Source organism: Larkinella punicea (genome assembly GCF_003334855.1).
Classification (GTDB): domain Bacteria; phylum Bacteroidota; class Bacteroidia; order Cytophagales; family Spirosomataceae; genus Larkinella; species Larkinella punicea.
Genome location: NZ_QOWE01000012.1, coordinates 57,672 through 115,342, shown reverse-complemented (window position 1 = coordinate 115,342; position 57,671 = coordinate 57,672). Strand labels below are relative to the sequence as shown.

The 57,671-nt window shown below is 52.7% G+C and carries 48 protein-coding genes (1 of these 48 only partly in view); 28 read left to right on the top strand and 20 right to left on the bottom strand.

Annotation, left to right across the window (positions count from 1 at the left end):
* Positions 1–32: 32 nt before the first annotated feature.
* The 6 genes from DUE52_RS15875 to DUE52_RS15850 all read right to left on the bottom strand — a co-directional run bounded on the left by DUE52_RS15875 (position 33) and on the right by DUE52_RS15850 (position 6,322).
* Positions 33–1,451 carry a hypothetical protein gene (locus DUE52_RS15875; RefSeq protein WP_229312184.1) on the bottom strand — a complete coding sequence of 473 codons (1,419 nt, stop codon included), beginning with the start codon at positions 1,449–1,451 and terminating at the stop codon, positions 33–35.
* Positions 1,452–1,498: 47 nt separating this feature from the next.
* The gene (locus tag DUE52_RS15870) at positions 1,499–2,320 is read right to left on the bottom strand and encodes a GNAT family N-acetyltransferase (protein WP_133299853.1); all 822 of its coding nucleotides are present in this window, start codon (positions 2,318–2,320) and stop codon (positions 1,499–1,501) included.
* 194 nt (positions 2,321–2,514) lie between these two features.
* On the bottom strand, positions 2,515–3,477 hold the full coding sequence (locus DUE52_RS15865) for a threonine ammonia-lyase (RefSeq protein ID WP_114407009.1): 963 nt from the start codon (positions 3,475–3,477) through the stop codon (positions 2,515–2,517).
* Positions 3,478–3,633: 156 nt separating this feature from the next.
* On the bottom strand, positions 3,634–4,512 hold the full coding sequence (locus tag DUE52_RS15860; protein WP_229312183.1) for an alpha/beta fold hydrolase: 879 nt from the start codon (positions 4,510–4,512) through the stop codon (positions 3,634–3,636).
* Positions 4,513–4,518: 6 nt separating this feature from the next.
* The gene (locus DUE52_RS15855) at positions 4,519–4,995 is read right to left on the bottom strand and encodes a methylated-DNA--[protein]-cysteine S-methyltransferase (RefSeq protein ID WP_114407096.1); all 477 of its coding nucleotides are present in this window, start codon (positions 4,993–4,995) and stop codon (positions 4,519–4,521) included.
* Positions 4,996–5,107: 112 nt separating this feature from the next.
* The gene (locus tag DUE52_RS15850) at positions 5,108–6,322 is read right to left on the bottom strand and encodes a PQQ-dependent sugar dehydrogenase (RefSeq protein ID WP_114407008.1); all 1,215 of its coding nucleotides are present in this window, start codon (positions 6,320–6,322) and stop codon (positions 5,108–5,110) included.
* A 294-nt stretch (positions 6,323–6,616) separates the two neighbouring features.
* Here DUE52_RS15850 and DUE52_RS15845 point away from each other — a divergent pair, with 294 nt between their 5' ends.
* The 3 genes from DUE52_RS15845 to DUE52_RS15835 all read left to right on the top strand — a co-directional run bounded on the left by DUE52_RS15845 (position 6,617) and on the right by DUE52_RS15835 (position 8,686).
* Positions 6,617–7,441: a serine O-acetyltransferase gene (locus DUE52_RS15845; protein ID WP_114407007.1), complete on the top strand. Its 825-nt coding sequence runs from the start codon at positions 6,617–6,619 to the stop codon at positions 7,439–7,441.
* A 278-nt stretch (positions 7,442–7,719) separates the two neighbouring features.
* On the top strand, positions 7,720–8,271 hold the full coding sequence (locus DUE52_RS15840) for an RNA polymerase sigma factor (protein WP_114407006.1): 552 nt from the start codon (positions 7,720–7,722) through the stop codon (positions 8,269–8,271).
* Between the two features lie 67 nt (positions 8,272–8,338).
* Positions 8,339–8,686, top strand: a complete 348-nt coding sequence (locus tag DUE52_RS15835) for a thioredoxin family protein (protein WP_114407005.1) — start codon at positions 8,339–8,341, stop codon at positions 8,684–8,686.
* A gap of 153 nt (positions 8,687–8,839) precedes the next feature.
* Here DUE52_RS15835 and DUE52_RS15830 read toward each other — a convergent pair whose 3' ends face one another.
* Together DUE52_RS15830 and DUE52_RS15825 are read right to left on the bottom strand one after the other, a co-directional pair.
* On the bottom strand, positions 8,840–9,535 hold the full coding sequence (locus tag DUE52_RS15830) for a pirin family protein (protein ID WP_229312182.1): 696 nt from the start codon (positions 9,533–9,535) through the stop codon (positions 8,840–8,842).
* A 28-nt stretch (positions 9,536–9,563) separates the two neighbouring features.
* The gene (locus DUE52_RS15825) at positions 9,564–10,292 is read right to left on the bottom strand and encodes a dioxygenase family protein (protein ID WP_114407003.1); all 729 of its coding nucleotides are present in this window, start codon (positions 10,290–10,292) and stop codon (positions 9,564–9,566) included.
* 239 nt (positions 10,293–10,531) lie between these two features.
* Here DUE52_RS15825 and DUE52_RS15820 point away from each other — a divergent pair, with 239 nt between their 5' ends.
* From DUE52_RS15820 to DUE52_RS15790, 7 genes are all read left to right on the top strand, one after another.
* Positions 10,532–11,140, top strand: coding sequence for an RNA polymerase sigma factor (locus tag DUE52_RS15820; RefSeq protein ID WP_114407002.1), 609 nt, complete (start codon positions 10,532–10,534; stop codon positions 11,138–11,140).
* A 91-nt stretch (positions 11,141–11,231) separates the two neighbouring features.
* The gene (locus DUE52_RS15815) at positions 11,232–12,314 is read left to right on the top strand and encodes a FecR family protein (protein WP_114407001.1); all 1,083 of its coding nucleotides are present in this window, start codon (positions 11,232–11,234) and stop codon (positions 12,312–12,314) included.
* Positions 12,315–12,487: 173 nt separating this feature from the next.
* Positions 12,488–15,826, top strand: a complete 3,339-nt coding sequence (locus DUE52_RS15810; protein WP_165840952.1) for a TonB-dependent receptor — start codon at positions 12,488–12,490, stop codon at positions 15,824–15,826.
* A 26-nt stretch (positions 15,827–15,852) separates the two neighbouring features.
* Positions 15,853–17,505 (top strand): RagB/SusD family nutrient uptake outer membrane protein, encoded by a 1,653-nt coding sequence (locus tag DUE52_RS15805; protein WP_114406999.1) that lies wholly within the window; start codon positions 15,853–15,855, stop codon positions 17,503–17,505.
* 208 nt (positions 17,506–17,713) lie between these two features.
* The gene (locus DUE52_RS15800; protein WP_114406998.1) at positions 17,714–18,661 is read left to right on the top strand and encodes a glycerophosphodiester phosphodiesterase family protein; all 948 of its coding nucleotides are present in this window, start codon (positions 17,714–17,716) and stop codon (positions 18,659–18,661) included.
* A gap of 106 nt (positions 18,662–18,767) precedes the next feature.
* Complete coding sequence (locus DUE52_RS15795; RefSeq protein ID WP_229312181.1) at positions 18,768–20,183, top strand: arylsulfatase; 1,416 nt, start codon at positions 18,768–18,770, stop codon at positions 20,181–20,183.
* Between the two features lie 68 nt (positions 20,184–20,251).
* A complete protein-coding gene (locus DUE52_RS15790) occupies positions 20,252–21,763 on the top strand; it encodes a sulfatase family protein (RefSeq protein ID WP_114406997.1) in 1,512 nt (503 codons plus the stop codon).
* A gap of 2 nt (positions 21,764–21,765) precedes the next feature.
* Here the strand turns inward: DUE52_RS15790 and DUE52_RS15785 are convergent, their stop codons facing one another.
* The 3 genes from DUE52_RS15785 to DUE52_RS15775 all read right to left on the bottom strand — a co-directional run bounded on the left by DUE52_RS15785 (position 21,766) and on the right by DUE52_RS15775 (position 24,649).
* Positions 21,766–23,037 carry an amidohydrolase family protein gene (locus tag DUE52_RS15785; RefSeq protein WP_165840951.1) on the bottom strand — a complete coding sequence of 424 codons (1,272 nt, stop codon included), beginning with the start codon at positions 23,035–23,037 and terminating at the stop codon, positions 21,766–21,768.
* Positions 23,038–23,145: 108 nt separating this feature from the next.
* Positions 23,146–23,739 (bottom strand): TetR/AcrR family transcriptional regulator, encoded by a 594-nt coding sequence (locus DUE52_RS15780; RefSeq protein WP_114406995.1) that lies wholly within the window; start codon positions 23,737–23,739, stop codon positions 23,146–23,148.
* A 172-nt stretch (positions 23,740–23,911) separates the two neighbouring features.
* Positions 23,912–24,649 (bottom strand): class I SAM-dependent methyltransferase, encoded by a 738-nt coding sequence (locus DUE52_RS15775; protein WP_114406994.1) that lies wholly within the window; start codon positions 24,647–24,649, stop codon positions 23,912–23,914.
* A gap of 194 nt (positions 24,650–24,843) precedes the next feature.
* On the opposite strand from DUE52_RS15775, the gene DUE52_RS15770 reads away from it, so the two are divergent.
* On the top strand, positions 24,844–25,764 hold the full coding sequence (locus DUE52_RS15770; protein ID WP_114406993.1) for an ROK family protein: 921 nt from the start codon (positions 24,844–24,846) through the stop codon (positions 25,762–25,764).
* Positions 25,765–25,815: 51 nt separating this feature from the next.
* Here DUE52_RS15770 and DUE52_RS15765 read toward each other — a convergent pair whose 3' ends face one another.
* From DUE52_RS15765 to DUE52_RS15755, 3 genes are all read right to left on the bottom strand, one after another.
* A complete protein-coding gene (locus DUE52_RS15765) occupies positions 25,816–28,386 on the bottom strand; it encodes a TonB-dependent receptor (protein ID WP_114406992.1) in 2,571 nt (856 codons plus the stop codon).
* Between the two features lie 350 nt (positions 28,387–28,736).
* Positions 28,737–29,363 (bottom strand): hypothetical protein, encoded by a 627-nt coding sequence (locus tag DUE52_RS15760; protein ID WP_114406991.1) that lies wholly within the window; start codon positions 29,361–29,363, stop codon positions 28,737–28,739.
* An 11-nt stretch (positions 29,364–29,374) separates the two neighbouring features.
* Positions 29,375–29,863: an RNA polymerase sigma factor gene (locus DUE52_RS15755; RefSeq protein ID WP_114406990.1), complete on the bottom strand. Its 489-nt coding sequence runs from the start codon at positions 29,861–29,863 to the stop codon at positions 29,375–29,377.
* A gap of 203 nt (positions 29,864–30,066) precedes the next feature.
* On the opposite strand from DUE52_RS15755, the gene DUE52_RS15750 reads away from it, so the two are divergent.
* Positions 30,067–30,567: a DUF4385 domain-containing protein gene (locus DUE52_RS15750; protein ID WP_114406989.1), complete on the top strand. Its 501-nt coding sequence runs from the start codon at positions 30,067–30,069 to the stop codon at positions 30,565–30,567.
* A gap of 97 nt (positions 30,568–30,664) precedes the next feature.
* Here DUE52_RS15750 and DUE52_RS15745 read toward each other — a convergent pair whose 3' ends face one another.
* From DUE52_RS15745 to DUE52_RS15735, 3 genes are all read right to left on the bottom strand, one after another.
* Positions 30,665–32,932 carry an NADP-dependent malic enzyme gene (locus DUE52_RS15745; RefSeq protein ID WP_114406988.1) on the bottom strand — a complete coding sequence of 756 codons (2,268 nt, stop codon included), beginning with the start codon at positions 32,930–32,932 and terminating at the stop codon, positions 30,665–30,667.
* A 150-nt stretch (positions 32,933–33,082) separates the two neighbouring features.
* On the bottom strand, positions 33,083–33,328 hold the full coding sequence (locus tag DUE52_RS15740; protein WP_114406987.1) for a hypothetical protein: 246 nt from the start codon (positions 33,326–33,328) through the stop codon (positions 33,083–33,085).
* A gap of 210 nt (positions 33,329–33,538) precedes the next feature.
* Entirely contained in the window at positions 33,539–34,771 is a 1,233-nt protein-coding gene (locus tag DUE52_RS15735) for an MFS transporter (protein ID WP_229312180.1), read from the bottom strand.
* Positions 34,772–35,039: 268 nt separating this feature from the next.
* Between DUE52_RS15735 and DUE52_RS15730 the strand changes: the two genes are divergently transcribed.
* The 5 genes from DUE52_RS15730 to DUE52_RS15710 all read left to right on the top strand — a co-directional run bounded on the left by DUE52_RS15730 (position 35,040) and on the right by DUE52_RS15710 (position 39,439).
* Positions 35,040–36,176 (top strand): Gfo/Idh/MocA family protein, encoded by a 1,137-nt coding sequence (locus DUE52_RS15730; protein WP_114407094.1) that lies wholly within the window; start codon positions 35,040–35,042, stop codon positions 36,174–36,176.
* A 154-nt stretch (positions 36,177–36,330) separates the two neighbouring features.
* Positions 36,331–37,476, top strand: a complete 1,146-nt coding sequence (locus DUE52_RS15725) for a Gfo/Idh/MocA family protein (protein ID WP_114406985.1) — start codon at positions 36,331–36,333, stop codon at positions 37,474–37,476.
* Between the two features lie 34 nt (positions 37,477–37,510).
* Complete coding sequence (locus tag DUE52_RS15720; protein ID WP_114406984.1) at positions 37,511–37,885, top strand: four helix bundle protein; 375 nt, start codon at positions 37,511–37,513, stop codon at positions 37,883–37,885.
* 56 nt (positions 37,886–37,941) lie between these two features.
* Complete coding sequence (locus DUE52_RS15715; protein WP_114406983.1) at positions 37,942–38,994, top strand: sugar phosphate isomerase/epimerase family protein; 1,053 nt, start codon at positions 37,942–37,944, stop codon at positions 38,992–38,994.
* Between the two features lie 244 nt (positions 38,995–39,238).
* Positions 39,239–39,439 (top strand): hypothetical protein, encoded by a 201-nt coding sequence (locus tag DUE52_RS15710; protein WP_114406982.1) that lies wholly within the window; start codon positions 39,239–39,241, stop codon positions 39,437–39,439.
* 12 nt (positions 39,440–39,451) lie between these two features.
* On the opposite strand, the gene DUE52_RS32790 is transcribed toward DUE52_RS15710, so the two are convergent.
* The 3 genes from DUE52_RS32790 to DUE52_RS15700 all read right to left on the bottom strand — a co-directional run bounded on the left by DUE52_RS32790 (position 39,452) and on the right by DUE52_RS15700 (position 40,676).
* A complete protein-coding gene (locus DUE52_RS32790; protein ID WP_229312179.1) occupies positions 39,452–39,604 on the bottom strand; it encodes a hypothetical protein in 153 nt (50 codons plus the stop codon).
* A 167-nt stretch (positions 39,605–39,771) separates the two neighbouring features.
* A complete protein-coding gene (locus DUE52_RS32785) occupies positions 39,772–40,059 on the bottom strand; it encodes a hypothetical protein (protein ID WP_229312178.1) in 288 nt (95 codons plus the stop codon).
* A gap of 65 nt (positions 40,060–40,124) precedes the next feature.
* Complete coding sequence (locus DUE52_RS15700; RefSeq protein WP_114406981.1) at positions 40,125–40,676, bottom strand: hypothetical protein; 552 nt, start codon at positions 40,674–40,676, stop codon at positions 40,125–40,127.
* Positions 40,677–40,762: 86 nt separating this feature from the next.
* Here DUE52_RS15700 and modA point away from each other — a divergent pair, with 86 nt between their 5' ends.
* The 11 genes from modA to DUE52_RS15645 form a co-directional block, all read left to right on the top strand.
* Positions 40,763–41,500, top strand: coding sequence for a molybdate ABC transporter substrate-binding protein (gene modA, locus DUE52_RS15695; protein ID WP_114406980.1), 738 nt, complete (start codon positions 40,763–40,765; stop codon positions 41,498–41,500).
* A complete protein-coding gene (gene modB / locus DUE52_RS15690; RefSeq protein WP_114406979.1) occupies positions 41,497–42,168 on the top strand; it encodes a molybdate ABC transporter permease subunit in 672 nt (223 codons plus the stop codon). The genes modA and modB overlap by 4 nt, the downstream gene beginning before the upstream one ends.
* 5 nt (positions 42,169–42,173) lie before the next feature.
* Positions 42,174–43,028, top strand: a complete 855-nt coding sequence (locus DUE52_RS15685; protein ID WP_165840950.1) for a sulfate/molybdate ABC transporter ATP-binding protein — start codon at positions 42,174–42,176, stop codon at positions 43,026–43,028.
* A 592-nt stretch (positions 43,029–43,620) separates the two neighbouring features.
* Entirely contained in the window at positions 43,621–44,460 is an 840-nt protein-coding gene (locus DUE52_RS15680) for an MBL fold metallo-hydrolase (RefSeq protein WP_114406977.1), read from the top strand.
* A gap of 263 nt (positions 44,461–44,723) precedes the next feature.
* Positions 44,724–45,536 (top strand): patatin-like phospholipase family protein, encoded by an 813-nt coding sequence (locus DUE52_RS15675; protein ID WP_114406976.1) that lies wholly within the window; start codon positions 44,724–44,726, stop codon positions 45,534–45,536.
* 72 nt (positions 45,537–45,608) lie between these two features.
* Complete coding sequence (locus DUE52_RS15670) at positions 45,609–48,071, top strand: TonB-dependent receptor (RefSeq protein ID WP_114406975.1); 2,463 nt, start codon at positions 45,609–45,611, stop codon at positions 48,069–48,071.
* A 21-nt stretch (positions 48,072–48,092) separates the two neighbouring features.
* Positions 48,093–49,289: a sensor histidine kinase gene (locus DUE52_RS15665; RefSeq protein ID WP_114406974.1), complete on the top strand. Its 1,197-nt coding sequence runs from the start codon at positions 48,093–48,095 to the stop codon at positions 49,287–49,289.
* The gene (locus DUE52_RS15660) at positions 49,261–50,037 is read left to right on the top strand and encodes a LytR/AlgR family response regulator transcription factor (protein WP_114406973.1); all 777 of its coding nucleotides are present in this window, start codon (positions 49,261–49,263) and stop codon (positions 50,035–50,037) included. The genes DUE52_RS15665 and DUE52_RS15660 overlap by 29 nt, the downstream gene beginning before the upstream one ends.
* A 510-nt stretch (positions 50,038–50,547) precedes the next feature.
* Positions 50,548–53,553: a SusC/RagA family TonB-linked outer membrane protein gene (locus tag DUE52_RS15655; protein WP_114406972.1), complete on the top strand. Its 3,006-nt coding sequence runs from the start codon at positions 50,548–50,550 to the stop codon at positions 53,551–53,553.
* A gap of 12 nt (positions 53,554–53,565) precedes the next feature.
* Entirely contained in the window at positions 53,566–54,963 is a 1,398-nt protein-coding gene (locus DUE52_RS15650; RefSeq protein WP_114406971.1) for a RagB/SusD family nutrient uptake outer membrane protein, read from the top strand.
* A 349-nt stretch (positions 54,964–55,312) separates the two neighbouring features.
* Positions 55,313–57,671 carry the 5' portion of a SusC/RagA family TonB-linked outer membrane protein gene (locus DUE52_RS15645; protein WP_114406970.1) on the top strand. 686 nt of this gene lie beyond the right edge of the window, so the window shows 2,359 of its 3,045 coding nt (coding positions 1–2,359); its start codon is at positions 55,313–55,315; the stop codon falls past the right edge of the window.

Here is a 57,671-nt window from a genome sequence, read left to right as displayed (position 1 = left end):
CTAATCTTTCTTTTAGCCGATAACTAAAAGGCTCAGGCTTTCCACCACTTTTTGTGGTTGGCGTGGGTATACAAATAGCTGCCGTCTTTGAAATAGTGATCGTAAAAGTCGAGATCGAGGTGGTGCGCCTGTAAGTACGTCAGGCAGTGAATGGCGGGAACCGTGCCGGGAAATTTTCCGAAGGTATCGAAAATATACTGCGCCATCGTGGCGACACATTCCTGAAACTCCGGGCTGTGAAACTGGGCGCTGGACCGGATGCGGGGGCTTTCTTTCCACGGCCCCGGCGTATTTTGGTTGAACGGCCCGCCATCGCCGAATTTCCGTTTCACCAACGCCTTTGTGGCCTCGAGCATATCCTTGTAATGGGGGGGACAAAACGCTTCGAAAACGCCCGGCAAACCGGTGATGTTGGGGAGGGGAGATTTGTCGACCGCGTGGTGTTTAAAACCCAGACCCGGCACCGCCGGATCGCCACTGGCACCCAGCAAACTGAACTTATCGATGCCATCGAACATCCAGCCGCCCAGGCCCATCGCCTGCAACATCAGCATCCCGGCATAGCAGGACGTGGTGAGTTCGGCGGTGGCTTCCGTCAGGCAAAGCTGCTCCATGAAGGTCAGCGGATAGGGATTTTCAATGTCGATCAGATGCTTGAATTTTTCCAGCCCCGGTATTTTCCGGTTGTTCACATCGTCGTAAATACCGTAGCCGTTTTGCACCAGAAAGCAAAGCGCTCCGAGCATGTGTTGCGCCACGTCGGCCACCGGAATGAGCAGTGTACTACCCGGAACATTCACACACCAGGTGTTGTGTCCGTCCATAAACGGCTCTTTCGCGGGAATGTTGAGCCGACCGCTTTGCAGTTTCACAATCCGTTTTCGGTGCTCGCCCAGCCAGTGCGTTAGGTCAAAGTCGCCCTTGTCTTTGCTGACGAGCGATGGGGCGTCGCGGGTGAGCAAAAAGTAAACACCCGTGTCGTCGGTAAAAAAGAACTCGGTTGTATGGAAACCCGCCGACGAGGGGAACGTCCGGCCACCGGCCGCCATCGCATAATTGGCCAGATGGGGGGCATATTTGGCATTCCGGTAGATCATGTGGTGCCAGCCGGTATTGCCGGTTGCTGCGGTCAAGACCATCATTTGCTGCAGATCCGTGAGGGGTTCGGGCTGGTGCTTCGATTTGAACGTCAGCGGGCCATCGGGAATTTCGGCACCTTTCGAAAACCGCCGGGCGCGTCGGCCATACAAGGCTTCGATCAGCGGAAATTTAACCGCTTCGGCCAGCCCTTTCGGCACATTCAACATCCCGTCGATGCGGGTACGACCGCGTTCTTTCAGGTCATTTCCTTTTTTGGTGAATCCCAGTTCCGTGAGGGCTGCGCCCGAAGCGAGCAGCAGTGAACCGATCATTTCGCGACGGTTCACGTTCGATTGGTTGTTCATAGACATGCGTAGAGAGTGAAAGAGTGAGTGATGCGGGTCTGGATGGGCAACGGTTATTTTTTGATGATTTTCAGGTAGTTCGGTCGCAGGTAAGCGAGCTCGAAGCCCTGTTTCAGCATGTTTTGGCAGGATATGGACGGCGTATCCGGTTTGTTTTCGGCGGTTTCGACCGACATGTAGCGGCAACCGAGTTCCCGCGCCTGGCGGATGCGGTGTTGAATCAGGGCGTTTTGCGCGCCCCGGTTGCGGTATTCGGGCAGGGTCGCAGCCACGGCCATGACCCCAATGTTCCCATGAATAAACAACGCGCCGACTGCCACGGCTTTGGCGCCCGACATCACGATGGAATGGTGCCAGTTGGGGCGTTCCAGCGTTGAAGCGAAGAAATACCCCAGCAAGTCGGGCCAGTTGAAAGCCGTCGTAACGATCCGGGCGAACGTGTCCCGGTCCGCCGTCGTGGCCGGGCGGAGCTGGAACGGGCAGGGCGTCTCTCTAAGCGGCAGGTGAATCCGGCGAATCAGTTTCGCCCAGTTGTTGTACGGCTTGAAACCGTGTTTTTCAAGCAGGCAGGGGTCGGTGCCGGGGAACACCGGGACGAAAAAGCGGGGAACACCGGCCTGGGCGTAATAAGCCGTAATCTGTTTCAACTGTGCCGGATTCAGGTCTGTGGTCAGACCCAAACCCAGGCAGCGGTTGAAAGCCAGAATATCGTGCTCCCGGCATAAACCGGCGACGACCTCCTTTCCGAAGGGTTGAAGATCGAAGTAGGGAGCGGTCTCCGGAAAAGTGCTGGCCGCAATGAGATACTCCTGCCAGTAAGTCAGTTCCGCTTGTTCCAGGGAATGGCTCAAGCTGGTATTGGTCAATACGTTCACGTTCTTTGTTGTTTCAGGTAGTAGTTGCAAAACTACCGGATCGGCAAAGTGGTAACAACGCGTAAATTACCGTATTGAGAACGAAAGTTGCCGTATGATCCGCCACTGCTGACAGGGTTTCGGCACCCTGACAGCGGTCAAAGACCCTGTCAGGGTGCCGAAACCCTGTCAGCAGTGGAGCCGTGAGAATCGTTTTAAAACGGTAATTTGCCCAGATCGACGTTTCCACCGGTCAGAATAATGCCTACTTTTTGCCCGGCAAACTGGTCTTTGTGTTTCAGCAAAGCCGCCAGCGGAACGGCGCAGGAGGGTTCGATGATGATCTTCATCCGTTCCCAAACCAGCCGCATGGCCGCAATGATTTCCGCATCCGAAACCGTCAGAATATCCGAAACGTGTTGCCGAATATACCCCAGCGTGCGTTCGCTGAGGCTGGTCATCAGGCCGTCGGCGATGGTTTTGATGTAAGGCGCTTTTTCAACCCGACCACTTTGGAAGGACAACACGGCATCGGCGGCTCCTTCCGGCTCTCCGGCAATCACCTTCGTTTGCGGACTGAGGTAGTGCGTAGCCAAAGCCGTTCCACTCAATAGCCCACCGCCCCCGACCGGTGCCATGATGACATCGAAAAACGATTCGTAATCGGCGTCTTCAATCAGTTCCTTCGTCGCGGTGGCCTGTCCGGCAATCACCCGGTCGTCATCGAAGGGATGGATCAAAACCGCCCCGGTGCGTTCCATGACTTCCAGAACACCTGCTTCGCGTGCTTCGAGGGTCGGCTCGCATTCGATGATTTCTGCACCGTAGTCCCGCACGGCCTCTTTCTTGACCTGCGGAGCCGTCCGGGGCATCACGATATAAGCCTTTGTGCCAACCTGCCGCGCGGCAAAGGCTACGGCTTGCGCGTGATTGCCCGACGAATGTGTGGTGACGGGGCCGAGCGTGCGACCGTAATACCGTTCCTGTTCCGACAGTTGCAGAATGGCGTTCAAACCGCCCCGCGCCTTGAACGCGCCGATTTTTTGAAAGTTTTCCGGTTTGAAGTAAATAGAAGCACCACTGATGGCATTGATGGTCCGGTTGGTGAGAATGGGCGTACGGTGGATGTGTGACCGGATGCGGTCGTGAGCCGCCTGGATGGTTTCGAGGGTAATCATGGGGTTAAAAGAGAGAAAAGAGGATAGAATAAAGACAAGAGAGAAAAGAGGATAGAATAAAGACCAGTGGGTAAAGATATTGTGATTTCGTTGCCCAATCGCGTTTTCTTTCCTCCCTTGTCTTTATTCTCTTGTCTTTTCTCTCTTATCTAGAACTCAATTGACCGATTCATCGGCGGGTGGAGTGGAATACCCGGCACTGCGGAGAATCAAACTTTTCACCATTTCGGAATGGGAATTGGTGATCAAATGACCGGATTCAGGCAGGAAAATGTATTCCGCCGGTTTGCCGATCAGCATTTTTTTGGCATAATCCAGATTCGACGGATCGACCAGCCAGTCTTTTCCACCCTGCATCAACGTTACCGGTATATTCAGTTTGGACCACAGGGGTTCAAGCTGGCGTAATTCGGCTACGTGCGTGTATTTTTCAGCAGTAGCCAAATTGATATGCCGGTCCATAAACAACTTGACGGGAGCCATTTTTCCCCATTTTGAAAACCAGAAAAACTTTTCTTTTTCGGGGTCGAGGGGCGAAGAAATCAGGAAGAGATGTTTTACCCGGCTCGGATACATAATGGCCAGACGGGCAGCCACCGGCGCACCGTAAGAACGACCCAGTACAACCGCCGGTTTTCCGGAATGATTCAGATTAAGGGCGTGGGCGATCCACTGCGCCTGTTTGGCAATGGACGTAACGGCTTTTCGCCCTTTCCGTGACTTTCCGTAACCGGGCCGGTCGACGGAGAGAATGTGAAACCGCTTGTACAAGGCACTATCATCGATCATCCGCAAATAACCATACCACGACCCCGGCGCCCCGTGAATCAGCAGGAGAGGGGGCAGGGTGTCTGAACCAACGCTGGCAACAAACAGTTTCAGGCTGTCGTTTTCGATCGTCACAAAAGTCGGTTTGACGGGCCGGTTAGCAAAATGTTTCTGAATTTCGCGGTCGCTCATCCGCCACTTCCGGAAAAAACAACCGGAAAGGCTGGTGATCAGCAAAAGAAGAAGAAGGCTGTTGAGTACTTTCATCAATCTCTAAAACAAACTTAGTTGTCCATTGGCAACCTGCTCGTGTTCCAGCAACCATTTTTTTCGCCCCAGACCGCCCGCGTACCCCGTCAGGTCGCCATTGGAGCCGATGATGCGGTGGCAGGGAATGATGATCCAGATCGGGTTTTTCCCGTTGGCTGCGGCCACGGCCCGAATGGCTTTTTCGTCGCCCAGACGCCGGGTCAATTCCATATACGACATGGTTTTTCCATACGGCACCTCCGCCAGCATTTGCCAGACCGACCGCTGAAAAGGGGTACCCTGTGGGCGCAGCGGGAGATCGAACGATCGACGGCGGTTCAGAAAATATTCCTCCAGTTGACGCGCACACTTGTAGAGGACAGCCGGCACAAAGGCCGAATCGGCAACGGGATCATTGCTGCACCGAACACTGGCAATACCGTCTTCGTTGCCGCTGATGACAGCCAGTCCAACCGGCGTGTGGATCGTTGTCGTATACATGGTGCTCATTGGGTGTTCCTGGTACCAATCTACAGAAAATACGACAAAAAAAGACAGACTCCGGGTGGAATCTGTCCATCATTTATCGAAAATCGGTTGAAAAAGCAATTGCCTATTTGGTAACAAACCGCTTAATCGTTCCGCTGCTGTGGTCGAGAATGTACAATTCCTGTTTGGCGTCTTCGCCAAAAGCCGAAACCGGGCCGCCCTCGCTGGTGAGCAGTTGATTGCCGGTTTTTTGGTCGCCCTGAAAACTCAACGCCCACACCTTGCCGGTGGCAAAATCCGCGTAAATGTATTTTCCTTTCAGGTCAGGAAGGCTGGTGCCCCGGTAAACGGCTCCCCCCGTCACCGAAACGCCTTCGCTGCGGACGTACTGGTGAATGGGTTCGATCAATTGCCCCTGGTTGCAGTCGTTGGCGGGATTGTAACAATCCTGACCCTCTTTCAAACGCCAGCCGTAATTACCACCTTTTTTGATAATATCGATTTCTTCCAGTTTGTTTTGTCCGACGTCGCCCGCCCAGAGCTGGCCGGTTTCGGCATCAAAACTGAAGCGCCAGGGGTTGCGCAGTCCATAGGCATAGATTTCGGGAAGCGCGTTGGCATTGCCGACAAACGGGTTGTCGGCCGGGATCCCGTAATTGCCTTTGTCGGTTTTGTTGACGTCGATCCGCAGGATTTTACCCAGCATCGTTTTCAGGTTTTGCCCGTTGTTTTGCGGGTCGCCACCGCTGCCGCCATCGCCCGCGGCAATGTACAGAAAACCGTCTGGCCCGAAAGCCACTTTGCCGCCGTTGTGGTTGGCGTAGGGTTGTTCATATTTCAGCAGGATGGTTTCGGTAGCCGGATCGACCCGGTTTGAACCCGCCGTGGCTTTAAATCGGGAAATGACGGTCTCGCGCGGGCTATTTTTGGTGTAATTGACGAAAAAGTAACCGTTTTGCTCAAAATCAGGGTGGAAAGCCAGCCCCAATAGTCCCATTTCACCGCCCGACGCTACTTTGCCAACAATGTCTAAATACGTATCGGCGGTTTTTGTGGCCGCATTGTTTTCAAAAACGCGAATCCGGCCCTCCTGCTCAAGCACAAAAACGCGGTTCGTTCCGTCGCCCGCGTGCGTAAACTCCACAGGTTGTTTGAACGTCAGGCCGGGAAAGGCGTTTTCCAGTTGCAGGGCTGCGGGAGCGATTGTCCCCGGGGTATCGGTGGACTCCTCCGCATCGGCCTCGCGTGGCTGACAGGCCAGCGACACCAGGAAGGCGAAAACCACCGTAACCGTGAGTGAGCTGAGCAGCGTGACCGCCGTTTTTTTGAGGTATGACATGGAAGTATCGATGAAGTTCTTTAGTTTAGTCATAGCAAGATTGTATCCAAAGCGGTGAGACGAACTTTTTGGCAGTGTTTTTGTTTCTTTTTCAACGTATTAGCTGACTATTTGTTGCCGATGTTCGTTTTACTCTCAATTGACGCGTGTTGTTGTCTTTCCTCAAAATGGGGCAGGTGATACACAGTTAGTTACAACACTGATCACCCTTCGGAAGAAGGATTTTTTTTGCTCAGAAGGTATAGTACTCTATCGAATTGATTCTATCCGTAGACTTTATTGAACGACCACTCCATGACTCCTGCCGAACAGCAACATTTCTTTGAACGGATGGCGACCCAAAACGCCAGTTTTCGATACCGCCTGCCTTCCAAACCCGACGTGGGCCGGTTTATCGACAATCTGATTCGTTTCCTTTTTCCCATTACCCAGGATTGTCGGCCTTTTGTGGTCAGCACCGCCGACACCTACCGGGAGTTAAACCGCCAGCTTACCTGTCTGTTAAAACCGCTGGATGAGCATTTGTCGGCTGACAAAGACCGGACTTGTGAACAATTTTTTGACCGGTTACCAAGTACCTATGATGAGTTGTTGCTCGATGCGCAGGCCATCTCGGCGTTCGATCCGGCGGCTGCGGGGGTAGAAGAAGTGATTGCGATTTATCCCGGTTTTTACGCCATTGCGGTATACCGCATCGCCCACGTTTTGACGGAACTGCAAGTGCCGCTCCTGCCCCGGATGATGACCGAATACGCCCACGGCCATACCGGCATCGACATTCACCCGAATGCGGTAATCGGCTCTTCCTTTTTTGTCGACCACGGCACCGGCGTCGTCATTGGTGAAACGGCCGTTATCGGCAGCAATGTGAAAATTTACCAGGGCGTTACGCTGGGAGCCACCAACGTGGCCAAGTCGATGGCGTCGCGGAAACGGCATCCGACCATTGAAGACAATGTGATCATTTATGCCAACGCGACGATCCTCGGCGGTCGGACGGTAGTGGGCCATGATTCAACCATTGGCGGCAACGTCTGGCTGACCCAGAGCGTCGAACCGTATTCGCTGGTGTATCACACCAGCCAGATCGAAGTCCGGTCGCTGGCTTCGGAGTCGTAACCAGGGGCAGTGGGAGATTATATGAAAATAACATACGTTTAGCCCCCAACCCCCTAAAGGGGGCTTTTCAATCCTGATGCATATAGCCCCTTTAGGGGGTTGGGGGCTAAACAGAACAGGACTATTTATAATTTTTGAACTGTCTTTTCGGGTTCATATTAAATAAGGCATTGATATCCAGAGGATTGAAATAGAGGACAGCAAGCTTTAAATAATAAACGAAAACCGCGGGTGATTTTTGGGGCCGCCGTGGTATAAATGGCTATAGGAAATTTGCCATGAACTGCATTTGTGATGACAGCCTGATTGAATCGCTTCGTGCCGGAGAAACGTCGGCGTACGAATGGATTTATAAAAAACAGTATCCAGCCATTGCCCGGTTCGTTCAGCGCAACCACGGGAATGAAGGGGATGCCGAAGATCTTTTCCAGGAATCCGTTCTGGTGCTCTACCAAAAAATAAACGCCCCCGATTTTCGGCTTACGTCCACGCTGAAAACGTTTTTGTTTGCCATTGCGAAGAACATTTGGTTGAAAAAATTGCGGGATGAAAAGCTGGTCACCATCAGCGACGATCAGTTGCTGTCTCTTCAGGACTCCTACGATTTTACCTCGCCCGAGCCTTCGCCAGAAGAGGTTCAGCACGAACGACTCAATGCCTGGATGGCGCGCATCACCGGTCATTGTCAGCGGGTTATCCAGTCGATTTACTTCTCCCATGAACCGATGGACCACCTTATGGTGACGATGGGCTGGAAAAACCGCCATACCGCCGTCAATCAGAAATACAAATGCATTCAGCAGTTGAGACGGGCGTCAGAAAACGGATAAATTTTTCAGCGCGCGGGTGATTTTGGGGGATTTGCCGGAATCAATAAGTAAATCAATCATCAAAATCATGACTACTGAACACACCAAGGCGGTTTATGCAACCGATCAGAACTGGAACGAACTACTGGCTAAACCGGGGGTGCTGCTAGTGGATTTTAGCGCCGAATGGTGCCCGCCGTGCCGAAGACTGGAACCGATCATTCATGAATTAGCCGCCGATTTTGCCGGTTCGGCCACGGTGGCAACGGTGGATGTTGAAATGCACCCCGTCGTAACCGCCCGCTATAAAGTCCGAAACATGCCGACCATCCTGGTTTTTAAAGATGGCGAGCTGGTGAACCGCCAGATCGGTTTTGCACCGAAGCCGGTGCTGACCACAATACTTTTGGAGCAAATGCAGGAAACGGTTTTGTGAAGTAACTTTAATGTGGAATAACTGGAATGTAAAATTTCAAATGATGAATGTTAAATGTAAAAGGACCTGCCAATTCGACACTTTTACATTTAACATTCATCATTTGAAATTTTACATTAAAAAAGCATTGATAATCAAGTTATTACTTGCCTATTACACTTCCAGTACCAGAATAATAGCGTCATTGGACAGCGCTTCAAACTCCACGGCATCCAGATTCCACAACGCCAGCCCATCGCGGGGATGGAGCAGCCGGTCCTGAACTTCAAAAGCGCCTTCGATGGCGAAAACAAACGCCCGTTTTTGGGCATTGCGCAGGGTATAACCGCCTTCCTGCCGACCCCCGAATTTCCCGATAAAACCCAGATTGTTGCGGTTCAGCGAGTAAAACAAGGGCACAAGCTGGTTGCGGTACTGGAGGTCAAAAGTCGTCAGCGGAAAACGTTCGGAGCTTTCGAAACCCGTTGGGCTGGCCTTCAGACCAAGCAGCAGATAGTTAACGGCTTCAGTTTCAAACGGATTACTAATCCGGTATTCCTGCCCCGGTAATACCGTGAAATGAAAGACTTCACCCGCTCCCAGAAAAACGCTTTCTCCGAGACCATCCACCAACTCGATTCCGCCAACCACCGGAATGAGCAACACTTCAGTTGGTTTATCGACCGTCAGAATTTGGCTTTTACCGGCCCGTAACGTATCGTCGTTAAAAACCGTCAGGGCGCCAAAAGGCCGTCGGCTTTCGTGCTGATACAGCCCGAAATTGAAGGTATGAAAACTCCGGTGATCAGCGGACTGCGTGCAGCCGCGCTGATCGGAGAGGTAAATTTGGGCTTCCGTTTCGGTAAGCATAACGGTTGAGTATCCGGTTGATGAGAAACTACGCCAGTACGACAATCGCCCAGGTGAGTTCATAACCCGCTGATGGGCTTCCGGTTACGACTGACATGTTCGTGGAAGTACCATCGCTGAAAACGTTGTCGCGGGCATTGGTGGTGTCGGCCTGGCCGTGGCTGGCGTATACGCCCTGTGCATACACCACCTTGCTGATGTCTTCCGGAAAAGCAATTTGGGATATTTTCAACGATTTGCCAGTGGAATCATAGACGTGGACGTGAATGTGGGGAGCGCGACCGCTGTACCAGCCGGGATAAATGCTGGTAAAGGTCACCAGCCCATTGGCGTCGGATGTCTGGCGTCCCCGCAGAAAATGGACGCTCTGGTAGTTGGTCGACTGCATCTGCGTACCGCCGTATTCGGAATAGTTTCCGGCTGCGTCGCAGTGCCAGATGTCCACCAAAGCCCCCGTCAACCCGGCGCAACTGTTGTTTTTGTTTTGAACGGTAATCTTGATGGTCAGCTTGGTTCCCTGCCGGTCGGAGGTGATGTTGTTGGTAACCAGGCTGGTGGGCGTCTTGGTGGGGAAAGGACCTTCGGTTTCGTTGGAGGTTTCGGTGCAGGTTCCGGTGGTAGTGCCGGTCGTGGTGCCTGTTCCGGTGGTTGTCGTCGGTTCCACGGCGTCGTCGGTTGAGCAGGCGCCAACCATGGGCATGATCGCAGCCATACCCAATGCGGAAAAAGTCCTTTTCAAAAATTCTTTGCGTTCCATGCTGCAGTTGCTATAGATGGTAAAGTTGTGCTTGGTTTCTATCTATATCGCTGAAAGGCCCCGTTTCGTTGCGTTGGATCGGCAATTATAGGTAAACCGGGCGAATTTGTCGGTGAATGGGTCTGACGATCGGTCTGTTGGGATGAGTAGAAGACCGTTGTTAAGTTTGTTTTACCATTCCGCCGATCCCTGTTTTTTGCAGACCAAATTGCCTAACTATGCATCCTTAACCAGCCGCTATGAATGTGAAACCGGTTTACCTGCCAGCCCTGGCCGCCGACCGGCGGGAGTGGGATGCTTTTGTGACCGACGACGAAACCGCCTTCCAGAAGCTGATGGAGCGGTTTTATGGCGCATTGGTCAATTACGGCAGCAAATACAGCAAGGACAAGGAACTGGTAAAAGACAACATTCAGGAGTTGTTTATCGACCTCTGGACCCACCGGCACCGGTTGTCGCAACCCACGTCGGTCAAGGCGTATCTGCTCACGTCTCTGCGTCGGCGGTTGGTGCGGAGTTTGTCCAAACCGTATTTCCTATCCCTTACGGATCAGCTAAACGATGGTGATTTTTATTTCGAACCTTCGCCGGAATTGATCCTGATTGAGCGCGAAAGCATCGTCCGGAAGTCGCAGCAGGTGGCCCGGTATCTGAATGAACTACCCCGCCGTCAGCGCGAAATCATTTATCTGAAATATTACCAGAATCTGGATCGGGAGGAGATTGCCGAGGTGATGGGCATCTCACACCAGTCCGTTTCCAACCTGTTGCAGAAGGCTTTGCTCGCCCTTCGCCGGGTAATTCCCGTCGATCTGACCCTCGTTCTGGTCGGTTTTCTGGTCGCTTAAAACCGCTTTCCAATTATTTTCTTCAATTGCCAAAAAAATGGGGTATGTCCTTTCGCGCGGCTGCATCTCTGAGTAAAAGCCCCACGCGCCGATGTTCAACTACGCTTACTTTACGGTTGAGGAATTCCTGAAAGACGACTGGTTTCGCGAATGGGTTCTGGCCCCGACGCACCAAACCGACGCTTTCTGGAACGAATGGGTACGTCTTCATCCGGAACAGCAAGCAACCATCGACCAGGCCAGGGCGTTGCTGCGGACGTTGGAAATGCCGCATCAACCAGTTTCCAACGCCGAACGGGATGAGGTCATTCGGGAGACCTGGGCCAAAATCCGGCAAAAGCAGGAACCGTCGGTTCGGACCATTCCGCTTTGGAACTGGAGCCGGATGGCCGCTGCCGTTTTTGTGCTGGCGGGATTGGGTTGGGCCGCAATTCTTTATCAAAACCGCACGCAATTCAGCGTGTTACCGGGCCTGGTGTCAACGCAAGCCCATGACCAGATCACCGTAACGAACCCGACTTTGCAGCCGTTGGTGGTACCCTTGCCCGATGGAAGCCGCGTGACGCTTTCGCCCGCTGCCAGCCTGCACTATGACAAACGGTTTACAGAAACGGAACGCCGGACTTTTTTAAAAGGGGAGGCTTTTTTTGAAGTCGCGCGCAATCCGGCCCGGCCTTTTCTGGTCATCACGGAAAAATTGGTGACGCGGGTTTTGGGAACCAGTTTCTGGGTGAAAGCGGAGGCCGGGATGCCGGAGAGTCGGGTGATTGTCAAAACCGGTAAAGTGTCGGTGTTTCGGACGCGTGATCTGGAACAAAAGCAGGCCAAACCGGAAGGCGTGGTGTTGACGCCGAATCAGCAGGTGGCCCTGACAGAAGCCGATAACCGGTTCGCAAAGTCGCTCATTGCCCAGCCGGTGCCGATTAAAACCGCCGGTCAGCCATCGGAAATCAGCTATGCAGAAACCCCGGCACCGCAGATTTTTCAGGCACTGAGTCAGACCTACGGGATCGACATTCTGTATGACGACGAATTGCTGAAACACTGCCAGATTACGGCAACGCTGGCCGACGAATCCTTATTCGAGAAGCTCGATTTGCTTTGTCGCAGTATCCATGCCACTTACGAAGTGATTGATACACAAATCGTTATTTATAGTAAAGGATGTAAGTAGTACGCGTAGAAAAGGTCGGTAATGGTACCAGCATTACCGACCCGAAAAGTACCCGCCTGCCTGTGAAGACCTCTTCGGAAGAGAGGGCGGGATTGTTTTGCCAGTTGAAAACTAACCAAACAGTCAAAAGTATGAAAAAAAGAATACGCAGGCACCCTTTGACCTACCAAATCATGCGTGTCAGTTTCATTCAACTTGTCCTGATAACAGCCTTGGCCGGTATGGCCTACGCCGGGGACGTGGTTGCCCAGAATTTGCTCAACCGAAAAATCTCGCTGCAGGTCGATGAGCAGGAAGTAAAGACGGTTTTGCGGCAGCTTGAAAAACAGGCCGATGTGCGGTTTATGTACAGCCCGCAGGTGGTTCCGGCCAACCGGAAAGTGTCGCTGAACGTGACGAATCAGTCGCTGGCCGACGTGCTCAGCAGCCTGCTGAAACCGCTGAATGTCAGTTATGAAGTAAAAGGGAAGCAGATTCTGCTGGACAAAGCTCCGGAAACCGGGCAGGTGGAACTTCGAACTAAACCTATTGCCCTGGAAGCTCTGGCGCGTACGATCACCGGTACGGTCACGGATTTTGAAAACAAGCAGCCCATTCCGGGCGTGACGGTTGTGGTCAAAGGCACCACCAAAGGCACGGCCACGGACGGGAATGGCCTCTATTCGTTGCGCGTCGACGACGCCGATCAGGCCCTGGTGTTCAGTTTTGTCGGGTATGAACCACAGGAAGTGACCATTGCCAACCGCACGACCATCGCGGTTTCGCTCAAACCCGACATCAAAGCCCTGAGCGAAGTGGTGGTGGTGGGCTACGGCACGCAACGCAAAACCTCGACCACGGCTGCGGTTTCGACCGTCAAAGGGGATGAGTTGAAAGCCGCGCCGGTCGCCAACATCAACAACAGCATCAGCGGGCGTGTATCCGGGGTGTTGTCGTTTCAGGGCAGCGGGGAGCCGGGGAAAGATGCGTCGACCTTGCGGGTTCGGGGCCTCGGAACCACCGGATCGCAAAACGGGGCGCTGACGATTGTCGACGGGATTCCGCGTCCGTTTGCGCAATTGAACCCGAATGAAATTGAGAGCATTACGGTTTTGAAAGATGCCGCAGCGGTGGCTCCCTACGGATTGGCGGGTGCCAACGGCGTTATTCTGGTGACGACCAAACGCGGTAAATCCGGGCGGATTTCGTTGAGCTACAACGGCTGGGTGGGTATGCAGCGACCAACGCGCTATCCCGATTATTTGAACTCGTATGAGTTTGCCTCGTTGTTGAATACTGCCAACAAAAACGCGGGTTTGCCGGCCACCTACACCGACGAGCAATTGCAGAAATACCGGGATGGCTCCGACCCCGACCATTACCCCAATCACGACTGGGTTCGGGAAGTGATCAATTTTCAGGCACCGATGACCAACCATGATTTGACGCTGGCGGGCGGTTCCGACAAGGTGCGGTTTTTTACATCACTGCGCTACATGTATCAGGAGGGGGCGGTGAAAACCATCAATTTCTCGCGGGTCAACCTGGCTTCCAACATTGATGTGAATGCGACGCCGACCACCACGATTTCGCTGGATGTGAAGGGCACGCTGGAGAATACCAACAACCCCGGGTCATCGAGCGGCACCGGTATTTTTACGTCGGTTACCAAAAATCCACCCCTGCTGGTCAATCAGTTGTCGTTCAGCAATGGCCTGCCGGGGAACGAGTTGCTGCCGTCGATCTACGAAAGCGGCTACAACAAGATGACCAACAACATCCTGTTTACGCAGTTGACCATCGAGCAGAAACTGCCGTTCATTCCCGGTTTGGCGATCAAGGGCGTGGCTGCTTACGATAAAAGCTACTCGTTCTCCAAGATCTGGCAAACGCCTTTTACGTATTATACGCTGAATGCCCAGGATCAGTTTGTGACCACCAAAGGGGGCGTGGGCGCTCCGCAGTTGTCACAGGCCTTCAGCCAAAGTCCGAAAACGACTTTGCAAGGGTACATAACCTACCTAAATACATTCGGCAAACATGCGGTCAACGTGCTGGGTGTCGTTGAGCAGCGCAACGGCCAGAATGATGACTTTGCGGCTTCCCGGCTGAACTATGCGGTGTATCTGGATCAGCTCTCGACGGGTAGTACCAACAAAACCAATTACGACAATTCAGGATCGGCCAGTTCGAGTAAGCAGGTCGGTTTTGTGGGTCGTGCCAGTTACAATTATGCCGAAAAGTACCTGGTCGAACTGGCCGGGCGGTACGATGGACACTATTATTTTGCGCCCGGCCAGCGGTTTGCCTTCTTTCCGGCGGCTTCCTTAGGCTGGCGGATCTCGGAAGAGAAGTTCTTCAAAGACCGGATTTTGTGGGTGAATAACCTGAAAATCAGAGCGTCGTACGGCAAATCAGGCAATCTGGCGGGGAGTCCGTTTCAGTACCTGAGTACCTACGGACTGGCGAACAGCTACGTGTTTGGCGGAACCCAGTTTTACCAGACGCAGGGTGTTTTTGAACGCAACGAAGCCAACCCGAACATTACCTGGGAAACCGCCAAAAAGTTTGACATCGGCCTCGAAGCGTCACTCTGGAACGGTCGGCTGAACCTGGAAGCGGATTATTTCCACGAACGCCGGTCGAACATGCTGGTGTCGCCCGCCCAAACGGTTCCGGTGGAATACGGCATCGGGATTTCGCAGGTCAACGCGGGTGAAATGAGCAACCGGGGTGTCGATCTGTCGATCAATACCCGGCAGTCGTTCCGGGGCGGACTGAAGCTGGACGCGACCTTCAATTTCACGTATGCCGCCAACAAACTCGTCCAGACGTTCGAGAATGCCTCGACCTTCAATAACCCCAACCGGCGACGGACGGGGCGGCCCTACAACGCAAGGTTTGGCTACCGGGCCATCGGTTTTTTCCAGTCGGAAGAAGAAATCAAGGCATCGGCCACGCAGTTTGGCGCGCTGAAACCGGGTGATATCAAATACGAAGACATCAACAGCGACGGCAAAATTGACGGCAACGACGAGGTATTTATCGGAAAACCGCTGGAGCCGCAGATGATTCTGGGCTTAACGACCAACCTGACCTGGAAGGGCTTCAACCTGAATCTGTTGTGGCAGGGGGCTGCATCGAGCACGTTATTGCTGGAAAACGAAGCGCAACTGCCGTTTTTCAACGGGGCCAAAGTGTTTCGGGAGCAACTGGATTACTGGACACCCGAGAACCCGAATGCGGCTTACCCGCGCGTGACGCCTTCACCGACGACCAACAACAGCCAGGTATCGTCCTTCTGGATTCGGGATGGCAGTTATCTACGATTGAAAACGCTGGATTTCGGCTACAGTTTTTCGCCGGCGGTTCTGAGCAAGCTGAACGCCCAGACGCTGCGGGTGTATGTTTCCGGTCAGAATTTGCTCTCGTTTTCGAAAGTGCCCTTCCTTGATCCCGAACTGGCCAGCAACCGGGCGCGGTATTATTTCCAGCAAAAGGTGTATACGGTCGGCTTGACGATCGGTTTTTAACGCATGCTCAACTTGCCTAATCAACCATGAAAAAAATACTGATTTCCTGCTTTGTCCTCCTCAGTTGCCTGTCGTGCAGCGACCAGACGGTGGAGGTGATGCCGACCGACCAGCTAACGAACGAAACGGTTTGGAGCACGCCCCAAAATGCCAGTCTGTTTTTAAATGACGTCTATAATTCGCTGAACGCCGGGCCCTGGTCGTCGGTCTTTACCAACGTGCCCACCGAAGTCAGCAACGACCCGCTGGACAATTATTCCGATAATTCGGTGAATGGAAACCTGGCCGGGATTCCGTCGTACACGCTGTTTGCCAACAACACCTACGGTCCGAACGCGCAGATTTTTGGCCCGCAATGGAGCCGGATGTACGCCAACATCCGCAAGTGCAACCTGTTTCTCGAAAAAGTAGCGGTTTCGTCGTTCGATGAGGCTACCAAAAAATCGATGCTGGCACAGGCCCGGTTTCTTCGGGCGTATTTTTACACGTCATTGATCAATCTCTACGGCGGGGTTCCGCTGATTACCAAAGTCCTGAACCGGAATGCGGAAGAGGAGATCAATTATCCGCGAAATACCTACGCCGAATGCGTCACGTTTGTTCAGGAAGAATGCACGAAAGCGGCCGCTGATTTGCCCGCAACCATTGCCGGTGTGGATTTGGGAAGGGTTACGAAAGGGGCAGCCCTCGCCTTGAAAGGTGAGCTGGAACTTTACGCCGGCAAATGGGCGGATGCCGCAGCAACCAACCAGCAGATCATGCAACTGAATGTCTATGAGTTGTTTGCGGATTACGGCGGTTTGTTTTATTCGGCCAATGAGAACAACAAAGAGGTGATTTTCGATGTGCAGTATGCGCCGAACATCAAAGGCCACGCGCGGGATACGTACTGGGGCGTAACGATGCTGACGAATGGCTTGGGCTGGGGCAGTGTCAACCCAACGCAGAATCTGGTGGATGATTACGAGTTTCTGGATGGCAAAACGGCCGCCGAGGGTTCGGCTCAGTACGATCCGAAAAATCCGTATGTCAACCGGGACAAGCGGTTTGCAGCTTCCATTTTGTACGACGGAACGCCCTGGATTGGCGGGCAGGTGATTTACACCCGGCTGGGGATCGCGAATAACAACAATGCCTTCGATGCGTCGGGTTCGGGCGGTAAAAACCGGACGGGTTATTTCCTGAAAAAGCTCCTCGATCCGGCCGTCATGCCCAGCCGGGATAACCTTAATAATGCTACGGGCGGTTCCAATTCCATCGTTTTCCGCTACGCCGAGGTGTTGTTGAATTATGCCGAAGCGAAAAATGAACTGTCGGGGCCGGACCAGACGGTGTATGACGCGATGAATAAAATCCGAACCCGCGCTGGCTTGCCCAACCTACCCACGGGCCTGAGTCAGGAGCAGATGCGCCAGCGAATCCGCCGGGAACGCCGGGTGGAACTGGCGTTCGAAGGCAAGCGGCTGTTTGATCTCTGGCGGTGGCGGATTGCACCCGACGTGTTCAGCAAACCGCTGAAAGCCATGAAGATTGCGACGGTCAATGGGACACTGACGTATGAAGTCGTGAATGTGGGTGGTGGCACGATCAGGTTTGATCCGGCCAAAAACTACCTGATGCCGATTCCACAGGCGGTGATCGACCAGAACCCGAAAATCGTTCAAAATCCGGGTTATTGAGGTTTTTGTAGAGTAAAGACCAGAGAAGTGAGACGCTAGACGAATGGTATTCTATTGTCTGGCTTCTCTGGTCTATTTATGACTTTCGCTTTTTGCCCCGTTCCCCTAAAGGGGACTTGGACGCGGGTAATCCGGATTTGAAAGTCCCCTTTAGGGGATTTAGGGGCAAAAGCCTAGTCTATCGCCTTTCACTTTAAAAAAACATTCCATGAAATATTCCTTTTTCGTCGTATTACTGATTCTGACCGCCGGGTTATGCGGTTTTTCACTGATTGATCCGGCACCCGGTTTTCATACGATTCGGGCTAAAAATAGTGCGGATTTAAAGACCTTCTTTGCCTATTCGCCCGACCGGCTTCCGTTTGTCAGCGCCCACCGGGGCGGGGCGCGAAAAGGCTTTCCGGAAAACTGCCTGCCCACGTTTGAAAATACGCTCAAGCAGGTGCACGCCATCCTGGAAATCGATCCGCATTACACCAAAGACAGCGCTATTGTGCTCATGCACGATGCTACCCTCGACCGCACCAGCACCGGTCACGGCAAGGTTTCGGACTTCACCCTGAGCGAACTGAGAAGTCTGAAACTGAAAGACACCGAAGGCCATGTGACACCCTACGCGATGCCGACGCTCGACGAAGCGCTGGAATGGGCGAAAGGCAAAACCGTGCTGGTGCTGGACATGAAAGATGTTCCTATTGAAGCCCGGGTTCGAAAAATTGTTGAACACCGGGCCGAAGCCAACGCGATTGTGATGGCGTACAGCAACGAAGACGCGGTGAAATGTTACCAACTGAATCAATCGATTCTGATGGAAGTGATGCTGGGGACGATGGAGAAAGTCCGGGAGTTCGACAAAACGGGGGTGCCCTGGCAGAACGTCGTCGTTTTTGTGAGCCACACGCTGGGGAAAGATCCGGAACTGTTCCGGGAAATTCACAAACGAGGGGCGATGTGTATGGTGGGAAGTTCACGCAATTACGACATTCAGTATACCAAAGGCACCATTAAAACCGCCGACGAACTGACGAAAGGCTACCTTGGCATCATCGACAGCGGAGCGGATATTATCGAAGCTGACCTCGCCATCGAAGCCGGCATGGCGCTGAAACCGCTGCAAACCGCTCGTTCTTCTTCCAAAGCGTCTTATTTCAGGTAATCAGTACGTTTGCTTTTTGCCCTCAACCCCCTAAAGGGGGCTTTCAAATCCGGATGTTTGAGCCCCCTTTAGGGGGTTGGGGGCAACAAACGAAAGCCTTACTAACATGAAAAATATGAAACTCTTTTCACTGGTGGCTTTGGGGGCGGTTTTGCCGTTGCTGGTTTTTCTTTCCTTTACACCCACCGAAAAAAACGCCCCGAAGAAACCGAACATCATTCTGATCGTGGCCGATGATTTGGGCTACGGCGATGTGGGATTCAATGGGCAAACCAAAATCAAAACGCCGAACCTCGACCGGCTGGCTACGGAGGGCATGAACTTTCGGCAGCAGTATTGCGGCACCTCCGTTTGCGGACCGTCGCGGGCGGCTTTGATGACCGGCATTCACACCGCCCACGCCACCGTGCGCGAACTCTCGGAATGGAGCCTGACCGGAAAACCGGCTAATTTAATTCCGACGGATGTGACGGTGGCCGAAGAGTTGAAGCGGGCGGGCTACCAAACCGGCATCATCGGCAAATGGGGGCTGGACGAAGGCGGCACGACGGGCCATGCGCTGGATCAGGGGTTCGATGTTTTTTACGGTTTCAAAACCCACCGAGAAGCGCACCATTACTACCCCGAATACATCTGGCAGAATCGGGAAAAGGTGCTGTTGCCGGACAACGACTGTGCGAATAAAGTTGGGACGTATTCGAACGACTCGTTTGCGAGTCAGGCGCTGAGTTTCATTCAGGATCACAAAAACGGGCCGTTTTTTCTGTATCTGCCGTTCACGCTGCCACACAATGAGCTAACCGTGCCCGACGATTCCAAACAGCCCTACCAGAATCAGGGTTGGCCCGAGCGACCAATGAAAGTGGCTCACTATCACCACGATCCCGACGGCAATCTCGCGTATGCGGGCATGGTTTCGCGGTTGGATCGTTACGTGGGACAGATCATGGCCGAACTGAAAAAGCAAAAGCTGGATGAAAACACGCTGGTCGTTTTTACGAGTGACAACGGCCCCGGTTTCGACAACGGTTTTTTCGACAGCAATGGCCCGTTTCGGGGTGGGAAACTGCAATTGTACGAAGGCGGTATTCGGGTGCCGTTTGTGGCCCGCTGGCCGGGGAAAATCAAAGCCGGGTCGGTGTCGGGTCATGCGTGTGCGTTCTGGGATTTTCTGCCAACGGCCTGCGAAGTAGCCGGGATTAAACCGACCGCCAACATCGACGGAATTTCTTATCTGCCGACGCTGTTGGGAAAACCGAAAAACCAGCAGGTTCATGATGCTTTGTATTGGGAAATCAACGAACGGGAGGGGCCGATTCAGGCGGTTGTGATGGGGCCGTGGAAGGGAATCAAGTTCTACGAAAAATCTTTTGAACTCTATAATCTGGCCGATGACATTGGCGAGAAGACGAACCTGGCCGACCAACATCCGGAAATCGTGGCTAAAATAAAAGCGTTCATGGCCGAAACCCGGACTGAGCACCCGGAATTTCCGCTGACGAAGCGGAAAGCGTTGTATTAAAACCGGGAATTCCCTACTTTGAGCGCGGCCGATGGTGCAATGCCTGACGCAATCAGCTTCCTAAACCGATGAAAAATAGATTTCTTTTCCTGTTTTGCAGTGTTCTTGTTTTTTCCGGACTGGCCGTTCAGGCCCAGCAGAAACCCAACATCGTGTTGATTTATGCGGATGATTTGGGCTATGGCGATCTGAGTTGCTACGGCGCAACGAAAGTCAAAACGCCGAACATCGACCGGGTTGCCGCCGAAGGCTTGCGGTTTACGAACGCCCACGCCACATCGGCCACCTGCACCCCTTCGCGGTATTCGCTCCTGACCGGCCAATACGCCTGGCGAAAAACCGGGACCGGAATTGCCCCCGGTGATGCGGCCCTGCTGATTCCGACCAACCGCGTGACCTTGCCCGGGATGTTGCAGCGGGCAGGTTACCAAACCGGCGTAGTTGGCAAGTGGCACCTGGGCCTGGGACCCAAAGGCGGGCCGGACTGGAACGGCGACATCAAACCGGGGCCGCTGGAAATCGGGTTCAACTACTCTTTTTTGCTGCCCGCAACGGGCGACCGCGTTCCCTGCGTGTACGTGGAAAACCACCGCATTGTCGGATTGAACCCCAGCGATCCGGTTCAGGTGAGTTACAAAGATCCGATTGGAACCGAACCTACCGGCAAAGCAAATCCGGAACTGCTCAAGATGATGTTTTCACACGGCCACGACCAGACAATCATCAACGGCGTCAGCCGGATTGGATACATGAGCGGAGGCAAATCGGCGCGGTGGGTCGATGAAGAAATGGCCGATGTGTTGACCGGTAAAGTCAATCAGTTTATCGAAACGAATCAGAAAAGCCCGTTTTTTGTCTATTTTTCGACGCACGACATTCATGTCCCCCGGATGCCGCACTCCCGGTTTGTGGGCAAAAGCGGTATGGGGCCACGGGGCGACGCCATTCTGCAACTGGATTATTGCGTGGGAGAAGTCATGAAAACCCTGGAGCGACTGGGCCTGAAAGACCAGACGATGGTGATCATCAGCAGCGATAATGGCCCGGTGGTGGACGATGGCTACCAGGATGAGGCCGTGGCGAAATTGGGCGGACACACCCCGGCGGGGCCGTTGCGCGGGGGGAAATACAGCGCGTTCGATGCCGGAACGCGGGTGCCGTTCATCGTCCGCTGGCCGGGAAATGTGAAGACAGGAACCTCCGATGCGCTGCTGAGTCAGGTCGATTTGCTGGCTTCGCTGGCGGTTTTGACGGGCCAGAAAGTGGGCGAGGGAGAGGCCACCGACAGTTTCAATACCCTCAATGCCTTGCTTGGGAAAGACCCGAAAGGTCGCGATTACGTCATCGAACACGCGTTGAACAACACCCTTTCGATCCGGAAAGGAAACTGGAAATACATCGAACCGAGCCAGGGACCGGTGGTGCAGAAAAACACCAACACCGAATTGGGGAACAATCCTCAGCCCCAACTGTATAATTTGAAGACGGACCTGGGCGAGACGAAAAACGTTGCCGGACAGAACCCGCAGGTCGTCGCCGAAATGGTGGCTTTGCTCAAATCGGTGAAGGAAGGGAAATGAAACTAGGGGTAGACTTTACCGTCTTTGATCACCATTTCGATGGCGAATAGGGCGGTTGGGAAATCCTTTTCCAGATCGCCTTTAAAAACCGTCAGGTCGGCTTTCATCCCTTTTTTTAACGTGCCGGTTTGATTTGAAATGCCCAACGCTTTGGCGGCATTCAGGGTGGCAAACTGAAGTACTGTCGGAATGGGAATTCCGGCTTCGGCGTACGAAAGCAGCACATCGACCGAGCCTTTTCCGCGATCAATACCGGGGATGTCGTTGTAATAATCAGAACCGGAGACGATGGGAACGCCCTTTTTAACGGCCCGGTTGAGCCGGTCATGAAACCCTTTCAACGCACCGTTCAGATAATCTTCGCCTTCTTTGCCTTTCATACCGATGGCCGCTACGCGCAGTTTGCCCTGCTCGCGGGAGACGTCGGTGGGCACCAGGTACGTTCCGCGTTTTGCCATCAGCGACAAGGTGCTGTCCGACAGGGAATAGCCGTGTTCGATGCCATCCACCCCCGCCAAAACCGCATCCCGCGCTGATTCGTCGTAGGTGGCGTGGGCGGTGACAGGAATTTTCTGTTGGTGGGCGGTTTCCACAATGGCCTTTATCTCGTCGGGAGCCAGCACCCGGTTGTCGGTGTTCATGCACACCTTGATCACGTCCACTCCGCGTCGGATGTGCTCCAGAACGGCGGCCCGGGCATCTTCGGCCCCTTTGACCACCCGGTATTCCTGGTTGATCAGGAAGCTGTCGGCGGGAAACAACCGGCCAAACTGGCCACCCGGCGGACTCAGAATTGGCCCGGAAACTACCAGGCGTGGACCGGGCGTTTCGTCACGCTTGAGTTGTTCTTTCAGACTGACATCCAGGAATTGTCCGGAATTGCCGACATCCCGAACGGTGGTCAACCCGGCCATCAAACTCGATTTGGCAAAGCCCAGTGCCTGTTTCATTCGCTCGTCGGCCGGAACTTTCGATGCAACTTCCAGGCCATCTTTCGTGATTTTCTGGTTGATCAAAAGATGCGTATGCGCATCGATCAAACCGGGGGTGACGGTGCTGTTCCCGAGGTCAATCAACCGGGCGTTTTTTGGTTTTTTCAAGCCACTGCCCACCGCGACAATCCGATCACCTTCAATGAGTAGATCCTGATTGACCAGAAAAACGTTTTTTTCGGAATCGTAGAATTTAGCGGCTTTTATGAAGAGTTGCTTTGGTTTTTGAGCCTGCGAAGTGGTAAAAATGACAAGGAATAAAACCGAAAATAGGTAGCGCATGAAGATTTCAGGAGGTCGGTTAGGGAAAAATAAAAAATGAACGATGATTATCGACCCGGCCGAAGCGGTGGGATAGTCATCGTTCATTGTCAGGCTTTGATGATTAATTTATCGCAGTCCGCGGACAAACCGGCGAATTGAGTCGCGGTACACCTGCTCCGACTGTTCCAGCGGCTGGTGATCCCGGAGCATCATGGCCAGGGTGATCATGCCGTGCGACAACGACCACCACTCGAAATACAATTTCTGAATGCTCTCCTTCGATTTGGGAATGAAAGAGAAGATAATTTCCCGAATGCTGCTGCTAATGGCTTCCAATTCGATGGAATCGCAGACGGGAATGGTGCAAAAAGCCCCGTTCAAATTGTACATGACCTGGTAAATCTCGGGTTGATCCACGGCAAATTGCCACTGGGCCACCGACATTTCGAACAGGCGTTTTTCCGGGTCACGGTATACTTTTTTTATGCGGTCGTATTCCAGTCGTAAATGACGAAACCCTTCGTTCCGGATTTCATCGAGCAGAATATCCTTGCTATCGAAATATTCATAGACAATCGGGGCACTGTAGTCAATGGCATCGGCAATCTTACGGATCGACACGGCTTGCCAACCTTCCCGGCGAGCGATGTCCTTAGCGGTCAAAACAATTCCGGCGCGGGTTTGCTCCCGGCTGCGTTGCTTGCGCTCAAGTGTCTCCATACGGTTTACATCAAGTTAACAGTGTTAAATCGGCGTTAAACTACACATTACTCCGCAAACGATCTAATGCTGGCTTAATTATTCTTCCAAATATTCAATTTTTGCAATAAATTGTCTAGTTAATCGTTCCGCCGTCAGGAATTTGGGGCTGAAAACCGCTTTGTTCATCAATTCATATCTTTTTCCGGGCAACCAGCAGCAGCCGTTCGTCACCCAGCAGAAAATCGGAACCATCCAGATTACCAAGTAGTTCGGTGATGGTTAGCCCGGCTTTCTGAAAAAGACGATGCAATTCGGCCACGGTATAGATGTAATGCCGGGACTTTCGCCGTTGGGTCTGGTCGCTCCGCAGATACGTCAGATGGGCCGTAATGCAACTCTCGCGGGCGTCGTATTCGTTTTCCATCAAAAATGTAATATCGCCGATCTGCATCCAGCTTCGTTCCTCAAAATCGGGCAAGACCGATTCGGCAATCATGGCCGTGTCGGCCACAAACCGCCCGCCCACCGGTAATAATCCGGCTATTTTTTGCAAAAAAAACAGCATTTGGTCGTGCGGAAAAAAGCTAAAACTATTGCCCAGGCAGTAAGCGGCTTTAAATCCGCCCTCGATTGGAAGCGTCATGAAATCCCCGGAGATGGCTTCTACGGCCAGTTTTTCCCGTTTGGCTTCCGTCCGGAGTTCGCCGATGGATTCAGTTGAAATGTCGACACCTGTGACGGAATAGCCCATTCGGGCGAGTTCGAGCGCATGACGGCCGTGACCGCAAAAAATGTCAAGCACGCGCCCACCGGGTTGCACGTCCAGCGTGTCGTGTAGAAAATCGCATTCCAGTTCCGTTTGCTCGTCGGTTTGACCGGCTTTCCAGGCTTCCTGAACCAATCCGTTGAAAAAATTCTCGTACCACATAAGGGAGTTAAAAGTTATGAGTTAAAAATTAAAAGTTAAGGGTTAAGATAGACGGGATTGGCTAAGGCCTATGATGCATACGGGTTGTAACGATTTTCTAATCAATCTTCACTCATCACTTCTAATTCTTAACTCATAACTCCTACTTTTTAATTCTTTTATCGTAATTCGCGAAGAATAATTCTTAAATCTCCATGCAAACCTATTGGGGTATCGACCTGGGCGGTACCAAAATTGAAGGAGTTGTGCTGTCGGCACCCTCCCCCGACGCCGTTGTGATTCGGAAACGCATCGATACCGAAGCGGATAAAGGCTATCAACACATTGTCAATCAGATCGCCAGCCTTGTAAATCTACTCAAAGCCGAAACCGGTTACCAACCCGACCACATCGGCATCGGAACGCCCGGCACCTTCGACCCGGCCCGGCACGTCATGAAAGGCTGCAACACCACCTGCCTGAACGGTATGCCACTGCCCCAGGAACTGGAGAAAGTGCTGGGCATTCCGGTGAGCATTGCCAACGACGCCAACTGTTTTGCCCTCGCGGAAGCCACGCTGGGGGCGGTGCCGGAAGTTGTGCCGGACTACCGGGCGGTTTTTGGCGTCATCATGGGAACGGGCGTTGGTGGCGGAGTCGTTTTTCGCGGAAAAGACGGCCAGCCTTTTGTTCAGAACGGTTTGCAGGGCATTGGGGGCGAATGGGGCCACATTACGCTGGAAGAAAATGGCTACCCGTGTTACTGCGGTAAACGCGGCTGTAATGAACAGGTTTTTTCCGGCCCGGCACTGCAACGGTATTACAGCGACATCAGTGGTGAAAAGCGGAACATGAAAGAGATCGTTGGCCGTCACCTGGCCGGTACCGATCCGTATGCTTCGCAAACCATCGACCGGCTTCTGGAAAACTTCGGGAAAGCGATTTCGGTCATTATCAACGTGCTGGATCCCGATGCGATTGTGTTGGGCGGGGGCGTTGGCAACATCGACCTGCTGTATACCGAGGGTGTCGAACGGGCTAAAAAATACGTCTTCAACGAAGGCCGTCTCAGCACCCATTTCCTGAAACCCAAACTGGGCGACAGCGCGGGCGTTTTCGGCGCAGCGATGTTGTAGTGAATAGTGAAGAGTGAATGCGTCAGCTCACTCTTCACTATTCACTCATAACTATTTCTGTTTGGCTGCTCCGCCGGCGGGTTGTCCACCACCATCACCGCCGTCTTTCACGTCGTCGTTGTTGACGGATTTTTTCCGGCGCTGGGGCTGGTCGAAGCTCATTTTTCCGATCCGGTAGCTGAACGTCAACCGAATACCCCGGTTGTAGAAGTAGTTGATGTTGCTCTGCTGGAAAGTTGGTGAACTAAGTTCCGTCCGCATGTTAAACGGATTGGTCAGGAAGTTTTCACCTGCCAGGCCCAAACTGCCCTTCGTCTGCCCTTTATCGTCTTTGATATCCTTCTTGATGCCCAGGCTATAGAAAGCAAAACCGGTCTGGTAGCCCTGCAACTGCACGCTCCGGCCCTGAACGAAGCCAAAACCCTGCACGCCCCAGCCTTTTTTCAGGCTCAAACTCGTAAACATCCGGCCCGTTACCACGACCCCGGAATTGCTCGCGTTGAGCGATGGCGTGGGACTGTTGTTGGTGATGTATGAATAATAGGCGTCGGCACCACCGCCGATCTGCCATTTCGAAAACAGGCTGATGTTCCCGAACACGTTGGCACCATAGTTCTCTTTGTGGCCGATATTCTGGTAGGTCGTCGTGATCACGCCGTCCTGGCTCGTGGTCCGAACGTTCTCGATGGAATTGTCGGTCCGGCGGGCAAAAAACGAGAAGTTTAGGTAGGTTTTCTTGATATACGCACTGGTGCTTAGTTCAATGTTGTCGGTCAGTTCCGGTTCCAGATACGGGTTCCCAAAGGTGATATTCTGCGGATTGGCTGCGTTGATGTTCGGGTTCAGAAACTGAATGCCGGGCCGTTGCAACCGCCGGTTGTACGCAATTTTAACGGTTTTTCCGCCTTTGAGTGATTTTGAGATGTTGATACTCGGCACCAGGTTGCCGTAACTCGGAATGTCGATGGATTGCCCCGGTATTTCCGAGCGGAAATTTGCATCGATCATCGTGTATTCATACCGGGCACCAGCCTTGATCGTATACTTCGTTTTTGAGGTGTAGGTGTACGAAAAATACGTGGCGGCTACATTCTGGTCATAATCCAGACCGTTGTTGGGGCGGGTCGGATTCTGGGTGTATTCACCGGTCGGGCCGGTCGAAATGAAATATTTATAGTCGCTGTCCACTTGCCGGAAGATGCCTTTTCCCCCAAATTCTACCAACTGATTGGCTTTGACGGGGGTTTGGTAGTCGATCTGAATCGTGGATTCCTGGTTGTAGCTCAGGTTGTCGTTCCGGTCGCGACCCGTGATGTCCGACGAACTGCCGAAGAGATCGGCTTCGTAATCGTTTGTGCGGTTATTGCGGCTGAACTGGGTCAGAATGCTGAACTCCTGTTGCGGTTTTTTGAAAGTCTTTGTATAATCGACGTTCAGATCGACGGTTCCCGACAGGTTTTTGATGTCGACATCACGCCGGGTGGTTTGTCCGGGAATGATGCCGCCCGGAAAGAAAACCGTAGCCAGATTCTGCGACGTTTTGCCATTCTGGGCTCCATAACGCAACGATGCCGTAATGCTCTGGTTCTTCGCAATGTCATAGTCGAAACCGAGCTGGTAATTGCCAAAAATGAACTGGTTTTTCGTATCGGCGATCTGACGGGTTTCGGTCGTGACGCCATCGAAAAAGCTGCGTTGGGTGTTCTCAAAACCGCCTTTGATGTTGTAGTTGGCGCGGCCAAAACCGCCCAGCGAAAAGCCCATTTTTCCGGCCCGGTAATTCCCGTTCAGACCCAGGTTGGAGCCCCGGTTTCCGACGCCCGCGTCCATGTTCAGGGTCAGTCCCTGCAAGGTGTTTTTCTTCGTAATGATGTTGATAATACCGGCCGAACCTTCCGCGTCGTACTTGGCCGATGGCGACGTAATGACTTCCACCGACTTGATCATATCCGCCGGAATCTGCTTGAGGGCGTCGGCCACGCTGGCGGCCACAATCGTCGACGGTTTGTTGTTGATCAAAACCCGGACGTTGCTGCTCCCGCGCAGGGTCACATTGCCATCGAGATCGACCGACAACATCGGCACTTTCCGCATCACTTCCGACGCGTCACCGCCCTTGTTGGTGATGTCTTTTTCGGCGTTATACACCAGCCGGTCTACTTTTTCCTCCACAATCTGCGTTTGGCCGACTACGTTCACTTCCTGCAAAGTCTTTACGTCCGGTGCCAGGGTGACATTGCCGACGTTGATGTCTGACCCGCGTTCAATTTTCAGCTTACCGGTTTCCTTGTTTTTATAGCCCAGAAACGACACCTGCAGCCGGTATTCGCCCGGCACGAGTTTTGTAAGCGCAAATTTACCTTTCTCATCGCTGGTAGTACCGTCGATGGGCTTTCCGGTTTGCACGCTTAACAGGGCAATGGTAGCAAATTCGACCGGTTTGTTCGTCGTAGAGTCGATCAAAACACCGGAAATTCTACCGTTTCCGCGCGGGGCGTCGGGATTGACCGTTCCGGGAATCACCGGAGCCGGACGAGCGCCCCCCTGCGGATTGCCAGCGGGAGGCTGGGCAAAGGATAGGGTAGAGCATAAAATAATACCAAAAAGTATAAACTTTTTCATAATTCTGGGAATATAGTCTGTTGGAAGCGGAAATAGCGGGATCAAATAGAATTATACAAAGATATTGCTAACTTCAATCCATAAGACAACCGGGTTGACCGTTGTTCGACTGAAAGTGTGGAACGGTAAAATCAAGCCCGCGGATGGTACGGAAAATGGATGAATGGACCGAGTGTGATTTCTCTAAAATCACACTCAAAAGTAGGGCAAAGCGGAGGGTTTCGGGCCTGATATTCGATGAATGGCCGTTTTTTGGGGATAAACACCGCGTATTTGGGTGTAGGGTAAATGCGCGAATCGGGCGCCTGGGTTGGACGGATTCTTAGCCGGACGAGTGGGAGAGGAGTCCGTTAAGAAATGGCTTTCAATTGAGCCAGTTCCTGAATATTTTCTTTCAATTCCTTCCCGAGTCGGTCTTCAAAAACAGCAAATACCCAGCGGGCCAGCGCGTAAACCATTAGGATCATCAGCGCCTGTCCGCTCAACAGCAGGGCAACTTTTGTCGTTCCGTAGGTTTCAAATTTCCGGGCCACCATCGATACGCCAAACAGAAAGCCAGACATCATGCACAGAAGCCAGACTCGGGCTAAAGCTGTCCGGGTTTTTTCGTGCCATCTCAAAACCGTCGTCAGGCTGTCATACAGATTCTGCTGGCTGAGCGACACCCGGCTGAGGTTGCGGTAATTTTTTACAACGACGCTGATGGCAAAGAGCGCTAATCCAATGTACAACACGGAAGGAATGTAGAAATACCAGCTTGTGTAGTCGAAGGCATTACCGGCAATAGCGGCTGCGAAGAAGAGGACGACGGCGGTCATAATGAGACCGGCACCTGTCAGGTTTCGCTCCATTTTTGCCAGGGTACTTTTCGAGCGGTCTTTGATCATCATAAACACCACGCGTTCGCTTAATTTCTGGCTGGCCAGCATTTTTTCGTCGTAGGCTTTCCAGGTTGATTTGAGTTCATCTAAGTTCATGGTCTTGGTAATTAACGGGTTGTCGATTTGATAAGTTTTTCGAGTTTGGTTTTGATGCGGTTCAGCTTAACGCCCACATTGGATTTGGAAATGCCAAGAATCGTGGCCATTTCATCGTAACTTCTGTCATCCAGGTAGAGCGAAATGACGGCTTTTTCGACGGGTGAAAGCTGTTCGATGGATGCATAAAGCAGGCTGATTTCTTCGTCGGAGGTGTCTTCTTTCAGGTCCGGAATCTGGAAATCCAGATCAGAGAACGAAACGGGTTGCGGTTTTCCAGACTTCTTTCGGAAATTTGAAATGGCGGTATTCAGCGCAATCCGGTACATCCAGGTTGTCACCGCCGATTCGTTTTTGAAAGTTGGATAGGCTTTCCAGAGCTGGAGGACGATCTCCTGAAAAAGGTCATTCCGGTCGTCCCGCGCTTTGCAGTACAGCGAACAGACTTTGTAGAGAATACCGGGGTGCCGGTTCAACAGGCTGACAAATTCCTTTTCCATCGGGATTGCATCGTTAGGCTTTCACGGTGTTAGTCGCGGGCGGATGAGGTTTATTACAGTAGTGGCGAAAAAGAAGAAAATAAACTAAAAATAGCGGTTGCCGTTAACACAATACGTACTGGATTCTGTGTAGCCTGAAGGGCTTGACGCTGGATAACCCCGGATGTAATCCGGGGTAGACCGTATACCATGCCATTCACCCCATGAAAAGCAGCCGCAAGAAATTTGATTACGATTTGAACTACAAGGAATTGAACCTGCGCGAGCGTCCGGAATTATACCGCGTCGGAATTGGCGAACAGGGCGTTTTGCTGGTAGAACCGTATAAGTCGGAAATTCTGCCGCATTGGCGGTTTAAAACCCCGGAAATTGCCCGGGCGTCGTCGGACAAGATTTATGAACTGTTTCTCGATTATAAGAAGAACGGCGATTTTGTCGGGATGGACATGGCGCGGAAGTTCCTGCAAATGGGCGTAACGCGCTCCCGGCGCTACGCCAACCACCGAACCGGCCAGAAATACGACGGCCCGGTTCCTGACGATAAAAAAGGCCGCAGCGGAAGCCACGGCCGTGATCAGTTACCACTCGATGTCGATCCGGTGAAAGCCGAAAGTGCCGCCATCTTCCGCGAAAAATACCTCCTCGCCCGCGAAGATCCGGAGTACCAGCGAATGCGGAAGGAGTGGCAAAAGAAATATGGGTAATCAAAAATTAAAAGTTAAAAATTAAAAGTAGCTGGACGATGCATAAACGGAACGGGTTGCCCTATTTTTAACTCTTAATTTTTAACTTTTAATTCATTCATTTCCCTTGCGCTTCCACCACCGCGATGGCGACCATGTTGACGATTTCGCGCTCGGAACTGCCGAGTTGCAAAACGTGAACCGGTTTGCGAAGACCGAGGAGAATGGGGCCGATGGCGTCGAAACCGGCGGACTCCGTCATGAGGTTGTAGGCGATGTTCGATGCCGACAGGTTCGGGAAAATCAGCGTGTTGGCGCCTTCTTCCACCAGTTTGCTGAACGGATGATTGAGTTTCAGCAGATCGGTATTGAACGCTAAGTGGGCCTGAATCTCCCCATCGACAATCATATCGGGGTGTTTGCGTTGCAGAATCTCAACGGCCAGGTTCATTTTCTGGGCATCGTCGCCTTTCGCGCTGCCGAAGTTGGAATACGAAACCAGGGCAATCCGGGGTTTGATGTTAAACCGTTCGACGGCTTTGGCCGTCAGTTCCGTGATTTCAACCACCTCTTCGACCGTCGGATTAAAATTAACCGTTGTGTCGGAGAAAAACAGTGGACCGCGTTTGGTGAGCAGAATGTACATTCCGGCCACTTTTTTCACGCCGACTTCTTTTCCAATCACCTGCAAAGCCGGGCGGATCGTGTCGGGGTAGTTGCGCGTCAGACCGGAAATCACAGCATCGGCTTCACCTGCTTCCACCATCATCACCCCGAAATAATTCCGGTAATACATCTGCTTCTTGGCTTCCGTCGCGTTGCTGCCCTTGCGTTTTCGTTTCTCGTAGTAGAGTTCGCTGAACTTTTGAATCAGCTCGTCCTGCTCCGGAGCGCGGGGGTCCAGAATCGGGACATTGGCTAAATCGAGGTTGTTTTCGGTAATCAAGGCCCGAATCCGATCGACTTCACCCAGCAGGATGGGGAAGGCAATGCCTTCATCACGAACCTGTTGGGCCGCTTTCAGTACTTTCAGGTTCTCGGCATCGGCAAAAACCACCCGCTTGGGGTCCGACTTCGCCTTGTTGAGAATTACCCGCGAAATCTGATTGTCCTGACCCAAACGACGCGCCAGTTGCTGTTCGTAGGCATCCCAGTCGGTAATCGGGTGTTTGGCAACGCCCGAATCCATCGCGGCCTGGGCCACGGCGGGGGCCACGGTGGTTAGCAGACGCGGATCGACCGGTTTCGGAATGATGTATTTCCGGCCAAACATCAGGTTGGATTCACCGTAGGCCAGGTTGACCAGATCGGGAACGGATTTTTTCGCCAGATCGGCCAGCGCGCGAACGGCGGCCAGTTTCATCGCTTCGTTGATTTCCGTGGCCCGAACGTCGAGCGCCCCGCGGAAAATGAACGGAAAGCCCAGCACATTGTTGACCTGGTTGGGATAATCGGAACGACCGGTCGCCATGATGATATCCGGACGGGCTTCCACGGCTTCGGGATACGAAATTTCGGGCGTCGGGTTGGCCATCGCGAACACAATCGCGTCTTTGGCCATCGACCGCACCATGTCCTGGGTGACAACGTTGCCTTTCGACAATCCGATGAACACGTCAGCACCCGTCATGGCTTCCTGAAGTGTGTACAGATCGCGGGTGGTTACAAACAGACTTTTGCGTTCGTCAAGGTCGGGTCGGTCGGAACGAATGACGCCCTTGCTGTCGCACATGACGAAATTCTCGATTTTCGCCCCCAGCGCGATGTACAGCTTCGAGCAGGAAATGGCCGAGGCTCCGGCCCCGTTCACCACAATTTTCACCTCCTCAATCTTTTTGCCGATGATTTCCAGTGCGTTCAGCAAGGCGGCCGCCGAGATGATGGCCGTGCCGTGCTGGTCGTCGTGCATCACCGGAATGTTCAGCTCTTTTTTGAGCCGTTCCTCAATTGCGAAGCATTCCGGGGCTTTGATATCTTCCAGGTTGACTCCACCGAACGTGGGTTCCAGGATTTTAACGGTGCGGACAAACTCGTCCACATTTTTGGTATTCAGCTCAATGTCAAAGACATCGATGTCGGCGTAAATCTTGAACAGCAGCCCTTTGCCTTCCATGACGGGTTTGCCGGCTTCCGGGCCAATGTCGCCCAGACCCAAAACCGCACTTCCGTTGCTGATTACGGCCACCAGATTGCCTTTGGCGGTGTATTTATAGACGTCTTCGACGTTTTCGGCGATGGCCAGACAGGGTTCGGCTACGCCCGGGGAATAGGCCAGGGAAAGGTCACGTTGTGTACTGTACTCTTTGGTAGGAATGACTTCAATTTTGCCCGGACGGCCCTTGGCGTGGTATTCGAGGGCGTCTTCCCGGCGGATTTTCTTCTCCATAAACAATAAGGTCAAGTGTGATAGATGGTAGTCGGATTCGTTGTTGGGGCGCTAAGGTAAGAAGAAAACTAAAAAAATGACCCGCTGTATTGGCGGGTCATCGGATATACAGAGAAGGTAGTAAAGTTACGTCAAATCGGATCGGAGAATTTAGAGTTGGACTTTAGAAACCGGGGTCTGGGGCAGCGTGTTCTTGACAAACGTCTGACCATTCAAGTCTCCGTGTTCCTGCATCATCATCATTTGGACTGGGTTTATTCTCGGCAGCACCTGTTCATATTGAAACCTCCAGAAAGACATTGCGGTAATCAGGAGTGAAAGTACCGATAGCTGAATAATCTGCCAGCGTGATAATTTCAAAGTAGGCCATTTACGGGTTTGGGTTAATTGACTCATTGGCGATAGGGTAAGGTTTAGGGAAATACGTGGTGTTACGGTCAATACCTTATTTATCGGTGCTTTCTATAGTTGATTCAAAAATAAAAACAATTAATAAATAATGCCAATTTTTCTCTAAAAATTACTAAAAAAAACTTCCAGCCCGTCGGCGAATCAAGGCTGGAAGTTTCTTACTATCAATGTAGGCTTTTTTTGCCGTATTGCAAATTAAGCGTGGCTCTTTTTGCGGCTGCGCATCCAGAACCAAAGCAAGGTAAACGCAACGATCAAAATGATTGGGAAAGTGGTCATTTTGACCAGCGTGGCTTGCCCGGCGGCCAGTTCCAGGGCATCGCCCGACAGACCGGCTGCGGATTTTTCAGCGCGTTCGGTATCGATCCAGCCACCGATGATGGTTTGGAAAATGGAAGTCGACAACATCCCGACACCACCAACGATGGACATACCGAGCGCTCCGCTCAACGGAATGTTTTCGGCGACAAAGCCGATCATGGTTGGCCAGAAATAACAGACGCCAATGGCGAAGAAGACAGCCGCAATGTAGGCCGACGTTCCGGTTTGGGTGCTGAACAGGTAAATACCGATTGTGGCAAAAACCGCTGACCCCAGTAACACCCCGGTCTGGTCGAATTTATGAACGATGGGACCTGCAAAGAACCGCCCGATCGCCATCAGTCCCGTCACCAGGGCCAGAATCAACATCGGGCTGGCACCACTTTTCGCCATGATCAAGCCGACCCATTGCTGCGGACCAAATTCGGTGATGGCCGTAAAGGCCATGCAGCAGAAGATGAAAATGTACAGGGGCGTCAACATGGCCGCGAAATTCTTACCGATTGACGTAACGCCTTCGACGCGGGGTTGCGGGAATGCCTGTCCGAAATACAGGAATGCGTAAATAACCGTCGGGATCATGATGACCCAGATTTGCGCCTGCCAGGGTTGGCCGGCATCCGTCATGAATTTGGAGATCAAGCTGCCCAACACGATTCCGCCCGGAAACCACATATGGAACCGACTCAGCATTTTGTTCATTTTTGATCCGGTATACATGTCCGCGATCATGGGGTTACAGGCGGCTTCCGTACAACCGTTCCCGAATCCAATGAAGAAGGTGGAGACGAGCAAACCGATGTAGCCGCCGGAATAAATGGTGAGCAGAATACCCAGGGTGTGGGCGATCACGGCCACCATCATAATAATTTTGGGACCAACGGAGTGGTAAACCAGACCCCCAATGATCATGGAAATGGGGAAGCCAAAAAAGAACATGGAATTGATCACACCGAGTTGGGTGGCTGTCAACCCGAACTCCGTTCCTAACTGGGGCAGAATCCCGGCCCGGATGCTGAAGGAAAAGGCCGTGGTGATAAGCGCAAAGCAACTGGCATTGAAAAGTCGGCTCTGGTTGACAGGCATTGTCGCCGTGAGTGTCGCCATAAGTGTATTGTAGGGGTTTAGTTGAAAAATTTGTGGTTAAAGCTAAGTTTTATTGAATGGAAATATACAAAATTTCCGAAAAATAAGTAAACCTGCTAATTTCCCGGCCAAATTCTTCTGATTTTATATTTTTAGATTTTTAACGGGGGAGTAGTAGGAACTGATTTTCTGAATCTTCCCCGTTTAGAGACCCAAAATATCCGGTCAGAATCAACCAAACTAACCAAACCTTCAGTTCAACAATAGTATGGCGCACAGAAAAATTCGGATGGGCATGATTGGCGGAAGCCTGGAAGCTTTCATTGGGGCCGTCCACCGCCGGGCCGCTGTTTTCGACGGCGAAATCGAACTGGTCTGCGGGGCTTTTAGCTCCAATCCGGAAAAATCAAAAGCCACTGGCTACGCTCTTTATCTGCCCGACGAACGTGTATACGGCAGTTTTGAGGAAATGATTTTGAAAGAAAAGGAATTGCCGGAAGGGGAACGGATGGACTTTGTGTCGATCGTAACCCCAAACCACATGCACTTTCCGCCCGCAAAACTGGCTCTTGAAAACGGTTTTCATGTGGTTTGCGACAAACCCATGACGCTGAATCTGGCGGAAGCCCGGGAACTGGCTCAGATTGTGAAAGAAACCGGCAAACTGTTCTGCCTGACTCACAATTACACGGGGTATCCGATGGTGAAAGAAGCCCGCGAGATGGTGCGGAGCGGCAAACTGGGCAAACTCCGCAAAGTCGTGGTGGAATACCCGCAGGGCTGGCTTTCGAAGCTGGAAGAAGCGACGTCCTACAAACAGGCCATCTGGCGGACCGACCCGGCCCAGTCGGGCGCGGCTGGTTGCATGGGCGATATCGGTACGCACGCGGAGAACCTGGCGGAATACATTACCGGTTTGAAAATCACTGAATTGTGTGCCGACCTGACGATCTTCGTCGAGGGGCGGAAGCTGGACGACGACGGCAACGTACTGCTGCGGTTTGAAGACGGTGTGAAGGGCGTTCTGCACGCCAGCCAGATTGCCAACGGCGAGGAAAATGCGCTGAGTATCCGGATTTATGGCGAACTCGGTGGCCTGGAATGGCGGCAGATGGAGCCGAACACACTGATTTACAAAACGCAGGAAGGGCAGCGGGTTTTCCGCCCGGCGGTTGGCGAATTATCCGCAGCCGCGAAGGCGCACATCCGGGTTCCGTCTGGTCACCCCGAGGGCTTTTTCGAAGCGTTCGCCAATCTGTACCGCAATTTCGCCGTCACGCTCCGAAGTGTCATGGAAGGCAAGGAACCCGACCCGATCTACGCCGATTTCCCCTCCGCAGAAGACGGCATCCGCGGCTTAGCCTTCATCGAAACCGTGCTCCAGTCGAACCAGTCCAATGAAAAGTGGACGAAATTCGTGGAGTAAAATGGGTTGTTTCGCGGAGTTGAACGGAGTAAAAGGAGTTTAGCGGAGATTTATTTTTTAAACTTTTATTTCTCCGCTAAACTCCTTTTACTCCGTTCAACTCCGCGAAACAATCCTCCTTTTTAAACCAAAAAACGTACTTTATATCTCAAAAATGGAAAAAATCAAAGTTGGTGTAGTTGGTACGGGCTTTATTGGTCCGGCTCATATTGAAGCCCTGCGTCGGCTTCCGAACGTCGAAGTAGCTGCTCTTTGCGAAGTCACGGCCGAACTGGCCAAACAGAAAGCCGACGCACTGGGGATTGCCCGTTCCTACACCTTTGACGAATTGCTGAAACAGGACGACATCCAGTGTATTCACATCTGTACGCCTAATTTTCTGCACTATTCGCAATCGAAAGCGGTCCTCGAAGCGGGGAAGCATGTGGTTTGCGAAAAACCGCTGGCCAAAGATCTGAAAGAAGCGGAAGAACTGGTGGAACTGGCGGCCAAAACCGGTCTGGTGAATGCCGTTCACTTCAATTTGCGGTATTACCCCCTGGCTCGTCAGATGCGGGTGATGCGGGAGAAAGGCGATCTGGGCGAAGTGTATTCGGTAATTGGGTCGTATTTGCAGGACTGGTTGTTTTACGAAACGGATTACAACTGGCGGCTCGAACCCGATAAGTCGGGCGACTCGCGGGCCATTGCCGACATCGGCTCCCACCTGATGGACATTCTGGAATACATTACCGGACTAAAAACCGTGGCCGTGCTGGCCGATTTCAACACCATTCACAAAACCCGGAAAAAACCGCTCAAAGCGGTGGAAACGTATTCGGGCAAGATGCTGCAACCGGAAGATTACGCCGATGTGCCCATCAACACCGAAGACCACGCCAACGTGTTGCTGCGGTTCGACAACGGTAACAAGGGCGTCATTACGGTTTCGCAGGTCTCGGCGGGTCGCAAAAACCAGATGAAACTGGAGATTGCCGGTTCGAAAAAAACCTTTGCCTGGAACTCCGAAGCCCCGAACGAAATGTGGATCGGTAACCGTGACGGCTACAACGAAAGCCTGATGCGCGATCCGTCGCTGATGTATTCTGAAGCGCGGTCGGTCATTTCGTTCCCCGGTGGTCACAACGAAGGCTTCCCCGACACCTCGAAGCAGATGTTCAAGGAAGTCTACGAAGCCGTTGCCGCTGGCAAACAGCCCGAAAACCCAACTTACCCCACCTTCGCCGACGGCTACCGCGAACTCCTGATCTGCGAGAAGATACTGGAATCGAACAAGAAGCAGGGGTGGGTTGAAATTTAATTTTGAATGAGTGAATGATAGAATGAGTGAATAAATGGAAGAGTTTTCACCGGTTTCTGATAAAGCAGCATTTATTGAAGAATTTAAGCGGAGAACCAAGCACTATGTTCTGAGAAGCGTTCGCGTTTTTCAAGCTTTACCTAAAACGAATGAGGCTCAGATAATTGGCAAACAATTTTTACGTTCAGCCTCCTCAACAGGAGCCAATTACCGGGCAGCGTGCCGAGCGAGGAGCAAAGCGGAATTCTATGCTAAATTAAGTATTACAATTGAAGAGGCTGATGAATCATTATTCTGGATGGAGATTTTAGCCGAAACTGAAATTATTCCGTTTGCAAAACTTGAGAGCTTAATGTTAGAAGCTACAGAGATTGTGAAAATATTATCTAAAGCCCGAAAAAACACCTGACGTTTGTTCATCCATTCTATCATTCACTCATTCACTCATTCAAAATTGAAAAGAACATGAAAACCATCAAAGGCCCGGCCGTCTTTCTGGCGCAGTTTCTGGGTGATGCCGCCCCGTTTAATTCACTGGATTCCATTGCCCAATACATGGCCGACCTCGGTTACAAAGGCATCCAGCTTCCGACCTGGGACCCCCGGGTGATTGACTTGAAAAAAGCCGCCGAAAGCACCACCTATTGCGACGAGCTGAAGGGCAAACTGAACGAGATCGGCGTGGAAATCACCGAACTTTCCACCCACTTGCAGGGGCAACTGGTAGCGGTTCATCCGGCCTATGCGTCGATGTTCGACGGGTTTGGTCCGGCCGAACTGGCGGGCAAGCCGAAAGAACAGCAGGCGTGGGCGGTGCAGCAACTGAAGTGGGCGGCCAAAGCCAGCCAGAACCTCGGCCTGACGTCGCACGTGACCTTTTCGGGCGCGCTGCTGTGGCCATACATGTATCCGTGGCCACAACGTCCGCAGGGCCTGGTCACCACGGCTTTTCAGGAACTCGGAAACCGGTGGAAGCCCATTCTGGATGCGTTCGACGAGTCGGGCGTGAACGTTGGCTACGAACTGCACCCCGGTGAAGACCTGCACGACGGCGTAACATTCGAGACGTTCCTCGACTACGTGGACGGCCACCCGCGCGCGGGAATCAACTACGACCCGAGCCACTTTTTGCTGCAGCAACTGGATTACCTGCAATTCATCGACTTCTACCACGACCGGATTTTCGCCTTCCACGTCAAGGATGCCGAGTTCAATCCGACGGGGAAACAGGGCGTGTACAGCGGGTATCAGGGCTGGGTCGAGCGGGCCGGACGGTTCCGCTCGCTGGGCGACGGGCAGGTCGACTTCTCCGGTATTTTCAGCAAGCTGTCGCAGTATGACTACGACGGCTGGGCGGTTCTGGAGTGGGAGTGTGCCATCAAACACCCCGAGCAGGGAGCGGCTGAAGGCGCACCATTTATCGAAAGCCACATCATCCGCGTCACCGAACGGGCGTTTGACGACTTCGCCGGAACGGGCGCTGACGAGGAATTTAACAAGAAATTACTGGGCTTGTAAAGTCTGGTTTGAAACCGATCCGAAACCTGTAAGGTCTTTTTTGACCTTGCAGGTTTTTTCATGTCGTCATCTGAAAATGGCGGTTAATGACACTGCCGGAACGAAACGGATGAGAAGTTTTTAAAACCGGACCCGGCTTTTGGCAGTTTAAAGGACAGGAATCACCGTTTGTCATAAACCGAACGGATTGATCCATCACCACACTACTTTTCGGTGGAAATCGTACTTTAAACGCTCAAAAACAATGGCAGGTCAAGGATCGGGCGGTAACGTGCTGGCTGCTCTCTGTAGTTTCTTCATTCCCGGTTTAGGTCAGTTGCTGCAAGGGCGGCTCCTGATGGCAATCATCCAGTTTGTGCTGGCCGGTGTTCTCTGGTTTTTTCTGCTCGGCTGGCTGATCCACTTGTGGTCGATTATTGATGCGGCCCGATTTAAGGGGAGTTGAGAGCGGGAAAACTTACCACTCAATCCCTTCTTCCCGCAATAACTCCGTCAGGTTCAGCACACAATCATCCAGTACCGGGACATTCACATCCCAGTTGTGGGTAATCCAGTCGCCAGTGCGATTGGCAATGAATATCTTCTGGGGCTGGGTGGTAATCCAGATCACGCGTTCAACACCAAAGTCAAGCAGCCGCTCGGTTTTTGCGTAAATATAGCTTTGCTCACGGGCCGAAAAATTCTCCAGATCAATCTGTACATCAATTTCAATGGCTACTTTGGGCGGTACATCAAAATATTTATTCGTCAGAATTAACCCTTCTTTTTCAAAAATGGCTACGTCGTTCGAAAAGTTACTCCCATGATCGACATGAAGGCCGGATTCATTTGAAAGACTAAATATCTTTTTCGATTGATCGTGCGACCTATAAACATAACAATAGCGGTCACAATGGCCGCTTGTAACGAACTACTTCCCATAATCTCAGCGGCTGTTTTCTTACCTGACAAAACGTCCTTGTAGCCTTTGTAATACAGAGGCTTTCCGTTGAGTGTTTCGTAAACCAGATAGGAGGGAACGCGTTTCCGGCGTTTGGGCTCCTCGAAGACAATGGGTATTGCCATGCGCTTGTTCATTCAATAAAATCAATACTACGTATTTTAATCGGCATTTTCAAGCCAGATTAGGCCTATCGCCGACCTAAATACACGTTGAGCGACAACTGAACACTGGGTTGAAACCAGCCCGCATCGGTGAGTTTGCCCACCTTCCCGACGCCTTCAAGCGCCAACCGCCGGGAAAGCGTCATTTCCAGACCTAGGCCGGCATTCAATTTGGTGCTGGAATACCGCGTTGGCGAACCGGGGGTTTCGAAGTCAATGTCCCAATCCCAGCCCTGAAACCGACCGTAGGATACGCCACCCAGTGCAAAACCACTCAGGAGTGAGCCATTCCAGAGGTAATACCGGGCGAATAAACCGCCTTCCAGACGGGTCGATAACAAATTGTGCAATTCTCCCTCTGCCCCAATCCACCACCGGTTGGCGGCAAAATAACCGACTTTGGCGGTCGTGCCCAAAACCGTAAGGCCAGCACCCGTCAACCAGCTTCCTTTCTGATGCTGGCTGACCACCTCCGCCTTCCATGCCGGATTCGGTTTTCCGGCCCATTCCAGGTGTTTCTGAGCCTGCCCGCTGAAGCTAAAAAGACACCCTGCGAGTAAAAATAAAAGATGTTTCATGGTTGTTTTATGAGGAATATAAACCTACTTATTCCCACTCATATTTCCAAGAACTCGTTATATTTGCCAGACCATAACGATCGTTCATGCGCCACGGGTTAATCCTGCTTTTTATTGTATTGACACTCCCGGCTACTGCCCAGAAAATCCGGGTGGCGGTGGCGGCCAATGCGCAGTTCGTCATGGAAAAACTGAAAGCCGGTTTTGAAAAGAAAACCGGTCTGTCTGTCGAATCCATCGTCAACTCATCGGGGAAGCTCACGGCCCAGATCCAGAATGGTGCCCCGTTCGACGTCTTTCTCTCGGCCGATCTCCACTATCCCGAACTGGTTTTTCGGGCCGGGCTGGCGCAGGCGAAACCGACAACGTATGCCTATGGCTTGCTGGTGCTTTGGACGCGGGCCGACATCGATCCCGCCCAAGGACTGGCCGTTCTGGCCGACAAACGCATTACGAAGATTGCCATTGCCAATCCCAAAACCGCTCCCTATGGCGCCGTGGCCGTAAACATGCTGACCCAGCAGAACCTGCTGAAAAGCTTACAATCTAAAATCGTCTACGGAGAAAGCATTTCACAGGTCAACCAATACCTGGTTTCGGGTGCGGTCGATGCGGGGTTTACGGCAAAATCGGTGGTGCTGGAGCCGGTTTTGCGGGGCAAAGGCCGCTGGGCGGATGTGAAAGGGGCAAAACCCATTGCGCAGGGCGTGGTTTTGCTCAAAAAAGCCACCGCCGGTTCGCAGAAATTTTACGACTATTTATTTTCGCCGGAAGCACGGGCTATTTTCCAACAATACGGCTACCAACTGCCTTCCCGCCGATGACCGATTTCGACTGGCAACCCCTGCTGCTTACGTTTCGCCTGGCCACCACCACGACGCTTTTATTGCTGCTGGTGGGGATTCCACTGGCGGGTTGGCTGGCCTTCACCCGCTTCCGTTTCAAACCGGTGGTCGAAGCCGTCATCAGTTTACCGCTCGTGTTACCGCCCTCCGTACTCGGTTTTTACTTTTTGCTGGCCTTTAATCCGACCGGTTTTCTGGGTGAGAAACTGCTTTCCTGGTTCGATCTGCGGTTGTTGTTTACGTTTGAAGGGCTGGTGGTGGCGTCTATTTTCTACAGCCTGCCGTTCATGGTTCACCCCGTACAGGCTGGCCTGGAAAATCTGCCGGTGTCGTTGCGGGAAGCGTCGTACACGCTCGGAAAATCCCGCCGGGAGACCTTCTTCCGCGTCTTGCTGCCCAACATCAAACCGTCGCTGCTGACGGGCCTGGTGCTGTCTTTCGCCCACACCATCGGTGAGTTTGGCCTGGTGCTGATGATTGGGGGGAATCTGCCCGGACAAACCCGCGTGGCTTCCGTGGCGATTTATGACGAAGTCGAATTGCTGCATTACGGAGCGGCCAATGCCTACGCCTTGTTGCTGCTGGTCATCTCCTTCGGTATTTTGCTGACAGTTTACGCAATTAACAAAAGATGGGTGATATTCTGATGCCAATGATCCATCTACAGGCCCGGATGAATCTGTTGTTTGCCAGTGGTCCGGCCCCGCTCGATGTTGATTTTAAGCTGGCGGCTGGGAGCCTGACCGGTTTGTGCGGTCCTTCGGGTTCGGGAAAAACGACACTCCTCCGGATTCTGGCGGGTCTGACAATGCCGGAAAGCGGTCTGATTCGGGTGGGTGACCGGATCTGGCTCGATACCGCACAACGGATGCAGTTGCCGACCCAACAGCGGAAAGTTGGCATGGTGTTTCAGGATGCTGCGCTTTTTCCCAATATGACTGTCCGACAAAACGTTGAGTTCGCGGCCGAAAACCGCCGGGATTCGTTGGTGGATGAGCTGCTTTCGCTGGTCAACCTGGTCAATCTGGCCGATCGCAAACCGGCAACCCTCTCGGGGGGGCAACGCCAGCGGGTAGCGTTGATCCGGGCTTTGGCGCGTCGGCCGGACGTCTTGTTACTGGACGAACCCTTTTCGGCCCTGGACTACGAAACCCGGCAGCAATTGCTCAACGAACTGGTTCGTTTACACCGGCAGTTTGGCACAACAACGGTTCTGGTGAGCCACCATCAGGACGAAATTCAACGGGTTGCCGACCGCATCCTGGAATTGAACCAGGGAAAGGTGACGGATATTGGAAGCCCATCTGTTGCAGGAAAAATAACGCCTGTTCCCATTATGGGTACCATCCAGGAGGTTCAGGTTGAGGAGACGACAACGCAGCTTCGGATTCGGTTGACAGACAACCTGGTCGTACTCAATGTGCCTTCAGGAGCGCAGGAGTGGCAGATTGGAGAAACCATTGTCGTATCCCTCGGTACCGAAACGCTGACCCGAAAGGCCAACTGAGAAAAGGTGGAAGGCCCTAAAAAGAAAAATCCCCGAAATGCACGGGGATCTTTGCTACCATTTTTCTCTGTCCTACCTACCTTACCCGGTTAGGAGTAAGGCTCAAAAAAAAGATCAGTATAACCATTCCATGCAACCGCTTCGGCGAACCGAAAACAGGAAGAAGGAACCTCTATACCGGACTTTCCGGTTGATCACTTATTTGCAAGCGAAATTTTATATATCATTGAATCCAGGAATCCATCCTGCATTTACAGGGTTATTGATAACCCGAAATGGAACAAATAACGTACGATGGATATGGATGAATTATCGAAACCAGCAACACCGGAAACGGCAGCCCTGTTACCTGCCCGGAAGGTGCAGTATGCAGTGAGATTCTTTAAGTTCATACACGTTGAGTATTCAATCAATGCCTAAAAGTACTAAATATGTCTGATAAATACAAGGCAAATCTAGTTTATAATGCATAAAATAGCGCTGTTTAATATCTTTTTAATGCCCCATTCTTTATCCAATGGGACACGGTATGCCAATAATAGTGTATATAGAAGTCTGATTGTTCATTTTCCAAGACCCCTTTAACCCTGCTATGACTGTACAAACGATCGATACCGGTTTTTTTAAATTAGATGGTGGGGCCATGTTCGGCGTTGTGCCGAAGTCGCTCTGGAACAAGGCCAATCCGGCCGACGAGCGTAACCTCTGCACCTGGGCGATGCGCTGTTTGCTGGTGGAAGAAAGCAACCGGTTGCTGCTGGTGGATACGGGACTGGGCGACAAACAGGACACCCGGTTTTTCAGTCACTACGAGCCCCACGGCGATGCGTCTCTGCTGAAATCCATTCGGCAGGCGGGGTATTCTGAAAAAGACATCACGGATGTTTTGCTGACCCACCTCCATTTCGACCATGTGGGCGGGGCGGTTTCCCGGACTTCCGACCAGCTCGTTCCCACCTTTCCATCCGCTACCTACTGGAGTCACAGTGCGCACTGGAACTGGGCCACAAATCCGAATCCGCGTGAAAAAGCGTCTTTTCTGAAGGAAAACATCGAACCGTTACAACAGAGCGGGCAATTGCAGTTTGTCGACCAGGGCGGTTTTTCCTTCCCAAACGTCGACCTGATTCAGGTCGATGGCCACACGGAGAACATGACGCTGCCGGTTTTTCAGGCCGGCAACCGGAAAGTGGCCTATGTGGCCGATCTGATTCCGTCGGCAGCCCACGTTCCCTTGCCCTGGATCATGAGTTATGACGTCCGCCCGCTGCTGACGATGGAGGAAAAAACGCGTTTGCTAAAGCAGGCGGCTGAGGAAAACTGGATTCTGGTGTTCGAACACGATCCGGTTGTTGAAGCCGCCACCGTCGAAGCAACTGAAAAAGGCATCCGGATTCGGGAGAAAGGACAATTGGCCGCGTTGTTGGAATGAACCGCAACGGGATTATTAAATGGAATGTCCGTAGCAAATTCAGCATCCGCTTCGTTACCTGAATGAGGAAATGCGGTTAAATTTTCCGTAATTTTTCGGGTATACGAACGTCATCGTCTTTAGAGTTTTCGTCTACTAATTCTTTATACCTTCGCTTTTGCCCCTAAATCCCCTAAAGGGGACTTGGACTCCGCTTAATCCGGATGCTTAAAGTCCCCTTTAGGGGATTTAGGGGCAAAAGTGAACGTCATCGTCTTAAAAAAATGAAAATTGGCTTGGTGCTTTCCGGAGGAGGGGCGCGGGGAATTGCGCACCTGGGGGTTTTGAAAGGCTTGCTGGAAGAAGGGTTTGCGTTCGATCAGATTGCGGGAACGAGTGCGGGGGCCATTGTCGGCGCCTTGTTCGCCAATGGCTATACGCCCGACGAAATCCTGAAAATTATTGAAACAACGCCCTTTTACCGCCACGTTCGGCCCGCGTTTACCCGCTTGGGGCTGCTGCGGCTCGACAAAGCGGAGGAATTATACCGGAAATATCTACCGCACGATAGCTTCGAAAGTCTGCAAATCCCGATGCATGTGGTGGCAACGGATCTGACCGAAGGCGTTCTGACGGTATTCAATACCGGCGAATTGGTGCGGCCCATTCTGGCTTCCTGCAGCCTGCCCGGTATTTTCGAACCTTACCTGATCAACAAACGCCAATACGTCGACGGGGCGGTTTTGAACAACATGCCCGTCGAAGTGATAGCAGACAAGGTCGACCTGATCGTGGGGATTCATTGCAATCCATTCGCAACCCAGAAGCCGATTACGTCTGTCAAAGGCGTTTTGGAGCGCAGTCTCATTCTGGCCGTCCGCAGCAAGACCCGGGAGCGGCTGGCCAAATGCCACTTGCTGATCGAACCGCCCGAATTGAGCCGCTACGATGTTTTCGATTGGCGTCGCGCCCGGGATCTTTTCCGGATTGGTTATCAATACACCCAGACGATCAAGCCCCAGTTGATCAGGACGCTGGAGTCGGCATTCACTTCAGATACGATCTCCCCCAATTCAAACAATAAAACCCCCGGTTGAGCCAATTGAGTCTGGGAAGACGCATCGGGAAGTCGTAGTTTTCATCAGAAAACAGCTTTCCATGCCCCCGTAATGGTGAAACGTGTCCTGATTGTTGCGCTTCTTTTTGTTTCCGGTATCCTGACGGCCCAGCCTCCGCAATTCGGCGGGGTGACGGGTCTGGTACACGATTCGGGGGGCAGTCCGCTGGAGTTGGTGACCTTGCTGTTGCTGAAAGCGACCGACTCGACCCTGGTGAAAGGGACGGTGAGCAATCAGCAGGGCGTGTATGAATTTGAGACCATTCCTGCCGGGACCTATCTGGTGGCGACCTCGCTGGTAGGGTTTCAGAAAACTTATTCCAGAGTCTTTTCAGTAGGCGAGAACCAGTGGAACAACCAGTTGCCTTCATTGGTGGTTCGCGAAGAAGCCCGGCAATTGTCCCAGGTGACGGTGAAGGCCCAAAAACCGTTCATCGAGCAGCAACTTGACAAAACGGTTCTCAACGTTGAAAACAGCATTGTGGCCACAGGTGGAACGGCCCTCGAAGTACTGGAAAAAGCGCCCGGCGTGGTGGTGGATGGGCAGTCGGACCGGATCAGCCTGAAAGGGCGCGACAATGTGCTGGTGATGATAGACGGCAAGCCCACCTATTTGTCGGCCGCCCAGGTGATGGATTTGCTCCGGAACACGCCCAGCAATACCATCGAAGCCATTGAACTCATCCAGAATCCGCCCGCCCGCTACGATGCCGCCGGCAATGCCGGTATCATCAACATCCGCCTGAAACGCAACCGGTCGGCTCAACGGCTCAACGGAAATCTGACCGCCGGATTGGGTCAGGGGCGGTTTTTGAAATACAATACGGGCCTGACACTCAGTGCCCGGACTGGCCCGTGGAGTTGGTTTGGTACCTACGCATTCGATCAGCGCGACTACTGGTCGGTAGCCAACATCGACCGGCGGCTGGCCCCGGACGGACAGCCACTATTGATCCGGCAGGAAACCTACCGACCCATTCAAAACACCAGCCACTCGTTTCGGTTTGGAACCGATTTCTCGCCCAACCGCCATTCGACCATCGGATTGCTGCTGAACGGCATGAACGTTGGCAACCGCTCGCAGGGTGGAACCACCAGTGTGCTTTACAAAGCCGGTGTTCTGACCTCCACCGAGGAAACCAGGAACAACAACCAACGCAGCATCGACCGGCTGGCGGCCAACCTGAATTACCGCCATCGGTTCGACACCACGAGCCGGGGCGGCAAGGGACGCGAATTGCTGCTGGATGTCGATTATTCCGATGCCTCGTTTCGGCCGCTGGAACAGTTTGAAAACCGCTACCTGAACCCGCAGGGCGTCGAAACCGGTCCCCGGGATTTTCAGCGACTCCATACTGTATCGAAAGCCCTGATCCGGGCTGCCAAAGCCGATTATGTGCATCCCATCGATCGGCAGACTACGGTGGAAGTGGGTTGGAAAAGCAGTTTTGTGACGCTCAAAAATGATTTGCGGTTTGAGACCAAACGCGCGGAAGCAGGACAAACCGTGCCCTGGCAGCTCGACACCAGCCGTACGAATCAATTCGAATACCGCGAAATGATCCACGCCGGCTACCTGACGGGCCGCCGAAACTGGGCTAACTGGACGTTGCAAGCGGGTCTTCGGCTGGAACAGACCCGAACCGAAGCCTATTCGGTAACGGCCCATCATACCGTGAAGCGATCGTATCTGAACCTCTTTCCGAACGTATCGCTGACCCGCCAGGTGGGCAAAAACCACCAGTTTCAGTATACCTTCAGCCGCCGGATCGACCGGCCGGACTACCAGTTTCTGAACCCCTTCATCCGGATTTTTAGTCCGTATATGTACCAGCAGGGCAATCCATACCTGAAACCGCAGTATACCAACGCTTTCCAACTCGGCTACAGCTATAAGGAAGAAACGACCGTGAGTGTGAGTTATGCAAAGACCCGGGATGTCATTGCCGACATCAACGAACAGAACAATGCCACCGGCGTCACGCGGGTTACGCTCGTCAATCTGGCGAAACAAACGGTTTTGGGGCTGAATCTGAGTACGCCTGTGCGATTTACCCGTTGGTGGTCGGCCCGCAATACCGCCAATGTATCGTACAGTTCCTACCAATCCGGGGTGGGCGGAACACCACTGAATATGGCCTGGACGTCGGCCAATCTGACCAGCAATCATACCTTCGTTTTTCCGCACGGCCTGTCGGCTGAACTGGCGGCCTCTTATAATTCGCCATACGTCTACAGTCAGAACAAAATGCGGGCGTATGGTCAGGTGAGCGTCGGCTTTCAGAAAAGTTTTTGGCAGAAAAAAGCCGTTCTGCGATTCAACTGGGGCGATCTGTTCCAGACGCAGCGCTATCGGGGAACGCTGCAGTTCCAGCAAATGGATTTCCGGTTTGCATCCTACGCCGAAACCCGCGTCGCCCGCCTGACGTTCACGTACCATTTTGGAAACCGGGAATTGAAAGGAGCCGGGAATCGTCGGACGGTTTCGGAGGAGGAACAACGCCGGATGAACTAACCCATACCTGTAAGAATCCCTATGAAAAACTTCATCAATAAACTTTTGCAGCAGGCCAGCATCCCGATTACCAGCCGCCAGTTCTGGCGTTATTCGCTGGTTTTCTGGGGTGTTCTGGCCATATTCTCGTACGTTCAGAGTACGCTGGTTTGGTTGTTGGGCAGTAAATCGAAAATGTACATCGCCGAATCGGTTGAATGGTTCATTACGTATCTGATGTGGCTCGGGTTTACGCCCCTGATTCTGAAAGCCGCACAGCGTTTCCCGATCCGGCTGCTGGAACGCAAAGGCGCGTGGATCAAGTCGTTGTCCATTCACGTGCTCATTGCCTCGGGTTTTTCGCTGCTGGTTTCCAGTGTCGCATATCTGCTCGTTTCGCCCTTGTATTCCTACGAAATCGGGAAGCCGATTGGCCCCGAAAACATACCCTTCTGGTTTTTCTGGTCGTATTCACTGCGTGTTACCAACTACCTGCTGGTTGTGGTCGGGTACAGTATTATTTCCTACACCCATCGCTACCAGGCACTGAAAGAACAGAATCTAACGTATGAATTGAACAATGAGCAATTGAAGACACAACTGGCCGGTGCGCAGCTTCAGGCGCTGAAGATGCAGTTAAATCCGCACTTCCTGTTTAATACGCACCATGCCATTGTGAGTCTGATGCTGCAAAACGACACGCGGAAAGCCATCGACATGGTCACCACGCTGAGCGACCTGCTGCGGGGCGTGCTGGCACACCAGGATTCGAATTTTCTGACGTTGCGGCAGGAACTGACACTAACCCAGCAGTATCTGGCGATTCAGCAAATCCGGTTTCAGGATCGGCTCCGGATCGAGTACGACATTGACCCGGCCACCGAAAACTGTCCGGTTCCGCAGTTGCTGCTGCAGCCGCTGGTCGAAAACGCCGTGACGCACGGTATTTCGGGGCTGACCACCGACGCCCTGATTCGCATCAGTACCCGTCGGCATCCCGGCGAAATCCAGATTTCGATTTTTGACAACGGGCTGGGCCATCGCCGGAAGAGACGGGAGGGGGGCGGTCTTGGTCTGAATAACACCCGTTTGCGACTCCGTCAGGCCTACGGCGATGCGGCTCATTTTACCATCGAACAACCGCAGGGTGGCAGCACCATCGTGACGCTTTTATTTCCCTGCGAACCCAGTTTGCTCAACAACTCTACGCATGAAAACCTATCGCTCGCTCATTATTGACGATGAAATGCTGGCCCGGAGTGTTATTCGCACCTTTTTGCAGGCCGATCCGTCGGTCACCGTAGTGGGCGAAGCGGGCAACGGCACCGAAGCCGTCATCAAAATTCTTCAACACCGTCCCGATCTGATTTTTCTGGACATTCAAATGCCCGAACTCGACGGTTTTGAGGTGCTGAAAGAAATCTGGCCCCACCACCAGCCGTTTGTGGTGTTTACCACAGCCTACGATCAGTATGCCCTGCGGGCCTTTGAGGTCAACGCCATTGATTATCTGCTGAAACCGTTCAATGAAGTGCGCTTTCACCAAGCGCTGGGGCGGGTGCAGGAGCGGCTTTCGCAACGGACCCAGCCCCGGATTGAGGCCCTGGTGAATCAGTTGATGAGCGAACAGGCCGCGCAACCCAGCGGGGCCTATCTGCGCCGGATTCTGGTGAAGGAAACCGGCCGGATGTATCTGGTCAAGGCCGACGACATCAGCTACCTGGACGCCGACGGCAATTACATCACCCTGCACACGGCCCAGGAGCGGCACACGATTTACGACAGTTTGACGAGCCTGGAAACCCGGCTCGATCCAACTGATTTTGTGCGAATCAACCGCTCCTACATCGTCAACCTCAATTACATCGCCGAGGTTGAAACCTATTTCAACGGGGAGTACATCGTTAAGCTGAAAACCGGTCAGCAACTGAAGTGGACGCGCAATTACCGCGACAACCTGAAAGCGTTTTACTCCAAATCGGCCTGACGCAACGGCATTCGGGGCATTTCAACTTTCCTTTGCTACTGAATGACAACAATCATAGACTAGGTGTTTCTCTGACTGTTAATTCGGTTACATCGGAAGATATTCTTTCCATTTTAGTCGGTTTTTGGTAAAGATTAAATAAAATATTTAATCTTTCTAATAGGATTATGAGTGTAATCCCAACCAGGAATCGATGCCGGGAGTCACCCAATGAGAAAGTTGACCGGAGCGAATACCGGATCGTGACGGTGCCGTAGGAAGGTATTCAGAATAAATCAAAATTAATAGGTAATTGTTTGATTATTAAGTAATTATTGTATTTTTGGTGATTGGGAATTGATTGCCGGACTCTAGAGTACCTGGTAAATAGTATGCAGGCATACATTTTTTTTGATGATAAGGCCCTTCATATCCCGCAAATTGCATTAAATTGCGTTTAAGTAAACTCCCCTTTTCCGGGGGATTGTTTTTTTTAATTTTTATTTTTTTCAACAAACCAAACCTATTTGTATGAGAAGATCATTACTGCTTAGCTGTCTGCTAATCACCCTGGTGTGGGCCTCGGCGATGGCGCAGGATCGGCAGGTGACTGGAAGAGTCACCTCCTCCGAGGACGGATCGGCCTTGCCGGGTGTTTCCATTCAGTTGAAGGGAACCCAGCGTGGAACCCAGACCGATGCCAGTGGCAATTATGCCCTCAGCGTACCGACATCGGGTGGTTCGCTGGTTTTCAGTTTCATCGGAACGACCACGCAGGAAGTGGAAATTGGCAACCGCAGCACCATCGATGTGAAGCTGGTGAACGACACCCGCGCCCTGAGTGAAGTGGTCGTGGTGGGCTACGGAACGCAACAGCGCCGTGACCTGATTGGGTCGCAACTGACCGTGAAGGGCGATGATATTGCCAAGCTTCCGGTGCAAACCTTCGAAACGGCCTTGCAAGGACGGACGCCCGGGGTTCAGATCACGCAGGGGAGTGGCAAACTCGGTTCGGCACTGCAAATCCGGGTTCGGGGCGCGGCTTCGATCTCCGCCGGGAACGAACCGCTGTATGTGCTGGATGGGATTCCCATTACCTCGCAGGATGTCAACACAACCGACACGGAACTGTTCAGCCCGTTGGCCGACATCGACCCGAACGACATCGAATCCATTGAAATTCTGAAAGATGCCTCGGCCTCGGCGATTTATGGATCGCGCGCCAGCAACGGGGTGGTGCTGATTACGACCAAACGCGGGAAAGCCGGCCGGACCAACATCCAGATTGGCTATTACACCGGGATTACGAACGCAACCCGCAAGCGGGAATTTTTGAACGCGGCCGAATACAAGGAACTGTTTACGGAATCGTTGACCAACGCGGGCATCGATCCCAACGATCCGAGCGACGGTTTTCCGGGCTACGGTATTGATCAAAACTCCGGCATCGACAGCGACTGGGCGGGAGCGGCTTTCCGGCAGGGAGCGGTCAACCAGGCCAACTTCGGGATCAACGGCGGGAACGATAAAACCCGGTTTAGCCTGAGCGGAGCCACCAACAAGCAGGTCGGTTTCATCGTCGGTAACAATTTTCGCCGGAACAACATGCGGTTGAACCTTGACCACACGGTGAGCAAGAAACTGAGCGTGGGTGCCAGCATTGCTTTCTCGACCATTATCAATAAGAAGGTGTCGGGCGATAACGCCTTCTCCAACCCGATTCAGTTGAACGCCCTGCCACCCCTGCAGGCGATTTACAACCCCAGCGATCCGACGGGCTATAACCGTTCGACGCTGTATTATAACAACCTGGTGGAGCTTGACAATGCTTCCAACTACGCCCGCACTTTTCGCACGTTCGGGAATATTTTCGGCCAGTACCAGCTTCTGCCGGGTTTGACTTTCCGGAGCGAGTACGGTTTTGATATCTTGAATTTGCAGGAAGAAATCTACCAGGGCCGGGTGACAGAAGACGGAGCCCCGACCGGCTACGGCTACCAGGCCATGACGCGGGTCAACAACTGGACCACGAACAATACGCTCAGTTATCTGAAAAACATCGGTACCGACCACACAATCGACATTTTGGCCGGGATGACGTATCAGGAGCAGAATGTGCAGGATGTTCGGGCGGAAGGCCGGAATTTTCCGAACGACAAGTTTCAGGAACTCGCCAGTGCCAGCCAGAAAACGGATGCCCGCTCGACCGAAACCGGTTTCAGCATTCTTTCGTACCTGGCCCGCGCCAACTACAAATTTAAAGACCGCTATCTGGTGGGCTTTACGGGCCGGATCGACGGTTCGTCGCGCTTTGGCGCCGACAATCGCTACGGTTTTTTTCCCTCGGCTTCGGTGGGCTGGATTCTGAACGATGAGCCGTTTATCAAAAACGCCCTGCCGATTCTGAGCCTGCTCAAACTGCGCGCCAGTTACGGCTTGACCGGGAATTCGGAAATCGGCAACTTCGACTCACGCGGGTTGTACGGAACCATCAATTACGCCGACCAGGTCGGTATTCGCCCGTCGCAGGTGGCCAATGCCGCATTGCGTTGGGAAAAATCGACGCAGTTTGACCTGGGTCTGGAGTTTGGTTTTCGCAATAACCGCATCAACGGCCAGATTGATTTCTACAACAAAATCACCGACGATTTGCTGTTGAACGTGCCACAACCGGCCATCAACGGTTTTTCAACAATTGCCCGCAACATCGGCAGCATGCGCAACCGGGGTCTTGAATTCAGCATCACCTCGCAAAACCTGGTTGGTGCTTTCCGCTGGTCGACCAACTTCAACATCTCGTTCAACCGCAACAAGGTGACGCGGCTGGATGTGTCGCCCATCCGGGCCAATTCCCGCTTCCTGAGCTACGTGACGGTGGGCCAGCCGTTGGGTGTTTTCTACGGCAAAAAATACCTGGGCGTCGATCCGGCCAACGGCGATGCCTTGTATCAGGGGGCTGATGGGCAACCCACGAACAACTACGCTTCGGCCCCGGAACTGTTTGTAGGCGATCCGAACCCGGATTTTACGGGCGGTCTGAACAACAACTTCTCTTACAAAGGTTTCGATCTGAGCGTGCTGCTCCAGTTTGTGTCTGGCAACGACCTCTTCAACGTTGCGGGGATTTACCAGTCGGTGAACGGTGATTATTTCGACAACCAGACCAAGGATCAGATGAATCGCTGGCAGAAACCGGGTGATGTGACAGACGTCCCACGCGCCGAATTTGGAGCCGCCAACGGAACCAGTATTTCATCCCGCTGGATGCAGGATGGCTCGTTTTTGCGGGTGAAAACCGCTTCGCTGGGCTACAACCTGCCGAGTGCATTCCTGAAGAAAGCCTTCATCCAAACCGCCCGGGTTTACGTTTCGGCGCTGAACCTGTTCACATTTACGAAGTATACCGGCTACGATCCGGAAGTGAACACGCAGTATATCAACTCGACCAACCAGACGGCCAACATTGCGTTAGGGCATGACTTTTATACTCCTCCGCAGGCGAAAACCTTTACGTTTGGTGTGAATCTTGGCTTTTAATCGAAACTGAACATGAAAAAAATAATCATATCCGTAAGTCTGGCGATGGTAATGGGCATAACCGCCTGTGACAACAAACTGGACCTTGAGCCCCGCCAGTCGGTCGATGCGGCTACGGCTTTATCGACGGCGCAGGACATTGAAAGTGCCTTGATTGGAACCTATGGCGTTCTGACCGGAACCGGGGGTGGGCTGGCCGATGGCGAGTTGTACGGAACCAACCTGAACCTGGTTCCTGAACTGCTGGCGTCCGATAATTCGGTGTCCTGGCGCGGAACGTTTGCGAGCTACCGGGAAGTGACCAACCGGCAAATGCTGGCCACCAACGTCGAAGCGCAACGCACCTGGATTACGGCTTATCAGGTCATCAACGTGGCCAACAATATTTTGGAGTCGCTGGACAAAGTGACGGATGCCGACCAGAAAACCGCCTTTGAAGGCGAAGCGCGGTTCCTGCGGGGCATCATGTATTTTGAGCTGGTTCGCCTGTTTGCCCTGCCCTGGGGAGCGACGGCGGCCAATGATCAACTGGGGGTTCCGCTGGTGCTGCGGGCCACAACGGGGCAGGAACAGGCCGCCGAAACCCGGGCGCGCAATACCGTAGCGCAGGTGTATACACAGGTGCTCGACGACCTGACGAAGGCAACGACGCTGATGCCGGAAGACAATGGGTTGCGGGCGTCCAAATTTGCAGCCCTGGCGTTTCTGTCGCGGGTGTATCTGCAACAGTCCGACTATGCGAAAGCCCTGGCTGCGGCTAATGAGGTGATCGAGTCGGGGAATTACCAACTCAACGCCAACGTGACGACGGTTTTCCGGAACCGCAATACCGCCGAAAGCATTTTCGAGATTCAGGAAAACACGCAGAACAACCCCGGCACGACCAATGATGGGTTAACAACCCTGTACGCCAGTATTCCGGCGGGGGGGGCTGCCGTTGGCCGGGGCGATGTGCAGGTGCTGAACAGCTTTGTCGAGTCGTATGATTCGACGGATGCGCGTCGGACGGATTTGTATTACATTGGTGTGAAAGGAGCCGGAACCCGATATTACACCGGAAAATGGGCGGATTTTTACGCCAACATTCCCGTGATTCGTCTGTCGGAAATGCTGCTGACCCGCGCCGAGTGTAACCTGCGGCTTTCGACCACCACGGGGGCCACACCCGCCGAGGATCTGAACGCCGTTCGCGAACGGGCAGGAGTCGCTCCGATTGCCGCGCCTACACTGGCTCAGGTTCTGAAAGAACGCCAACTGGAACTGGCTTTCGAAGGCCTGCGCATTCACGACATCAAGCGCACGAAAGGCAAAACCGGCGACCTCAACTGGAACGATCCGAAGCTGGTGATGCCCATTCCGAAACGCGAAATCGACGCCAATAGCCTGCTGGTTCAGAATCCGGGGTATTAAGGAATTGTAAAAATGACAAATATCAAATGATGAATGCTAAATGTAAAATATTCATAGAGTATACTCACTTTTACATTTAATATTCATCATTTGATATTTGTCATTTTTGCAACGCATGATTTAAAAATGCCGTACCCACCAGGTACGGCATTTTTATTTGGCAGAAGCACAACGCTGCACTAAAAAAAAGCGTCATGGTAGATGTTACATATTTTTTTATTTGGTATACATTGATTAGCCGTAATTCAGCGTTTAATAGTTTGAAAAATCAGTATATTGACCTTTCAAAGGGGAAAAGAAGTAACCGATTTTGGCCCATGAGATCCGTTTTAACACCCAGTACTTGTAGATGAGAAAACGTTATACTTTTTTAAGTTGTTGGTTCTTATTCATTATTCTGTCGGGAAACCTGGCCTTTGGTCAGACTCGCCGGGTAACGGGGCGTGTAACCGCAACACAGGACGGATCGACGCTGCCCGGCGTGAACGTTGTTGTGAAAGGAACCACCATTGGGGTCAGCACCGACGCCGATGGGAATTATAGCATCAACGTCCCCGATGACAAAAACATCCTGACGTTTTCGTCCATCGCCCTGATTTCTCAGGACATTCCGGTCAATAAACGTTCGGTCATCAATCTCCAGATGGCCGAAGCCGTCAACGAGCTGGCGCAGGTGGTGGTTACCGGGTATAATTCGGTGCAGAAGAAAGACATCACTGGCTCGATGGTTTCCGTGACCGCCGACAAATTCAAGGAGATTCCCGTCACCAGTTTCGATCAGGCACTACAAGGCCAGGCGGCCGGCGTTTTGGTCACCCAGTCGTCGGGAACACCGGGCGGGGGCATCACCGTCCGCGTTCGGGGCAGCACCTCCATCACGGCCAGCAACCGCCCGCTGTTCATCGTCGATGGCGTGCCGGTCGAAGACGGTTTGCTGTCGTCGCGCGACTTCGGGGGCCAAACCGACAATGCGTTTTCGCTCCTCAACCCCAACGACATCGAGTCGCTCCAGGTGTTGAAAGATGCCTCTGCCAAAGCCATTTACGGGTCGCGGGCCGCCAACGGGGTGGTGCTGATAACCACCAAAAAAGGGAAGGCCAATCAGAAAACGACCTTCACGGCCGAAGTGCAGCGCGGGGTGACTGAAATTGTCCGTCGTCCCGATCTGCTCAATTCCAGCGAGTTACTTGATCTGCAACGGGAAGCGGTGATCAATGCCGGGCAGGACCCCGACAAACTGGGGTTGATCAAGGGCGTCACCGACGGCATCAATACCGACTGGGTCGATGCGGTTTTGCGAAGAGGCCTCTACCAGCAATACCAGCTTTCGGCATCGGGCGGCACCGACAAAACCCACTTCTATATCAGTGGGAATTACCGGGATGAGGAAGGCATTCAGTTGAACAACCGCCTGACCCGGATGTCGGGCAAGTTCAGTTTCGATCACAAAGCCAATTCGGCACTGTCGTTCGGCACGGATATTTCGTTGTCGCGAACGCTGAACAAGCGGGTCAAGGGCGATAACTTCCTGGATGGAGTCTATTCCGGGGCCCTCAAATCACTGCCCTTTCATTCGCCTTACAATGAGCAGGGGAAACTGTATGGCCCCAACGATCCGAATTACGCCGGTTTTCCAAACTTCAATCCGGTAGCCCAGGCCTTGTTGCCCCGGTTCGACACCTATACCGTAAAAATGCTGGGCGGTCTTTGGGCGGAATACGAACTGCTCCAGAATCTCCGGTTTCGGTCCAAGGTGAGCATCGACTACAACCAGGTGACGGAAGACCAGTTCGAGTCGTCGCAAACCGCCATTGGCGGGTATCTGGAAAGCGTGGGCGGGCGCGGCTACGGGGTCTTTACTTCGGGAACCTATACCACCTTTATCAATACCAACACCCTGACCTACAACGTTTTGCTGAACGAAAAGAACCGGTTTAACTTTCTGGCGGGGTTTGAAATTCTGCAACGGCAGGAACGGTCGGGTAGCACAACGGGCCGGTTATTTCCAAGCGATGACTTTACGTACATCACCTCGGCTGGTATTGTCGACAACGGATTTTCCAATCTGCTGAAAAGCGGGTTGATATCCACCTTCGGCGAAGTTCGCTACGATTATGATGACCGGTATCTGGCGACGCTGACGGCCCGTTACGACGGCTCATCCCGCTTTGGTCAGGATCGTCAATTTGGGTTGTTTCCGTCGGCCTCCGTGGGTTGGCGGATTTCGCAGGAGAAGTTCATGGAATCGTTCCGGTTTCTGAACGACCTGAAATTCCGCGCCAGCTACGGTTTTACGGGGAATGAGCGGATTGGGGACTACCAGTTTCTGGGAACCTGGGCATCGGTGACCTACAGTGGCGCAACGGGCTTAGGACCGGAGGCCCTGGCCAACCCAACCTTGCAATGGGAGCGGACGCGGGAAGCCAACCTGGGGCTGGACGCTTCGCTCTACAACGGGCGGCTCAGTCTCAGTTTCGATGTCTACGACAACCTCACCGATCGACTGCTGTTTGCCCAGCCCATTCCGTCGACGACCGGTTTTGGAACCTTGCAGGGCAACATCGGGAAAATCTCGAACCGGGGAATTGAGTTGATGGTGTCGACGGTCAACTTCGACCGGGGCGGTTTTAAGTGGAATACGGACCTGAACCTGTCGCGGAACGTAAACAAGGTGGTCGAACTGGCCAACGAGGGTCCGCTGTTTCGGG

What these genes read in the sequence shown, in the direction of transcription:
- DUE52_RS15770 (WP_114406993.1), top strand. Translation starts at nt 24,844, where the DNA reads ATGCAAACCTATTGGGGTATCGACCTGGGCGGTACCAAAATTGAAGGA.
- DUE52_RS15660 (WP_114406973.1), top strand. Translation starts at nt 49,261, where the DNA reads ATGAAAACCTATCGCTCGCTCATTATTGACGATGAAATGCTGGCCCGG.
- DUE52_RS15760 (WP_114406991.1), bottom strand. Translation starts at nt 29,363, where the DNA reads ATGAACTTAGATGAACTCAAATCAACCTGGAAAGCCTACGACGAAAAA.
- DUE52_RS15785 (WP_165840951.1), bottom strand. Translation starts at nt 23,037, where the DNA reads ATGCGCTACCTATTTTCGGTTTTATTCCTTGTCATTTTTACCACTTCG.
- DUE52_RS15750 (WP_114406989.1), top strand. Translation starts at nt 30,067, where the DNA reads ATGAAAAGCAGCCGCAAGAAATTTGATTACGATTTGAACTACAAGGAA.
- DUE52_RS15800 (WP_114406998.1), top strand. Translation starts at nt 17,714, where the DNA reads ATGAAATATTCCTTTTTCGTCGTATTACTGATTCTGACCGCCGGGTTA.
- DUE52_RS15675 (WP_114406976.1), top strand. Translation starts at nt 44,724, where the DNA reads ATGAAAATTGGCTTGGTGCTTTCCGGAGGAGGGGCGCGGGGAATTGCG.
- DUE52_RS15825 (WP_114407003.1), bottom strand. Translation starts at nt 10,292, where the DNA reads ATGGAACGCAAAGAATTTTTGAAAAGGACTTTTTCCGCATTGGGTATG.
- DUE52_RS15875 (WP_229312184.1), bottom strand. Translation starts at nt 1,451, where the DNA reads ATGTCTATGAACAACCAATCGAACGTGAACCGTCGCGAAATGATCGGT.
- DUE52_RS15775 (WP_114406994.1), bottom strand. Translation starts at nt 24,649, where the DNA reads ATGTGGTACGAGAATTTTTTCAACGGATTGGTTCAGGAAGCCTGGAAA.
- modB (WP_114406979.1), top strand. Translation starts at nt 41,497, where the DNA reads ATGACCGATTTCGACTGGCAACCCCTGCTGCTTACGTTTCGCCTGGCC.
- DUE52_RS15740 (WP_114406987.1), bottom strand. Translation starts at nt 33,328, where the DNA reads ATGAGTCAATTAACCCAAACCCGTAAATGGCCTACTTTGAAATTATCA.
- DUE52_RS15730 (WP_114407094.1), top strand. Translation starts at nt 35,040, where the DNA reads ATGGGCATGATTGGCGGAAGCCTGGAAGCTTTCATTGGGGCCGTCCAC.
- DUE52_RS15860 (WP_229312183.1), bottom strand. Translation starts at nt 4,512, where the DNA reads ATGAAAGTACTCAACAGCCTTCTTCTTCTTTTGCTGATCACCAGCCTT.
- DUE52_RS15780 (WP_114406995.1), bottom strand. Translation starts at nt 23,739, where the DNA reads ATGGAGACACTTGAGCGCAAGCAACGCAGCCGGGAGCAAACCCGCGCC.
- DUE52_RS15840 (WP_114407006.1), top strand. Translation starts at nt 7,720, where the DNA reads ATGAACTGCATTTGTGATGACAGCCTGATTGAATCGCTTCGTGCCGGA.
- DUE52_RS15765 (WP_114406992.1), bottom strand. Translation starts at nt 28,386, where the DNA reads ATGAAAAAGTTTATACTTTTTGGTATTATTTTATGCTCTACCCTATCC.
- DUE52_RS15850 (WP_114407008.1), bottom strand. Translation starts at nt 6,322, where the DNA reads ATGTCATACCTCAAAAAAACGGCGGTCACGCTGCTCAGCTCACTCACG.
- DUE52_RS15665 (WP_114406974.1), top strand. Translation starts at nt 48,093, where the DNA reads ATGAAAAACTTCATCAATAAACTTTTGCAGCAGGCCAGCATCCCGATT.
- DUE52_RS15725 (WP_114406985.1), top strand. Translation starts at nt 36,331, where the DNA reads ATGGAAAAAATCAAAGTTGGTGTAGTTGGTACGGGCTTTATTGGTCCG.
- DUE52_RS15685 (WP_165840950.1), top strand. Translation starts at nt 42,174, where the DNA reads ATGATCCATCTACAGGCCCGGATGAATCTGTTGTTTGCCAGTGGTCCG.
- DUE52_RS15745 (WP_114406988.1), bottom strand. Translation starts at nt 32,932, where the DNA reads ATGGAGAAGAAAATCCGCCGGGAAGACGCCCTCGAATACCACGCCAAG.
- DUE52_RS15670 (WP_114406975.1), top strand. Translation starts at nt 45,609, where the DNA reads ATGGTGAAACGTGTCCTGATTGTTGCGCTTCTTTTTGTTTCCGGTATC.
- DUE52_RS15755 (WP_114406990.1), bottom strand. Translation starts at nt 29,863, where the DNA reads ATGGAAAAGGAATTTGTCAGCCTGTTGAACCGGCACCCCGGTATTCTC.
- DUE52_RS15835 (WP_114407005.1), top strand. Translation starts at nt 8,339, where the DNA reads ATGACTACTGAACACACCAAGGCGGTTTATGCAACCGATCAGAACTGG.
- DUE52_RS15795 (WP_229312181.1), top strand. Translation starts at nt 18,768, where the DNA reads ATGAAAAATATGAAACTCTTTTCACTGGTGGCTTTGGGGGCGGTTTTG.
- DUE52_RS15715 (WP_114406983.1), top strand. Translation starts at nt 37,942, where the DNA reads ATGAAAACCATCAAAGGCCCGGCCGTCTTTCTGGCGCAGTTTCTGGGT.
- DUE52_RS15790 (WP_114406997.1), top strand. Translation starts at nt 20,252, where the DNA reads ATGAAAAATAGATTTCTTTTCCTGTTTTGCAGTGTTCTTGTTTTTTCC.
- DUE52_RS32785 (WP_229312178.1), bottom strand. Translation starts at nt 40,059, where the DNA reads ATGGCAATACCCATTGTCTTCGAGGAGCCCAAACGCCGGAAACGCGTT.
- DUE52_RS15810 (WP_165840952.1), top strand. Translation starts at nt 12,488, where the DNA reads ATGCGTGTCAGTTTCATTCAACTTGTCCTGATAACAGCCTTGGCCGGT.
- DUE52_RS15700 (WP_114406981.1), bottom strand. Translation starts at nt 40,676, where the DNA reads ATGAAACATCTTTTATTTTTACTCGCAGGGTGTCTTTTTAGCTTCAGC.
- DUE52_RS15830 (WP_229312182.1), bottom strand. Translation starts at nt 9,535, where the DNA reads ATGCTTACCGAAACGGAAGCCCAAATTTACCTCTCCGATCAGCGCGGC.
- DUE52_RS15845 (WP_114407007.1), top strand. Translation starts at nt 6,617, where the DNA reads ATGACTCCTGCCGAACAGCAACATTTCTTTGAACGGATGGCGACCCAA.
- DUE52_RS15805 (WP_114406999.1), top strand. Translation starts at nt 15,853, where the DNA reads ATGAAAAAAATACTGATTTCCTGCTTTGTCCTCCTCAGTTGCCTGTCG.
- DUE52_RS15650 (WP_114406971.1), top strand. Translation starts at nt 53,566, where the DNA reads ATGAAAAAAATAATCATATCCGTAAGTCTGGCGATGGTAATGGGCATA.
- DUE52_RS15720 (WP_114406984.1), top strand. Translation starts at nt 37,511, where the DNA reads ATGGAAGAGTTTTCACCGGTTTCTGATAAAGCAGCATTTATTGAAGAA.
- DUE52_RS15865 (WP_114407009.1), bottom strand. Translation starts at nt 3,477, where the DNA reads ATGATTACCCTCGAAACCATCCAGGCGGCTCACGACCGCATCCGGTCA.
- DUE52_RS15855 (WP_114407096.1), bottom strand. Translation starts at nt 4,995, where the DNA reads ATGTATACGACAACGATCCACACGCCGGTTGGACTGGCTGTCATCAGC.
- modA (WP_114406980.1), top strand. Translation starts at nt 40,763, where the DNA reads ATGCGCCACGGGTTAATCCTGCTTTTTATTGTATTGACACTCCCGGCT.
- DUE52_RS15710 (WP_114406982.1), top strand. Translation starts at nt 39,239, where the DNA reads ATGGCAGGTCAAGGATCGGGCGGTAACGTGCTGGCTGCTCTCTGTAGT.
- DUE52_RS15820 (WP_114407002.1), top strand. Translation starts at nt 10,532, where the DNA reads ATGAATGTGAAACCGGTTTACCTGCCAGCCCTGGCCGCCGACCGGCGG.
- DUE52_RS15735 (WP_229312180.1), bottom strand. Translation starts at nt 34,771, where the DNA reads ATGGCGACACTCACGGCGACAATGCCTGTCAACCAGAGCCGACTTTTC.
- DUE52_RS15680 (WP_114406977.1), top strand. Translation starts at nt 43,621, where the DNA reads ATGACTGTACAAACGATCGATACCGGTTTTTTTAAATTAGATGGTGGG.
- DUE52_RS15815 (WP_114407001.1), top strand. Translation starts at nt 11,232, where the DNA reads ATGTTCAACTACGCTTACTTTACGGTTGAGGAATTCCTGAAAGACGAC.
- DUE52_RS15655 (WP_114406972.1), top strand. Translation starts at nt 50,548, where the DNA reads ATGAGAAGATCATTACTGCTTAGCTGTCTGCTAATCACCCTGGTGTGG.